The following is a 41,308-nucleotide window of genomic DNA, read 5'->3' as shown; positions in this document are numbered from 1 at the left end:
GCACATAGCCGGGGTATAGCCTTCAAGGCTGCCCGGAGCTCTTCGGCCCGGTGGCACCTCCCGCCTCCCCTGCCGGGTGGGCGGGGAGGCGGGAGGTGCCACCGGGCCGAAGAGCTCCGGGCAGCCTTGAAGGCTATACCCCGGCTATGTGCTCCGTCCAGCGGCCGCCGCGATCCGGCGGTTCCCCCCGCCTCCGCCGTCAGCGGACGCGGACCGAGAGGCAGGTGACGCAGCCCTCGAGCTTCTCGAACTCCGAGATGTCCACGGTCAGGACGCGGTAGCCCAGGCTCCGCAGCAGCTCGGCGCTCCGGGGAGCGGAGGCGGCCATCAGGAGTGTGTCGTCGTCGAGGACGACCACGTGGGCGCCCGCCTCCTCGGGCATCGGCAGGAAGGAGGGGAACAGGCGCGGCTCGTCGACGACCGGCTCCCAGCCGATGACCGTGCCGTCGGGCAGCGCGGTCACGGCGCTCTTGAGGTGCAGCACCTTGGTCAGCGGGACCGCGACGACGTCGTACCCGCGGGGGCGGAGGATCGCGCGCAGCTGGGCGACCCCCGCCGCGTCGGTCCGGCCTCCGCGGCCGACGTAGACCGTCGATCCCACCTTGAGGACGTCGCCGCCGTCGAGCGTGCCCGGCTCCTCGATGCGGTCGACCGTCAGGCCGAGGGCGCGGACGGCCTCCTCGGCGCCCGCCGTCTCTCCGCGGCGGGACTCCGCTCCGGACCGGGCGATCACGGCGTGGTCGCCGAAGACGACGACCGCGTCCTCGAGGAAGACGGAGTCGGCGAGTCCGGGCGCCGGTGCGGCCTCGACCGTCTCCCAGCCGGCCCGCTCGAGCAGGTCGACGTACGCCTCCCACTGCTGCTGGGCGCGCTGCTGGTCGACGGGGACGCGCTCGAGGTGGGTGAGCTCGCCCGCCGAGAGGTCGGCGGCCGGGGCCCGGACGATCGCGATGCGGCGGTCGGTGACGACGGCGGCCGGCGCGCCCGTGGTGCGGAGGCGGTTCCAGAGCGCGCGGCCGACGCTCGCCGCCGAGACGGTGAACGCGAGCAGGAAGACGAGGTTGAGTCCGGCGAAGGTCTGGAAGATGGAGGCCCAGACGGCGCCCGTGACGGCCTCGCCGGTGGCGCTGGCCTGGACGAGCGTGCCGAACACGGCTCCGACCACACCCGCGACGAGTCCCGCGAGGGCGGCGCTCCAGGTGCGTCCGAGCGTCCCCGCGACGGCGAGGACGAGGACGACCACGAAGCCGAGCACGCTCGAGAGCAGGAAGTAGGCGTTGACCTGCGGGATGGAGCCGGGCTGCAGCTGGTTGCCGATGAAGAAGGCCAGCAGGTTGGCGAGGTGCGCCACGAGCGCGGTCGCCGCGGCGGCGAGCAGCGCGACGAGGATCCGGCGGCCCGTCCCGGGCGCGCGGTCCCGGTTCGGGGCGGTGGTGGTCGCTGCGGTCGGGGTGTCGGGAGTGGACGCGGGCGTCGAGTCGGAAGGCACCCGGCGACCCTACGCGCCCCCGCCCGCGCCTCGCCTGTCGATCCCCTAGCAGCCCCCTAAGAGCCGCCCACCGCACGGCAGAGCAGTTTCAGCGGCGTCCCGTGCCCAGCGATTCCCGTGACCGGCGACGCCCCAACTCCATGGAAAGCCTCACGTCGTGACGCCGACCACGCCCCGCCGCGCGAGGAGCGGCCGGGAAACCGCCCACCGCAAGGCAGAGCCGACTCAGCGGGAATCGCGTGCCAAGCGATTCACGCGGTCGGCGACGCGACCCGCTCCGCGGAACGCTCCGTGTCGCGAAGCCGACCGCGCCCCGCAGGATGCGGCCGGGAAGACGAGCACCGCAAGGCAGAGCCGGTTCAGCGGGAATCGCGTGCCAAGCGATTCCCGCGACCGGCGACGCACCCCGCTCTACGGAACGCACCCCGTCGCGAAGCCGACCGCGCCCCGCCGCGCATGATGCGGCCGGGGAGACGAGCACCGCAAGGCAGAGCCGGTTCAGCGGGAATCGCGTGCCAAGCGATTCCGGCGACCGGCGACGCACCCCGCTCTACGGAACGCACCCCGTCGCCAAGCCGACCGCGCCCCGCCGCGCAAGGAGCGGCGGGGAAGACGAACACGCCGAGGCAGAGCCGGTTCAGCGGGAATCGCGTGCCAAGCGATTCCCGCGACCGGCGACGCGACCCGCTCCACGGAACGCTCAGTCTCGCGAAGCCGACCGCGCCCCGCCGCGCAGGGAGCGGCGGGGAAGACGAGCACCGCAAGGCAGAGCCGGTTCAGCGGGAATCGCGTGCCAAGCGATTCCCGCGACCGGCGACGCACCCCGCTCTACGGAACGCACCCCGTCGCCGAGCCGACCGCGCCCCGCCGCGCTAGGAGCGGCGGGGAAGACAAGCACCTGAGTGGCGGGCGCTCCGCGCCCGTCACTCAGTGGAAGAAGTGCCGCTCCCCCGTCGTGTACATCGTGACGCCGGCGCGGGCGGCCGCGTCGATGACCTCGGCGTCGCGGACGGAGCCGCCGGGCTGGACGACGGCCTTCACGCCGGCGGCGAGGAGCACCTCGAGGCCGTCGGCGAAGGGGAAGAACGCGTCGGAGGCGGCGACGGAGCCGGTGGCGCGGTCGCCGGCGCGGGTGACGGCGAGGTGGCAGGAGTCGACGCGGTTGACCTGGCCCATGCCGACGCCGACGGAGGCGCCGCCCTTGGCGAGGAGGATCGCGTTCGACTTGACGGCGCGGCAGGCCTTCCACGCGAACTCGAGGTCGAGCATCGTGTCGGCGTCGGCGGGCTCGCCGGCGACGAGCTGCCAGCCGGAGCTGACCTCGCCGGGGCCGCCGATGAAGCGGTCCGGCTCCTGCAGCAGCAGGCCGCCGGAGATCTGCTTGAACTCGCGCTCGACGGGGGCGTAGAAGTCGGGGAGCTGCAGCAGGCGCAGGTTCTTCTTGGTCTTCAGCACCTCGAGCGCCTCGGGCTCGAAGCCGGGGGCGACGAGCACCTCGGTGAAGATCTCCTTCACCGTCTCGGCCATGGCGAGGGTGACGGGCCGGTTCGCGGCGATGACGCCGCCGAAGGCCGACACCGGGTCGCACTCGTGGGCGCGGCGGTGGGCGGAGGCGATGGGGTCGATCGCCTTCGAGCTCGCGATCGCTATGCCGCAGGGGTTCGCGTGCTTGATGATCGCGACGGCGGGGAGCACGAAGTCGTAGGCCGCGCGGACGGCCGCATCGGCGTCGACGTAGTTGTTGTAGGACATCTCCTTGCCGTGCAGCTGCGTCGCCTGCGCGATGCCGGTGCCGTCGGGCGAGACGTAGAGGGCCGCCTTCTGGTGCGAGTTCTCGCCGTAGCGGAGGACCTGCTGCAGGGTCCCGCGGATCTCGACCGAGCCCTCGACGCCCTCGGCCGCCTCCTGCCCGGCGAACCAGGCGGCGACGGCGGAGTCGTAGGAGGCGGTGTGCGCGAAGGCGCGGGCCGCCAGGGTGCGGCGCGCGGCGAGCGTCGTGCCGCCGTCGGCGAGGGCGGTCGCGATCCCGGAGTAGTCGGCCGGATCGACGACGATCGCGACGTTGGCGTGGTTCTTGGCGGAGGCGCGGACGAGGGCCGGGCCTCCGATGTCGATGTTCTCGACCACGGTCGCCGCGTCGGCGCCGCCGGCGACGGTCTCGCGGAACGGGTACAGGTTCACCACGACCAGCTCGAACGCGGCGATGTCGAGCTGCTCCAGCTGCTCGCGGTGCGAGGCGAGCCTCAGGTCGGCGAGGATGCCCGCGTGCACGGCCGGGTGCAGCGTCTTCACGCGGCCGTCGAGCGACTCCGGGAACCCGGTGACGGCCGAGACGTCGGTGACGTCGTGGCCGGCGCCGCGGAGGGTCGCTGCGGTCGAGCCGGTGGAGACGAGCTCGACGCCGGCCGCGGCGAGCGCCGCTCCGAGCTCGAGCAGGCCGGTCTTGTCGCTGACCGAGATCAGCGCCCGGCGGACGGGGACCCGGTCGCGGTCGTCGTAGCTGCTGGGGTCGTGGGCGGTGATGCTCATGCGCGGGCGAGCTCCTCGAGGTCGACGGTTCCGTGGGCGATGTCGAGCACCGTCTGCACCAGCAGGCGACGCTCGATGGTCTTGATGCGCTCATGCAGCGCGTCCTCGCTCTCGCCGGGGAGCACGGCGAGGCTCTCCTGGGCGATGACGGGGCCCGTGTCGACGCCGGTGTCGATCACGTGCACGGTGACGCCGGTCTCGGTCGCGCCGGCGGCGAGGGCGTCGCGGACGGCGTGGGCGCCGGGGAAGAGGGGCAGCAGGGCGGGATGCGTGTTGATCATCCGCGGGCTGAGCGCGTCCACCACCACGGGCGGCAGGATGCGCATGAAGCCCGCGCAGACGACGAGGTCGGGCTCCCACTCCCGGATGCGCCCGAGCAGGGCGGCGCCCCACTCGTCGCGGGAGGAGAAGTCGCGCGGCGCGACCGTGAAGGCGGGGACTCCGCGCTCCTCGGCGTGGCGGAAGCCCTCGGCGTCGGTGTCGCTGCCGACCGCGACGATGCGGGCGGGGAAGCCCTCGTCGCCGGTGGCGTCCAGCAGGGCGCGGAGGTTCGATCCGCCGCCGGAGAGGAGCACGACCAACTTCAGCACTGCGCAAGTCTAGGGGGACGCCTCCGCCGGCGTCAGCCGCGTCGGCTGCGGCCCGCGGCGAGGCCCAGGCCCGCGGCCAGCGCGAGCTCGAGGGCGGCGACCGCCCCGACGACGAGCGGGTCCGGGCCCACCTGGGCGAGCCGCCCGGGCCCGGCGGCGCCCGCCGAGAACCAGGCGAGGAGCCCGAGCAGCAGGCCGCCGACCACGCCGATCCCGCCGGCCGCGGCGGCGCCCCAGCGCAGCAGCGAGCGTCCGTCGAGCGCCTCGATCACGCCGCGCGGCAGCCGCCATCCCGCGGCGAACCCGGCGAGCAGCGGCACGAGCAGTCCGAGGAATCCGAAGGCCGAGTCCCCTGCGGGCAGTGCGGCGAGGACCGGGATCGACGGGATCGGTCCGAGCAGCGTTCCGGCCGCGCTCACGGAGGAGCCGGTGCCGAGGGCGAAGCCCGGGCCGATCAGCCAGCTCGCCGCCCAGATCACCAGGTTCGGGAGGAACGCGAGCTGTCCGAGAGTGAGGGCCAGGCCGCCGAGAGCCTCGGCGCCGAGGCTCTCGTAGAGCGCGACGACCGAGGTGTAGTGCACGACCAGCAGCACGGCGACGAGCACCGCCGCGACTCCGACCACGCCGGCCGCGGCGAGCGCTCCCCCGCGCAGCGACGCGAGGACGAGCCCGGGCCCCGGCGCGGGGACGCGGTCGAGCGCGGAGGCGGCCAGCTCGCCGAGGGGGTCGGCCTCGTCGCTGCGGGCGGAGTGGAGCGCTGCTCCGACGAGCACCCCCAGCGCGAAGACGAGCGGCGGCAGCAGCGTCCCCTGCAGGGGATCGACGGTGGCGGCCGGGTCCGCGGATCCGAGCGAGACCAGGAGCGCGATCGCCAGGTAGGTCGCGATCGCGACGAGGACGCCGATGGCCCGGAACGGCGACTCCTGGGCGCGGCGGCCGGTGCGCGCGCCGAGCAGCACGGTGAGGAGTGCGAAGGCCAGCGGAGCGATCGTCACCGGGAAGGCGTCCGCGCCTCCGGGCAGCGCGACGGCGAGGGCGGAGTCGGGGGCCAGCGCCGCCTGCAGGTCGGCCCCGTGGCCGAGCAGCCAGGCGTCGGCGGCGACCCGCCAGAACACGCCGAAGTCGACCGTCGTGTCGTACTGCACGGCCCAGAGGACGGTCAGCGGGACGAGCGGGATCGCGATCCCGATCAGCGCCGACAGCGCGGCGTCGAAGGCGGCGAGGAGGGCGACGGTGATCCGGTTCATGGGCCTGACGAGCCTAGCGGCGGCGCGCTCGGAGGCGGGTCAGGGGCGCGCCGCCCGGCCCTCTAGTGTCGGAGCCATGACGGGGACCTCGGACGCACGGACGGAGCGCGGCCTGGACCGCCTCGTGAACTTCTCCGACGCCGTCGTCGCCATCGCCATCACGTTCCTCGTCCTCCCCCTGGTCGACGTGGTCGAGGAGGGCCGCGCGGCCGATCTGGGGTCCCTCCTCACCGGGCACTACGGCACCCTCTCCGCCTTCTTCATCACGTTCGCCGTGATCGGGCGGCTCTGGACGGTCCACCACTCCGTCTTCGAGGGCGTGGCCCGGTACTCGCCCGCGCTCGTCGTCGCGAACATCGTCTGGCTGGCCGCGGTCGTCCTGCTCCCCTTCGCGGCGAACCTGATCTCGAACGTGCTCGACACCGACGGCAGCGTCATCGCGCTCTACATCGGCACGATGATCGCGGCGAGCGCGGCGACCCTCGCGATGCAGCTCATCGTGCGCCGCGATCCGGATCTCCTGGCCCCGGGGGCGGAGCCGCGGCGCTCCCTCTCGAGGTCGCTGATCGTGATCAGCGTCCTCCTCGCGGCCCTCGTGCTCGCCGTCGCGGTGCCGGCCGTCAACATGTTCGCGCTCCTGCTGCTCCTGCTCTCGGGTCCGATCGAGCGCCTGGTGCACCGCGGGCGCCCCGGGGGACGCGCGGCCCACCGCCGGACGGAGCGTGGGCTCGACCGGCTCGTCAACTTCTCGGACGCGACCGCCGCCATCGCCATCACCGTCCTCGTCCTGCCGCTGGTGCAGCTGGCTCCAGAGGTCGCCCGGGAGGGCGGCGGAGTCCCGGCGCTGCTCGCGGAGCACCTGGACTCGGTCCTCGCCTTCGCGCTCTCCTTCGCGGTCATCGCCGTCTTCTGGATCCCCCACCACCGCGTCTTCGAGATCGCCGGGGACTACGACGGCGCCCTGGTGTGGCTGGACCTGCTCTGGCTGGCCGCGCTGGCGTTCTTCCCGTTCTCGACGAGCGCGCTGGCGCTGTTCCCGGACTCCCGGGCGACGATCGGGCTCTACATCGGCACGATGGCCGCGATGAGCGGGGCGCTGGTCCTGATCGAGCTGCGCCTCTCCCGGCACCCGGAGCTCAGGCGGCCCGGCGCAGGGCCCCTGCCGCTCGCGCCCGCCCTGCTGCCCTTCGCGCTGCTCCTCGTCGCACTGGCGCTGGCGCTGCTGGTCCCGTCGGTCGGGCTCTGGTGGCTGCTCCTGCTCCTGCTGCAGCGGCCCGTCCGGGCACTGCTCGCGCGGCGCTGATCCTCAGGCGCCGGGCGTCCAGCCCAGCTGCGGGGCGATGCGCTCGGCGACGGCGCGCAGGATGCGCCGGTGCGACTCCACCCCGCCGACCGCCGGGAGCGTCACCGTGAGCGCGTCCGCCTCCGCGAGCGCCGGATCCGCGGCGAGCGACGCGACGATCCGCTCCGGGCTCCCGACGTGGAGGGGGCTGAAGCGCATCGGGGCGGCGATGATCGACCGGTCGGCCGTGCGGGGGCGGCCCTCGTCGTCCATCCGCGCGAGGTAGCCCTCGATGAAGGGGCGGTGCGCCTCCTCGTCGGCGGCGTCGAGCAGCGGCAGCACGATGCGGCCCGCCGTCACCCTCGACGTGCGCCCCGGGTGCGCTGCGGCGAAGGCCTCGCGGTAGGCGCGGATCTGCACCGCCTGCTGCTCGGCGAACGGCAGGCCCGTCTCCTCCGTGTTGAGCGTGGACACCTGCAGGTGCATGCCCTGCTCGCCCGCTCGGACCGCGGAGGACACCGTTCCCGCCCCGTACCAGAGCCGGTCGGCGAGGCCGGGCGCGTGCGGCTGCTGGACGAGCGGAGCGCCGACCGGGACCGACATCAGGGCCGATTCCGCGACGCCGAGCACGGCGCCCGAGAGCGCCTCGCGGAGTCGCGCGATGCGCTCCTGCGCCTCCTCGCGGAAGTCGCGCTCGGCCTGCCCGAACACCCCGTCGAAGACGGAGGCGAGATGCGCGAAGCCGCTGCTGACGCCGAGGTCGAGGCGTCCGCCCGAGAGCAGGTCCACGGTCGCGGCGTCCTCGGCGAGGCGCACGGGCGACTCGTAGCGGGCGCCGATGACCGCGGTCCCGAGGCGGAGGCGGCGGGTCCGGTGGGAGGCGGCCGCGAAGAAGGTCATCGGAGACGCGAGGTAGCGCTCGAAGTGCCGCACGCGGACCCAGCCGGTGCCGTAGCCGAGCTCCTCGGCGAGCTCGAGCAGGGCCAGCCCGTCCTCGAGGCTCCGCGCGGCGTCGCCGGGCTGCTCGGGGCCCTCCGGGTACGGCACGAAGGTCAGCAGGTCGAGTCCGAGGCGGCGGGTCACGCTGCGACGCTACTCCGGCCGGACCCGCCCCGACGACGGAACGGACGGCGCCGCCCGCCGGAGCAGGGGCACCGTCCGTTCCGACGGTGGTGCGGGGAGGACGGGCGCTAGAGCGCCGCGTAGACCTCGCGGAGCAGGGCGGCCGTCTCGGAGGGCGTCTTGCCGACCTTCACGCCCGCGGCCTCGAGGGCCTCCTTCTTGGCCTGCGCGGTCCCGGCCGAGCCGGAGACGATGGCGCCGGCGTGGCCCATCGTCTTGCCCTCGGGGGCGGTGAAGCCCGCGACGTAGCCGACGACGGGCTTCGTGACGTTCGCCTTGATGAAGTCCGCGGCGCGCTCCTCGGCGTCGCCGCCGATCTCGCCGATCATCACGATCGCCTTCGTCTCGGGGTCGGCCTCGAACGCGGCGAGCGCGTCGATGTGCGTCGTGCCGATGATCGGGTCGCCGCCGATGCCGATCGCGGTCGAGAAGCCCAGGTCGCGCAGCTCGTACATCATCTGGTAGGTCAGGGTGCCCGACTTCGAGACGAGGCCGATCGGGCCCTTGCCGGTGATCGTCGCGGGGGTGATGCCCACGAGCGACTCGCCCGGCGTGATGATGCCGGGGCAGTTCGGGCCGATGATCCGGGTCTTGTTCCCCTTCTCCTGCGCGTACGCCCAGAACTCCGCGGAGTCCTGCACCGGGATGCCCTCGGTGATGACGACGAGGAGGCCGATCTCGGCGTCGATCGCCTCGATGACGGCGTCCTTCGAGAAGGCGGGCGGCACGAACGCGATGGAGACGTCGGCGCCGGTGGCCTCCATCGCCTCCTTCACGGTGCCGAAGACGGGGAGCTCGACGTCGCCGTGGGTGACGGTCGTGCCGGCCTTGCGGGCGTTGACGCCGCCGACCACGTTCGTGCCGGCCTTGAGCATCAGCGCGGTGTGCTTGGTGCCCTCGCCGCCGGTGATGCCCTGGACGATGACCTTGGAGTCCTTGGTGAGGAAGATCGACATGCTTGTTCTCTGATTCCTTGAGTCGTCGGGTCCGTTACGCGGCGGCGAGTTCGGCGGCCTTGTCGGCGCCCTCGTCCATGGTCGCGGCGAGCGTGATGAGCGGGTTGGCGGCGGCCTGGAGGATCGCGCGGCCCTCCTCGACCTTGTTGCCGTCGAGGCGGACGACGAGCGGCTTCGTGGCCGAGTCGCCGAGGATCTCGAGCGCCTGGAGGATGCCGTTGGCGACCGCGTCGCACGCGGTGATACCGCCGAAGACGTTGACGAAGACGCTCTTGACCTGCTCGTCGCCGAGGATCACGTCGAGGCCGTTCGCCATCACCTGGGCGGAGGCTCCGCCGCCGATGTCGAGGAAGTTGGCCGGCTTCACGCCGTTGTGCCTCTCTCCGGCGTAGGCGACGACGTCGAGGGTCGACATGACCAGGCCCGCGCCGTTGCCGATGATGCCGACCTCGCCGTCGAGCTTCACGTAGTTGAGGTCGTTCTCCTTGGCCTTCGCCTCGAGCGGGTCGGCGGCGTCCTTGTCCTCGAGCGCGGCGTGGTCCGCGTGGCGGAAGCCGGCGTTCTCGTCGAGCGAGACCTTGCCGTCGAGCGCGACGATGTCGCCCTCCTCGGTGAGCACGAGCGGGTTCACCTCGACGAGCGTGGCGTCCTCGCCGGTGTAGACGTCGTAGAGCTTCACCAGGACGGGCGCGACCTTGGCGATCAGCTCCTCCGGGAACTTCGCCGCGCGGGCGATCTCCTCGGCCTTGGCCTGGTCGATGCCCTGGCCGGGGACGACCTCGACGCGCGCGAGGGCGTCGGGGCGCTCGACGGCGAGCTGCTCGATCTCCATGCCGCCCTCGTAGGAGGTGAGCGAGAGGTAGGAGCGGTTGGCCCGGTCCAGCAGCACCGAGAAGTAGAACTCGCGGTCGATGCGCGCACCGCCGGCGACCATGACGCGCTTGACGACGTGGCCCTTGATGTCGAGGCCGAGGATCGACTGCGCCGCGGCGAACGCGTCCTCGGGGGTCTTCGCGACCTTCACGCCGCCCGCCTTGCCGCGGCCGCCGATCTTGACCTGCGCCTTGACGACGGTGACGCCGCCCAGCTTCTCCGCCGCGGCGCGCACCTCCTCCGGCGTGTCGGCGACGATGCCCGGGAGCACGGGGACGCCGTACTTCTCGAACAGATCACGGGCCTGGTATTCGAAGAGATCCACGCTGCATTCCCATTCCGCGCCGAGCGCGCTTGCGTTTCGAGTTCGAGGTGGCCCGGACGACGCCGGAGTCTCGGCACTGTCCCTGGGCCGCGCCGAGTCTACTCCGCACCCGCCGGGGGCTTCCCGTGCGGTCGCTCCGCGCCCGCCCGACGCCCGCCGGGGCACCGGCCCCTCCTCCGCCCGCCGCTCCCGCGTAGCGTGGAGCCATGTCGTCGGCCTCCCGCACCCCGGACGTCTTCCGCGAGGGCGTGTTCCTGCTGGCGGGCGCGCGCGCGATCCTCCTCCAGATCGCGCACCCGGCGGTCGGGCAGGGCGTCGCCGACCACTCCGACTTCGTGCACCGGGCCGTGAACCGCCTGCACGGGACGCTCTCCTACCTCTACGTCCTGCACTACGGCACTCCCGAGGACGTGCGCGCCGTCCGCCGCCGCGTGAACAGGGCACACGTGCCCGTGCGCGGCCCCGGCTACACGGCCTTCGACCCGGACCTGCAGCGCTGGGTCGCGGCGACGCTCACCCAGTCGATGCTGCAGCTCTACGAGGGCGCCTTCGGTGCGCTGAGCGAGGAGGAGGCGGACGACATCGTGCGCCGCTCCGTCGTCGTCGGCGCGGCCCTGCAGATGCCCGCGGACCTCTGGCCCGACTCCCGCACCGCGTTCGACGCCTACTGGGAGCGGGAGCTGGAGCGCCTCGAGGTCACGCCCGCGGCCCGCCGGGTCGCCCGCGACCTGCTGGGCCCGAGCATCGCCGCCTGGTACCTGCGCCCGCTCGGCCCCTACCTCCGCCTGATCACCGCCGGTCTGCTCCCGGCGGCGCTCCGCGAGCCCTTCGGCTTCCACTGGACCGCACGGCAGGAGGCGCGGTTCGAGCGGGCGCTCTCGCGCACCTTCGCCGTTTACCGCCTGCTTCCCGCGATCGTGAGGACGGCGCCCAGCCGCTACTACCTCGCCCGGGTCCGACGCGACGCTCAGAAGCCGGCCACGACCTCCCAGCCCGCGTAGGCGGCGAGCTCCAGCCCGAGCGCCTGCGCGGCCGCGCGCGCCTCGTCGATCCCGCGCTCGTCGCGCACGTCGACGGTGACCGGCACGCTGTCGCCGAACCCCGCGATCTCGACCCGCGCGCTCGTCGGACCGCTGTAGAGCGGGACGTGCGCGTCCGCGGTCCGCGCGCCGACCACTCGCGAGCCGGTCGCCTCTGCGATCACCGCGAGGGCGAACGGAGCCGTCACCACCGCATCCGTGTAGAGCGTCGCCTCGCCGCGCATCGCGCCTCCCGTCGTCCGACCCGCGGAACCGGGCCGCAGCAGTCCGACTGTAGGCAGCCGCCCGCGCCTCCCGCACCCCCTTCCGCTCGGCGCCGGGATGCGCACTCCCCGCCCGTCCGTGCTGAACATCCGGTGCGGATCGCTCGACGCGGCCGCCCGGCGGATCTACGGTGAAGCACCCGGCATCCGCCGCGGCGGTCAACGACGACTGGAGCCTTGATGAGCATCACCGAACCCCGCACGGCCGAGGCCCCCGCCGCTCCCCCGCCCGCCGCCGGCTTCGGCACCCTCTCCGTCGCGGCCATCCTGGCGGAGGCGGCGCGGCGCACCCCTGACACGATCGCCATCCGCGTCGGCGAGCAGGCCGTCGACTACGCGGCCCTCTGGCGGCAGACCCGTGCCTACGCCGGAGCCCTGCGCGCCCAGGGGATCGGACCGGGCGACCGCGTGGCCCTGCTCGTCCCGAACGTCCCCGACTTCCCCCGCGGCTACTTCGCCGTCCTCGCGCTCGGCGCCGTGGTGGTCCCCGTGCACGCCCTGCTCAAGCACGACGAGATCGCCTACGTCCTGCGCGACTCCGGAGCCGTCGCGCTCGTGTGCGCCGCTCCGCTGCTCGCCGAGGGGGCCGCCGGAGCGGACCTCGCCGACGTTCCCGTGCTGAGCGTGATGGTGCCCGACGGCACCGCCTCGCCCCTACCGCGCCTGGAGGACCTCGCCGCGGAGGCGACCCCGATCGACGGCTACGTGCCCCGCTCCCCCTCCGACACGGCGACGATCCTCTACACCAGCGGCACCACCGGCCGCCCGAAGGGGGCGGAGGGGACGCACTTCGCGATCGTCTCGCAGTCGGACGTGCTGCTGATGAACACGTTCGACCTGCACCGCGGCGACGTGGTGCTCGGGGCGCTGCCGCTCTTCCACACCTTCGGGCAGGTCTGCGCGATGAACACGGCCTTCCGCACCGCCGCGACGGTCGTCCTGGTGCCGAAGTTCGACGGCGACGCCGCGCTCGAGGCGATGATCGCCCACGGCTGCACGGTCTTCGAGGGCGTGCCCACGATGTACGTCGCCCTGCTCGACGCCGCGACCCGGCGCGAGGACCGGCCGCCGCTGCGCTACGCGGTCTCGGGAGGCGCCGCCCTGCCCGTCGCCGTGATCGAGCGCTTCCGCGAGGTGTTCGGCGTCGAGATCTACGAGGGCTACGGGCTCACCGAGACCTCCCCGGTCGCCACCTTCAACCACGTCGGAGTCCCGCCGCGGCCGGGCACGGTCGGCACGCCGATCTGGGGCGTCGAGGTCGAGGTCGCCCGCCCCGACGTGACCGACCGCGTCGAGCTGCTCCCCCGGGGCGAGCTCGGCGAGATCGTGGTGCGCGGGCACAACCTGATGAAGGGGTACCTCGGCAACCCGGCGGCGACCGCGGAGGCGGTGATCGACGGCTGGTTCCGCACCGGCGACCTGGGCACGAAGGACGAGGAGGACTACATCCGCATCCTCGACCGCACGAAGGACATGATCATCCGCAACGGCTACAACGTGTACCCGCGCGAGGTCGAGGAGGTGCTGATCGGGCACCCGGCCGTGCAGAACGCGGCGGTCTTCGGGATCCCGGACGAGCGCCACGGCCAGGAGGTGATGGCCGCGGTGATCCTCGCCCCGTCGGCGACCGCCACCGCGGAGGAGCTGATCGCCTACGCGAACGAGCATCTCGCCGCCTTCAAGTTCCCCCGCCGCGTCGAGTTCGTCGACGCCCTTCCGCTCGGGCCCAGCGGCAAGATCCTCAAGCGGGAGCTCGTCGCGCGCTACGCCGGCTGACCCCTTCCGCGAGATGCCACTCGGGTGAGCCCGCCACGGCGTGCCTCCCACTCGAGTGGAATCTCGCGGAAGGCGACCAGAGGGCACACGGGAAGGGACGGACGTCAGCCGAGCAGGGACCAGACGGTCCCGGCGAGGACGGTGCCGACCGCGGCGCCCGCGAGGACCTGAGCGGGGGTGTGCGCACCGAGGCGCACCCTCGACCAGAGCACCCAGAGGACGATGGGCACGCTGATCAGCAGGGAGAGCGGTCCGTAGGCGATCAGCACGACGACGGTGCAGGTGGCGACCACCGCCGCGTGCCCGGACAGCTTCCAGACCAGGTTGACCACGCCGACGGCGAGCACCACGGCCACCGTCACCACGCCGAACGTGGTCACCGCGGCAGGAGCGCCGAGCACGGCGAGCAGTACCAGGCCGGCCGCGATCGACACCAGCGCCAGCGCGATCGGCAGCGCCCGCTCGCGCCGGTCGGGGACGTGATGGTCGCCGTGGATCCGGCCGGTGCGCATCAGCAGGCGGATGACGAGGTAGGGCACCACGCCGACGAAGAGCGCCGCGAGCGCTCCCCAGGCGACGCCGAGCAGGGGCGGATCCGCGACGCGCGCGCCGACCACGACCGGCACGAGCACCGCGAGGACCGCCGGGGAGAACACCTCCGTCGCGAGCCGCGCGGCCGCCGATCCGGCCGCCACCGGACTAGATCTTCTCGATCGGCGCGACCTTGATCAGCAGCTTCTTCGCGCCCACCTGGTCGAAGAGCACGTGCGCGACGCGCTTCGAGCCCTCGCCCGTCACCGCGTTCACGCGCCCCTCACCGAAGTCGGTGTGCCGGATCCGGTCGCCCGCGATCAGCTCGAGGTCGCCGTTGTCGCGCACCATGCCGGTGATCCGGTTCGGGAACTCGCCCTTGGCCTTCGGCGCCGCGGCGAGCGCCTCCCGAAACTCGGTGTTCGATCGCGACTTGCCGAAGCCGGGCCGCTGAGCGTTCAGGGCCCGGGGCTGCGTACCGCCGCGCGAGGTCGCCGCGCCGGGCGACTGGCGCCACTGGATCAGCTCTCCCGGGATCTCCTGCAGGAACCGGCTCGGCATCGCGACCGACGTCTCGCCGTACTGCGCGCGGGTCATCGCGAGCGAGAGGTAGAGGCGCTTGCGGGCCCGGGTGATCCCCACGTAGAACAGCCGCCGCTCCTCGGCCGGGCCGCCGGGCTCGTTCGCCGAGATGCGGTGCGGGAGCAGGTCCTCCTCGATGCCGGTGAGGAACACGGCGTCGTACTCGAGGCCCTTCGCCGTGTGCAGCGTCATCAGCGAGACGGTGCCGGAGTCGTCGTCGAGGTCGTCGGCCGCGGCGACCAGCGAGACCTCGGTGAGGAAGTCCACGAGCCCGCCGTCCGGGTTGTTGCGCGCGAACTCCTTGGTGACGGCGATGAGCTCGTCGACGTTCTCGGCGCGGGCCTCGTCCTGCGGGTCGCGGCTGGCGCGGAGCATGTCGAGGTAGCCGCTGCGGGTGAGGAGCGCCGTCAGCACCTCGTGCACCTTCGCCTCGCCGCCCTCCCGTGCGGGGTCGAGCATCAGCGCGCACTCGTCGAGGAGGGTCGCGAGGTCGACGATCGCCTTCGTCACCTTCGGGCCCATCCCGAGCGAGCCGGCGTTGCGCATCGCCTCCCGCAGGGTCACCGCGTTGGTGTCGGCGAACGACTGCAGCTGCGCCTCCGTCGCGGGGCCGATGCCCCGCTTCGGAGTGTTCATGATGCGCCGCAGCGCCAGCACGTCGGCCGGATTCGCCACCGTGATCAGGTACGCCAGGGCGTCCTTGATCTCGGCGCGCTCGTAGAACTTCGTGCCGCCCAGGATCCGGTAGGGCAGCGCGGAGCGGATGAAGATCTCCTCCAGCGCGCGGGTCTGCGCGTTGGTGCGGTAGAAGACCGCGATCTCGTCGTAGCCCGTGCCCGCCGCGTGCAGGCGAGCGATCTCGTCGACCACGAACTGCGCCTCGTCGTGACCCGAGTAACCGGTGTAGCCGACGATCTTCTCCCCGTCGCCGCTGGAGGACCAGAGGTTCTTCGCGCGACGGTCGAAGTTGTTCGAGATGACGGCGTTGGCCGCCGAGAGGATGTTCTGCGTCGAGCGGTAGTTCTGCTCGAGCAGGATCACGCGGCAGCCCGGGAAGTCGCGCTCGAACTCGACGATGTTGCGGATGTCGGCGCCGCGGAACGCGTAGATGGACTGGTCCGAATCGCCGACGACGGTGAGCGAGGCCCCCGGGATGGAGCCGTCGGCCGTGACCGGTCCGCGGTAGGGGCGGTCGAACTGCGCCGCCGCCATCGTCGCCGGCGGCACGGGCCGGGTCAGCTCGTGGATCAGCGAGTACTGGGCGTGGTTCGTGTCCTGGTACTCGTCGACCAGCACGTGGCGGAAGCGCCGCTGGTACTTCGCGGCGACGTGCGGGAAAGCGCGGAAGAGGTAGACGGTCTGCGCGATCAGGTCGTCGAAGTCGAACGCGTTCGCCCCCTCGAGCGCCCGCGAGTAGGCCCGGAAGACCTGGAGGAACATCTCCTCGTTCGGGTCGCTGAGGTTCGCGGTGCGGGCGTAGGAGTCGACGTCGGCGAGCTCGTTCTTGAGCTTGGAGATCTTCGCGGAGGCGCTCGCGACGGTGATCCCGAGCGAGTCGGCCTCGAGGTCCTTCACGATGCGCTTGAGCAGGGCGCGCTGATCGCCCGAGTCGTAGATCGTGAACGACTTGGTCATGCCGAAGTTCTCGGCCTCGCGGCGCAGGATCCGCACGCACGCGGAGTGGAAGGTCGAGATCCACATCCCCTCGGCGCTCTGCCCCACCAGCTTCTCGACGCGCTCGCGCATCTCGGCCGCGGCCTTGTTGGTGAACGTGATCGCGAGGATCTGGCTCGGCCAGGCCTCGCCGTTGCCGAGGAGGCTCGCGATGCGCCGGGTGAGGACGCTGGTCTTGCCCGAGCCCGCACCCGCGACGATGAGCAGCGCGTCTCCGCGGTACTCGACCGCCTCGCGCTGCTGGGGGTTCAGCCCCGCGACGAGCTGCTCGTGCGCCGGGTCGGTGCGGGGCGCGTCCCCGGGGCCGCCGGGGGGACCGACGATGACCGGGGTGGCGCGGGAGTCGCTCGGATCGAAGAGGAAGCTCATGTCCCTCCGAGTGTAGATCGCCCCTCCGACACCGGGAGCGGTCAGGCGGTCCGCTGACGCGGCGCGGGCGACGTGAGCGCCCCGCCGACGTCCAGTCCGCGCCACGCGAGGGAGAAGCCGAGCACGGCGAGCGCCGACGTCGACACCGCCAGGAGCTGCAGGAGCGCGAAGGCGGTGAGGTCCTTCGTGTCGTCGGGGTAGTACTGGATGCCCTGGACGGCGAGCGCCGCGAGCAGCACCACCACGATCACCGAGCACACCAGGAGCAGCCGGTTCACCCCGCGCCGCGCGGGCCTCTTCGGCGCTCGGCCCACCTGGGCCCTGGTGGTCAGCCACGCGCAGGCGGCGGAGGCCGAGGCGAGCGCGACGAGGTCGGCCCCGAGGACGTCGCTCGCCCGATGCCAGGAGGCGGCCATCGTCAGGTTGCCGACCAGCACCACGACCGCGCCGCCCAGCGCGAGCACGACGGTCCGCGCCCGCCCGGGCACGACCATCGCCAGGGCGAAGACCACCGAGACGGCCGCCGCGGTGTGCCCGCTCGGGAAGCTGCCGCCGGTGTACCAGGAGTCGGTGTCGACCAGCTCGGGCCGCTCGAGGACCACGTTCTTGAGCAGCTGGGTGAGCCCGGCCGTGACGACGATCGAGCCGACGGAGGCGACGGCGAGCGCCGGGCGCCTCCGGATCAGCGCGATCGCCGCGACGAGCAGGGCGCCGACGACCATGGAGAGCGGGGTGACGTCCGCGAGCGCCCCCGCGGCGGCGCCGGTGGCGCGGCCGAAGACGAGGTCGGCGCCCCGGAGCCCCGAGTTCTCGACGCCCTGGCCCTGAGGGGTGAGCACGGCGAGCCAGTAGACGACGGCGACGCCGATCACGGCGAGGACGGCGGTGGTGATCCAGCGGCGGGTGATGCGCTCTCGGGTGGACACGGGGCCTCCTCTCGAGGGTCGGGCGGGCGGTGGTGAGCCGATGATGCCAGCGCAGCCTCCGCGTCCGCTCGGCACGCGCCGGAGGAGCGCCCGATCACGATCCGGATTCAGCCGCGGAGCAGACGCTCCTGCTCGGCCGCCCGCGCCTCGATCGCCAGATCGGGCTGGTCGGCGAAGACGCCGTCCACTCCCGAGCGGAGGATCATCGCGAACTCCTCCTGCCAGCCGCCGTACTCCGCCGGGTCCTTCCCGCGGCGGTGCACCTTCTCGAGGAACCGGTTCTCGGCGCGCAGCGTCCAGCAGTAGACCTCGAGCCCGGCCGCGTGGGCGTCCTCGACGAGCGGACCGGTCCCCGTCGCCCGGCCGGCCGCGTCCCGCGAGAAGAGCATGCTCTTGTCGACGCTGATCCCGTCGACGACTCCGGCGAGGTTCCGCAGTCCCGCCGGCGTGGTGAAGGCGGAGTAGGGGGCCGCGGCGGCGCCGTGGGCGGCCACGAGGTCGGGCGGGGCGCCCCGCGACTCGAGCAGGTAGATCCGGCGGGTGCCGACTCCGCGCACCGCGAGCCGCTCCAGAACGGTCTTCTCGAAGCTCTCGATCGTGAGCCGCGGGTCGCGCGGACCCCAGCCCGCGGCGGCGAGCTCCTCGCGCAGCAGCACGTCCAGCGGCAGCCCGATCCCGGCGAAGTACGTCGCGTGCTTGATCTCGGCGACGAGCCCCGGCGGAGCGAGCGGATCGTCCTCCGCCGCCCGGTCCAGCAGCGCCAGCAGCTCGCTGAAGCGCAGCAGCGGGAACTGGCCGTCGAACGTGGCGCTGGAGCTGCGCACCGCCGGCAGCCGCTCGCGGGCCCGCAGCTCCGACAGCTCGTCCCAGGTGAAGTCCTCGGTGAACCAGCCGGTGATCTCGCGGCCGTCGATCCGCTTGGTGGTGCGGCGTGCAGCGAACTCCGGGCGCTTCTCGACGTCCGTCGTGCCGGAGATCTCGTTCTCGTGGCGGAGGACGAGCACGCCGTCGCGGGTCGCCACCAGATCGGGCTCGAGCGCATCGGCGCCCAGCGCGATCGCCAGCTCGTAGGCGGAGCGGGTGTGCTCCGGTCGGTAGCCGCTCGCTCCGCGGTGGCCGATGACGAGCGGTGACTGACGCGCGGGCATGCCGCGATCCTACGGGCGGCACTGCGTGGCTCGCAGCGGAGTCGAGGTCCGCTCGAAGAGAACAGCCAGACTCTGAGAGGTGCTCTCAGATATGGTGGTGTCCATCGTCGCAGTCCTCTCGGATCCGCGGCGCACCCCGCACCCACAGCGACTCAGATCCGCGAGTTCCCTCGGAGACCAGCGCACCTGAGAGAAGAGGAACCATGGCAAGCAACAATCCGGCCTTCGGACGCCCGGAGTTCAGCAACCGCGGCTACGCCGGCCGCGTGCAGGACCTCCCGGACGTCTCTCCCGGCACGCTCGACCAGATGTACTCCCGTCCGGCCGCCGGCTCCGTCGAGACCGACCGGATGACCGTCGAGGACACCCTCGCCAAGACCGCCCTCGCCTTCGTCGTGCTCCTCGCGGGTGCGGCCGTCGGCTGGTTCGTCCCGGGCCTGATGCTCCCCGCCGTGCTCGTCGCGCTGGTGCTGGGCATCGTCAACGCCTTCAAGAAGCAGCCGTCGCCGGCCCTGATCCTCGGCTACGCCGCGACCCAGGGCATCGCGGTCGGTGCGATCTCGAAGTTCTTCGAGAGCGCGTACGCCGGAGCGGTCGTCCAGGCCCTCATGGCGACCGTCATCGTGATCGGCGTCACCCTGGCGCTGTTCATGAACGGCAAGATCCGCACCTCGCCGAAGCTCAACAAGATCTTCTTCATCGGCATGATCAGCTACGCGGTGTTCTCGCTGGTGAACCTGGGCCTCGGCCTCTTCGGCGTCGGCGGCGGCTTCGGTCTCCGCACCGGCTTCATCGGCATCGTGATCGGCCTCATCGCCGTCGCGCTCGCCACGTACTCGCTCGTGATGGACTTCGAGTTCATCCAGCAGGGCGTGCGCAACCGCCTCCCCCGCATCTACGGCTGGACCGGCGCCTACGGCATCCTGGTCACCGTCGTCTGGATGTACCTGGAGATCCTGCGCCTCGTCGCGATCTTCCGCGAGTAGCACGGCGCACCACGTCCGACGGGCGCTCGACCTCCGGGTCGGGCGCCCGTCGTCGTTCCCGGCCCCAGCGTCGTTCCCGGTGCACTGCCGGGAGCGCCTGGCACGATGGAGGGATGAGCGCCGCAGACTCCCGGATCGTCGGCCTCGACGTCGCACGCGGCCTGGCCGTCCTCGGCATGTTCGCCGCCCACCTCGCCCCCGTCGAGAGCGAGATGCTCTGGAACGGCCGCAGCTCCGTCCTCTTCGCCGTGCTGGCGGGAGTGTCGATCGGGCTGATGACGGGCGGCGCACAGCGCTCCTCGCGGCCCTGGCAGGACACTGGATCGATCCTGCTCCGCGGGCTGTACCTGCTCGTCATCGGCGTCGCCCTCACCCTGCTCGGGACGCCGATCGCGGTGATCCTGCCGCACTACGGGGTGATGTTCCTCGTCGCGGCGCTGCTGCTCTTCCTGCCGCGGGCGGTCCTCGCCCTGCTGGTCGCGGTCGCGGCGATCGCCGGGCCCCTCGCGGTCGACGCGCTGACGAGCGCCGGCGGCTCCTGGCTCTCGACCCTGTCGCCCGACGAGGCGCTCCTGGCCGCGCAGCCCCTCATCTGGCTCACCCAGTACTACCCGGTGCCGTCGTGGCTGGCGTACGTGGTCCTCGGCCTCCTGATCGCGCGCTGCGACATCCGGTCCGCGACCACCCAGCGCTGGGTCGTCGTCGGCGGCGCCGCCTCGGCCGTGCTCGGCTACGGCGGCGGGCTGCTGCTCGGGGGTCCGGAGGCGGTGGAGGCGCACGCCAGCACCACTGCCGAGCTGCTCGGGGCGGGCGGGGTCGCCTGCGTCGTCCTCGGCGCGCTGACGGCTCTTCTGCAGCGGCTGCCGCTCCTGGCGCGGGCGGCGACTCCGATCGCGGCCGTCGGTGCGATGCCGCTGACGATCTACTCGCTGCAGCTCGTGGCGCTGGCGGTGTATCTGGTCCCGTACGAGCCGTTCGACTTCGAGGCGTGGCGCAGCTGGGCGCTGCTCGGCGTCTTCGTGGTCGGCTCGATCGTCGCCGCTCTCCTCTGGAGGCGGCTCGTGGGGCAGGGCCCGCTGGAGTGGCTCCTCGCGCGCGCGTCGCTGCGGCCTCGGGGTCCGCGTGCGGCGCTGGGTTAGGGTGGCCGGATGATCACGCGTCGCGAGGCCGCTCAGCGCCTCGACATCCCCCTCGAGATGGCGACGCGGCACGGCATCCCCACCCGTCTGTCGGAGGAGGAGCTCGCCGCCCTCGAGCAGGATCCGCCCGCCTGGCTCGTCCAGTCGCGCGCGAACCGCACCGGCAGGCGTCCCGTGTGGGTGACCCTCGACTGCGCCGTCTGCGGCCGCTCCGAGGCCGCCCGCCCGAAGAAGTGGTGGCCCGAGTTCACGTTCCTCGTCTGCGAGGACCATTCCCCCGCCTCCTGGCCGCACCACCCCGAGGGCCACCGCCGAGACGAGTACGACGGCATCGGCACCCGCTTCATCGGCGTGCTCGACACCCCCGCCTGACCCGCGCTCGCGCGCCTGCCGCCCTCCGCCTGCGCCCCGGCCCCCGGACCGCCGCGCAGACCCGAGTTCCCCGACCACTCGGCAGGAGCTCGCTTCTCGGCCGGAACCCCGGGACATCCCCGCAGGGCCTCGAACCCCTGACCGCCACTCGATACGCCTCGCGAGGAACCGGTCGCCCCTGACCGATCCCCCGGCCTCACCGCGGCCACCCGTTCCCTGAACAGCCACCGGAGCTCGTTCCCCGACCTGCACTCCGGGAACGGCCCCCTCGGGGCTCGTTCCTCTCCACCTGCACCCGGAACGGCCCCGCAGGGGCTCGTTCCCTCTACCTGCACCCGGGAACGGCCCCGCAGGGGCTCGTTCCCCCACCCGCTCCCCTCAACAAGAAACGGCCCCCTTTGAAGGGAGCCGTTCCTGACGTTCCGCGGGTCTCCGCGCGGTCAGCTGCAAGGCGGAGAAGGGCGCGATACCGGAGGTATCGCAACCGCCGACAACGCCGCAGATGACCGTGCGGAGACCCGCGGAATCACTCCCACTCGATGGTGCCGGGGGGCTTGGACGTCACATCCAGCACCACCCGGTTCACGCCGCTCACCTCGTTGGTGATGCGGTTGGAGATTCTGGCGAGGAGGTCGTAGGGCAGGCGGGTCCAGTCGGCGGTCATCGCGTCTTCCGAGGAGACGGGGCGCAGGACGATGGGGTGGCCGTAGGTGCGGCCGTCGCCCTGGACTCCGACGGAGCGGACGTCGGCGAGGAGGACGACGGGGCACTGCCAGATCTCGGTGTCGAGGCCGGCGGCGGTGAGCTCGGCGCGGACGATGGCGTCGGCGTCCTGGAGGAGGTCGAGCCGCTCCTGCGTGACCTCGCCGACGATGCGGATGCCGAGGCCGGGTCCGGGGAAGGGCTGGCGGCCGACGATGACCTCGGGGAGGCCGAGCTCGCGGCCGATCGCGCGGACCTCGTCCTTGAAGAGGGTGCGGAGCGGCTCGACGAGCGCGAACTGCAGGTCCTCGGGGAGTCCGCCGACGTTGTGGTGGGACTTGATGTTGGCGGTGCCGGTGCCGCCGCCGGATTCGACGACGTCGGGGTAGAGCGTGCCCTGGACGAGGAAGTCGATCGTCTCGCCCTCGCCCTGCGCTTCGAGCACGAGCGCTTCGGCGGCGGCCTCGAAGGTGCGGATGAACTCGCGGCCGATGATCTTGCGCTTCTGCTCCGGGTCGCTGACGCCGGCGAGCGCGTCGAGGAACTGCTCGCGCGCGTCGACGGTGACCAGGCGGACGCCGGTCGCGGCGACGTAGTCCTCCTCGACCTGGCGGCGCTCGTCCTTGCGGAGGAGTCCGTGGTCGACGAAGACGCAGGTGAGCTGGTCGCCGATGGCGCGGTGCACGATCGCAGCGGCGACGGCGGAGTCGACTCCGCCGGACAGGCCGCAGATGACGCGTCCGGTGCCGACCTGCTCGCGGATCACGGCGACCTGGTCGTCGATCACGTTGGAGGAGTTCCAGTCGGCCGGGATGCCCGCGGCGCGGTGGAGGAAGTTCTCGATGACGGCCTGGCCGTAGGCGGAGTGCTTGACCTCCGGGTGCCACTGCACGCCGTAGAGGCGGCGCTCGTCGTTGCCGAAGGCGGCGACCGGGGTGGAGCTCGTGGAGGCGAGGACCTCGAAGCCCTCGGGTGCCTGTGCGACCGAGTCGCCGTGGCTCATCCACACCGTCTGGTCGGCGGGCTGCTCGCCGAGGAGCACGCCACCGTCGGTCGAGAGGGCGGCGTCCGTCGCTCCGTACTCGCGCAGCCCCGTGTTGGCGACCTCGCCGCCGAGCGTCTTCGCCATCACCTGGAAGCCGTAGCAGATGCCCAGGACCGGGACCCCGAGGTCGAAGATCGCGGGGTCGAGCTGCGGGGCGCCCTCCTCGTACACGCTGGAGGGGCCGCCCGAGAGGATGATGCCGACGGGCGACTTCGCGGCGATCTCGGCGGCCGTGGCGTTGGAGGGCACGATCTCGGAGTAGACGTTCGCCTCGCGGACCCGGCGGGCGATCAGCTGCGCGTACTGCGCGCCGAAGTCGACGACGAGGACGGGCTGCGCGGCCAGGTGCGGCTGGGGAGCGGTGGGCTGCTCGCTAATGGGGGGCCTCCACGGAGTCGGTCGGGGTCTTCGGGTCGGTGCCGGCGGTCCGGCGCTCGAGGTACTGCTCGACCTCGCGGGCGATGCGGGTCTCGACGAAGAAGGAGAGGGTGGGCACCACGCCGCCGAGCGCGATGAGCACGAAGCGCGAGAACGGCCAGCGCATGAGGCTCCACAGGCGGAAGTCGGCGAAGAGGTAGACGACGTAGAACCAGCCGTGCGCGATCAGGATGCCGGTGGACAGGTTCGCGCCGGTGCCGCTCGACGTGAACTCGCCTCCGGGCACCTCGTACATCGGGGCGAAGTGCAGGACGCCCTGCTGGCCGAAGGCGAACAGCTCGAGGTGGAAGACGTACTTGAGGAGCATCTCCGCGCAGAGCAGGAGCAGCATCACGCCGGTGATGATCGAGGTCACCCGGTAGAAGCGCAGCGCGCTCCGGATCGCAGGGAACTGCGCGGGCTTGGGCTCGAGGGGCATGACGACCAGTTTACGGTGCGGGGGCGGGGGCCTCGGCCCGGTCGCCCAGGTCGGCGCGGGCGCGCTCCTCGGCGTCGAGCGCCTCCTCTGCCTCGCGCTCCCACGCGTCCTTGACGAGGCGGAACCAGAGGTAGAGGGCGAAGCCGGCGAAGACGACCCACTCGATCGCGTAGAAGACGTTGAGCCAGTTCAGCGAGACGTCGCTCACGCGCGCCGGGGAGTCGATGGCCCCGAGGCCGGCGACCGGCTCGTCGACGACGACGTAGCCCTGGTAGACGTCCTGCGGCGGGTCCGGCCAGCGGTTGATCAGCGCGGGGACGGAGAGCGCGGTGAGGGTGGCGGGGTCCAGGCCCTCCGCCGGCGCCTCCGCGGCCTCGTTGGCCACGAGGCGGCCGGTGAAGGAGGAGGGCGCCTGCTCGCTCCCGCTGTTGAGTGCGTCCGCGACGGACTGCGCCTGCGCCTCGTCCTGCGTCCAGCCGTAGGCGAGCACCAGGTCGGCGTCGGCGGTGCGGGTGCGGGCGATGACCCACCAGCCCGGCTGCTCGCCGTTCAGGCGGCCGCCGAGGATCTCGGCACCGCCCGGCACGAAGACGGACGAGCCCTCCACGCGCTGTCCGTCGGCGGTCGCCGTGATCGAGCGGGAGGGGGCCGCGACCTCGGCGAGCGGGAGCGTCGTCTCCGACACTCCGGAGTCGGGCGCGGCGGCTTCGACCGCGCGGCCGACCTGCCACTGCCCGAGCGCGGCGAAGAGCCCGGCGATCAGGAGTGCGAGCGCCAGCGCGGCGATCCAGCGCGGGCGCCGGGCCACCTGCCCGACCGTGCTCTGCGTCATTCGTCCCTCGTCCGCCCTCGATCCGTGCGGTGTCCCGCGGGCCGGATCGAGCCTAACCCGTGAGTGTGGGAGCTCCGTGGGATCAGTAGTCGGGCTCCCTCGGGCGGCGGGGCCGGGCGTCGTCGGCGCCGTCGGACTGCTGCATCGCCTGGTCGATGAGCGCCTGGCGCATCGGATCGGGGAACTCGTCGTCGAGCTCGTCCGGCTCCGCGGGGCGCCTCGGAGGAGCGGGGGCGTCCTCCGCGGAGACGGCGGGCGCGGCCATCGCCGCCTCCACGAGCGCGAAGTCCTCCTCGTCCATGGCCGTGGCCGCTGCGGGCGCCGGGCGGTGCCGCCGCCGCGAGAGGAACGCGCCGATGCTCTCGGAGCGCGAGGCGAGGATCGGCCCGACGATCGCCATGATCAGCACGTAGAGGCCGGCGAAGGGCTGGATCCGCTCGTCGAGCCCCGCCGAGAGCGAGAGCGTCGCCAGGATGAGCGCGAACTCGCCGCGGTTGTGCAGGATGAACGCCGCGTTCAGGCCCGCGCGCGGTCCGAGCTTGTTGAGCCACGCGACGAACTGCCCCGCGCCGAGGTTGAGGACGATGGTCATCACCGCAGCGATCAGCACCGGGACCACGACGCTCGGGAACGCGCCGGGATCCAGCCCGAGACCGAAGTTGACGAAGAAGAAGGCTCCGAACACGTCGCGCAGCGGGATCGCGATGTGCTCGACCCTCGACCGGAACCGCGTCGCTCCGATGACCAGTCCGATCAGGAACGCGCCGATCGCGTCCGTCACTCCGAGGACCTCGCCGATGCCGCCGAACAGGATGGCGAGACCGAAGAACAGGATCGTGAACAGCTCGTCGTCGCGGGTGCGGAAGAAGCGGGAGACGACCTTCCCGCCCCAGCGGGCGATCGCGAACATCACCACGAGGAACGCGAACGCGATGACGAGCTTGAGCACCACCGGCCACGGCTCCGTCTCGCCCGAGAGCACCACGGACACGATCGCCAGGTAGACCGCGATGAAGATGTCCTCGACGACCGTGACGCCCAGGATCATCGGCGTCTCGGGGTTCGCCAGGCGCTTGAGCTCGATCAGCAGCTTGGTGACGATCGCGCTCGAGCTCGTCGCCGTGATGCCGGCGATGATCAGCGCCTCGCGGCTCCCCCAGCCCAGCGCGAAGCCGAAGCCGAGGCCGACGGCCATGTTGACCGCGATGTAGGAGCCGCCGGAGAGGATCAGGCGGCCGGCGTTCCCGAAGAACTCGTCCTGGTCGAACTCCAGGCCGAGATTGAACAGCAGCAGGATCAGCCCGAAGACCGCGGTCAGCTCGATGTAGCTCGACTCGAAGTCGAGTGGGAAGAGGTGGAAGTTCGGGCTCGCGAGGAGCCCGACGACCATGTAGATCGGGATGGCCGGGAGCCCGATCGTCCGCCCCAGCCGGCCGAGGACGTAGGCGACGACGAACAGGACGCCGAGGACGATGAGGTCTTCGCCGTGGTGCATCCTCAGGCTCCGGGCGGGGCGTCGACCGTCTTGGCGAAGCTGCCGGTGCGGAAGAACGCGAACGCCTTGGCGACCTTCTCGGGGCTGCCGGCGACCACGAGGGTGTCGCCGGGGAAGACGCGGAAGTCGGGGGCCGGCGCCGGATTGGCGGCGTCGCCCCGGACCACGGCGACGACGGTCAGCCCGACGATCCCTCGGTCGGCGGGCTTGCCGAGCTGCTGTCCGGCGATGTGGTCGTCGTAGTCGACGGTGAACCAGTCGATCGAGAGGCCCGGGATCTGATCGAGCGCGGTCAGCGACTCCGTGATCTGCGTGCCGCCGAGCAGCTCGGCGAGCGTGTGCGCCTCGTCGTCGCTCAGGCGGAGGGACACCTTGGCGCCGTCCTGGTCGCCCTCGGCGAACGTGATCAGGTCGCTGTGGCCGGAGCGGTGGGCGATGACCCCGACCTTGCCGCCGTCGGCCGTCAGGAAGGTGTGCAGAACCCCGACACCGGGCAGTTTGACCCTGCGGACCTCGACCATGCGTGCTCCCTCCGCGCCGTGCGGCGCTCCCACTCGGGACTTCCAGCTTAGGCGCGTGCGGAGCCCTCCTGCCGAGGGAACCCCGACCCGTCGAGGGATCCCGCGGTTCCCGGCCGGCTCGGCGGTCCTGCGTTCCCTCGCTGCCCACAGGTGGTGGGGGGAGTCTCCACAGGAGGAGCGGAGGGAGGGAAAGGGGGGCGGAAGCGTGCAGTGGGGATCTGTCGAGACGGGGCGTGCCGCCGGTCGGACGAGTCCGTGCGGCTGCGCCGCGGTACGCGCCGACCGGCGAGTGGGCGGGGGCCTCCGCGGACGAGCGGCAGCTGGCGCGGATCGACGCCGTGGCCGCGACCTCGAGCGCGCCCTTCGTCCTCCGCGAGTCGGCGGCGGCGGCGGTCCGGGACGCCCCTTGGTCGAGCCTCTTGCGGAGACCGTGCATGTCGAGGGGCGACGGACCCGGGCAGCCGGGCGTGGAACGGCGTCGCGGAGCGCTCGTCTGCCCTCACCCGCACTGATCGACGGACTCGCCGTCTCGGATCTCGCGCAGACCGCCGTCGATCCGAACCGACCCGGCGTTCCTCGGGGGCCGCTCGCCCGAGCACGTGCTTCTCGCCCAGAAGCGCCGGGAAGACCGGATCCGCGCGCGCGGGTCCGCAGTGTCGTCCGCCGGGCTGGCGCGAGGCCTACGACGCCAGCACGTCCGGCCGGCCCGCGCCGGCGTCCGCCGCGTCCAGGGACCCCCGGGCCGTCGAGGGAGCCCGCTGTTCGCGGTGGCCTCGACGGTCAGGATCGCCTCGGTCGGTGAGCGTCAGCTGGGCTGGTACGGCGCGACGACGACCTCGACCCGCTGGAACTCCTTGAGGTCGGAGTAGCCGGTCGTCGCCATCGAGCGGCGCAGGGCGCCGATGAGGTTCGCCGTGCCGTCGGCGCCGGTCGCCGGGCCGTAGAGGACCTGCTCGAGGGTGCCGACGGTGCCGACCTCGACGCGGCGGCCGCGCGGCAGCTGCGGGTGGTGCGCCTCCGCGCCCCAGTGCCAGCCCCCGCCGGGAGCGTCGGTCGCGCGGGCCAGCGCCGAGCCGAGCATCACGGCGTCCGCGCCCACCGCGACGGCCTTCACGATGTCGCCGGAGGTGCCGAGGCCGCCGTCCGCGATGACGTGCACGTAGCGTCCGCCCGACTCGTCGAGGTAGTCGCGGCGAGCGCCGGCGACATCGGCGACCGCGGTCGCCATCGGAGCCTGGATGCCGAGCGTCGTGCGGGTGGTGGAGGCGGCACCGCCGCCGAACCCGACGAGGACGCCCGCGGCGCCCGTGCGCATGAGGTGCAGGGCCGCGGTGTAGGTGGAGGCGCCGCCGACGATGACGGGCACGTCGAGCTCGTAGATGAACTTCTTGAGGTTCAGCGGCTCGGTGTCGCGCGAGACGTGCTCGGCCGAGACGGTCGTGCCGCGGATGACGAACACGTCGACCCCGGCGTCGACGACGGTCTGGTACAGCTCCGCGGTCCGCTGGGGCGACAGGGCCCCGGCGACGGTCACGCCCGCGGCGCGGATCTCGGCCAGGCGCGCAGTCACCAGCTCGGGGCGGATCGGAGCGGAGTAGATCTCCTGCATCCGCTGCGTCGCGGTCTCGGCCGGAAGCCGGCGGATCTCCTCGAGCAGCGGCTCCGGGTCCTCGTACCGCGTCCACAGACCCTCGAGGTCGAGGACGCCCAGCGCCCCCAGATGCCCGAGCCGGATCGCCGTCGCCGGCGACACCACCGAGTCCATCGGCGCGGCGAGAATCGGCGTCGCGAACTGGTACGCGTCGATCGACCACTTCACCGACACGACCTCGGGGTCGCGCGTCCGGCGGCTCGGGACGACGGCGATGTCGTCGAAGGCGTACGCACGGCGGGCGCGCTTGGCGCGCCCGATCTCGATCTCCATGACGCAGAGTTTACTGTGGCTCGCTCCTCGCTCCGCTCGTCGCTCGCCCGCGGTCGGCCCGAGCGGGCGGTCGCGTTCCGCAGAGCGTCCTGCGTCCGCGCTACGCCGATCCGCTCGCACGCGGATCGCCGGTTACCGCTGAGCGGTGTCAGCCGTGGCTCGCTCCTCGCTCCGCTCGCCGCCCGCCCGCGGTCGGCCCGAGCGGGCGGTCGCGGTCCGCGGAGCGGGTCGCGTCCGCGCTACGCCGATCCGCTCGCACGCGGACCGCCGGTCACCGCTGAGCGGCGTCAGCCGTGGCTCGCTCCTCGCTCCGCTCGCCGCCCGCCCGCGGTCGGCCCGAGCTAACGGTCGCGTTCCACAGAGCGTCCTACGTCCGCGCTACGCCGATCCGCTGGAAAGCGGATAGCCGGTCACCGCTCCCACCGGGCTCCGCACCGGGCCGCGATCGACGCGAGCGGGCGCACACCACCAGCAGGTGAAGCCTGCGCGGCCGCCACCACGATTCGCTGCAACGCGGGAAGCCCGTCCCCACTCCGTCGCGCTCGCGCACGGTGCACGACCACTCCCCCACATCGGCAAAGGCGGAAGCCCTCCCCCCGCAGTCGCGGCGGCGCCCCGCGCCGCTCGCGCTGCGTCCCCCGCTCCTCAGCCGAGGACCGGTGCTCGTCTCCCGGAGGGAGGCGGCGGATCGGGATCGCGGCCCCTCCGGCGTGGTGGGCGTATGGGCCGCAGGCCCATCGGGCAGAGGGGCCGCGATCTCGATCCGCCGCCGGCCCCCACCAGACCCCTCAGCGCCGGTAGTTCGGCGCCTCCACCACCATCTGCACATCGTGCGGGTGCGACTCCTTCAGCCCGGCCGCCGTGATGCGCACGAACTTCCCGCGCTCCTTCAGCTCGGGGATGGTGCGCGCTCCGACGTAGAACATCGACTGGCGGAGCCCGCCGGCGAGCTGGTACGCCACGTTCGCGAGCGGGCCGCGGTAGGGCACCTGGCCCTCGATGCCCTCGGCGATCAGCTTGTCGTCGGTGGGCACGTCGGACTGGAAGTAGCGGTCCTTCGAGTAGGAGGTCCGCTCGCCGCGGGTCTGCAGGGCGCCGAGGGAGCCCATGCCGCGGTAGGTCTTGAACTGCTTGCCGTTCTGGAACACGAGGTCGCCGGGGCTCTCCTCGCAGCCCGCGAGGAGCGAGCCGAGCATCACGGTGTCGGCGCCGGCGACGAGCGCCTTGGCGATGTCGCCGGAGTACTGGAGGCCGCCGTCGGCGATCACCGGCACGCCGGACTCGCGCGCGGCGAGGGACGCCTCGTAGACCGCGGTGACCTGCGGGACTCCGACGCCGGCGACGACGCGGGTGGTGCAGATCGAGCCGGGGCCGACGCCGACCTTGATGGCGTCGGCGCCCGCGTCGACGAGGGCCTGCGCCCCGGAGCGGGTCGCGACGTTGCCGCCGATGACGTCGACGCCGGCGAACGCGGAGTCGGACTTCAGGCGGCGGATGATGTCGAGCACGCCGGCGGAGTCGCCGTTGGCGGTGTCGACGACGATCACGTCGACGCCCGCGTCGAGCAGGGCGGTGGCGCGCTGCCAGGCGTCGCCGAAGAAGCCGATCGCGGCGCCGACCCGGAGGCGGCCCTCGTCGTCCTTCGTGGCGTTGGGGTACTGCTCCGACTTGTCGAAGTCCTTGACCGTGATGAGGCCGGCGAGCTTGCCCTGCGCGTCGACGAGCGGCAGCTTCTCGATCTTGTGCTGCGCGAAGAGGGCGATGACCTCGCTGTCGGGGATGCCGACGCGGCCCGTGATCAGACCGGTGGTGGTCATCACGTCGCGGACGAGCGTGGTCGCCTTCTCGAACGGCGAGACGAAGCGCATGTCGCGGTTGGTGATGATGCCCACGAGCACGCCGGTGGAGTCGACGACGGGGAGGCCGCTGATCCGGTACTGGCCGCAGAGGTCGTCGACCTGGGCGACGGTGGCGTCCGGAGTGGTGGTGACGGGGTTCGAGACCATGCCCGACTCGCTCCGCTTCACCCGGTCGACCTGGTCGGCCTGGTCGGCGATGGAGAGGTTGCGGTGCAGGACGCCGAGGCCGCCCTGGCGGGCCATCGCGATCGCCATGCGCGCCTCGGTGACGGTGTCCATCGCCGCGGAGAGCAGCGGGGTCGCCACGCTGATGCGCTTGGTGAGACGGGAGGCCGTGTCGGCCTCGCTCGGGATGACGTCGGTGTGCCCTGGGAGGAGCATGACGTCGTCGTAGGTGAGTCCGAGGAATCCGAAGGGATCCGGCTGGTCCATCAATGCCCCTTAGCAGGTCGAGTGCGGGAGCCCGGAGAGGACGGGAGGAGTCCGCTCACGAGCGCCACGGTTGTTCGATCTTAAGCGCCGCAGGGCCCGCGGTATTCCTCGACGGCGCGGCCGCCGGGCCGCGGATGGGCGCTGGAGCGCTCTCCTCTCCCTCATAATGTCGTCACGCGTAAGTGCGGACGGTGAAACACCGCCGACACATGCGGAACGTATGGTCAACCAACGTTGTTTGACGACGGCGATTCGGGCGTGCCCGGAGACCCCATCCGTCTGTGCACCCTGACGAGAGGTAGACGTCTTGCTCACAGCCAGCCGTTCGATGCGCCGCCAGCGCTCGACGACCCTGCATCCGACGGACCGGGAGGCGCCCCGTGGATAGGAGACGCCCGAGGCTCCGAGACCGGCTCCTGGCCCTGGGTCTGCTCGCCGCGACCCTCACCGGGATCGCCGCAGCAGCCCCCGCCGCACTCGCCGCCACCACCGCCGACCAGTCGATCATCGCCTGGGTCCGCGTGCAGGGGACGAACGAGAACCTGACGGGGGTGACCGTCGAGATCGGCGGCGACGCCTCCGCGACCGTGACCACCGGCGAGGACGGCCGGGCCACGTTCCCCCTCGACGCCGCGGGCACCTACACGGTGACCGTCGACGAGGAGTCCCTGCCCGCCGACAAGGGCTACCCCGCCGCGGGTCAGAACCCGAAGCAGGTGAAGATCGTCGCCTCGCAGAACCAGATCGTGAACTTCATCGTCTCGACGGCCAACCCGAAGGGCTCCGGAGCAACCGTCCCGGTCCCGACGGACTCCGCGGCTCCGACGAGCCCCGCGACCGAGGGCACGACCGGCAACGACGCGACGAACCCCGACGGCACGTCCAATGCGGTGAACCAGCCGGTGTCGGCCGACACGTTCTGGATCATCTTCTGGCCGAAGGTCGTCACCGGCCTGATCTTCGGGCTCCTGATCGCCCTCGCGGCGATCGGCGCCTCGCTGATCTACGGCGTGACCGGCCTGAACAACTTCGCCCACGGCGAGCTGGTCACCTTCGGCGCGCTGATGGCGTACCTCTTCTCCGGGGTCTTCGGACTCCCGGCGCTGCTGGCCATCCCGATCGCGGTGATCCTCGGCGGGGCCTTCGGCTTCGTCCAGGACGGACTGCTCTGGAAGCCGCTGCGGAAGAAGGGCATCCAGCTCATCCCGCTGATGATCGTGACGATCGGCCTCTCGCTGGCCCTGCGCTACGTGTTCGTCTTCTTCTTCGGAGCCGACCGGCTCTCGCTCCCCAACAGCACCGCTCCGTTCTTCACGGTGCCGGAGCTCGGGATCAGCCTGAAGTTCACCGACATCGTCGGCGCCGTCGTCGGCGTCGTCTGCATCGTCGCCGTGGCCTACGTCCTCACGAAGACGAAGATCGGCAAGGCGATGCGGGCGGTCTCGGACAACCGGGCCCTCGCCTCCGCCTCGGGCATCAACGTCGAGCGCGTCATCCGCGTCGTCTGGGTGATGTCGGGCGCTCTCGCCGCGCTGGCGGGCGTCTACATCGGCTACTACCAGTCGCTGCGCTGGGACACGGGAGCGTCGATCCTGCTGCTGATCTTCGCGGCGATCACGCTCGGCGGACTCGGCTCCGCCTACGGCGCGCTGGTCGGCTCGCTCATCATCGGACTGATGATGAACATCTCGACGATCTGGATCCCGGAGAACCTCAAGTACGTGGCTCCGCTCGTTCTCATGATCATCATCCTCCTGGTCAGGCCGCAGGGAATCCTGGGCCGCAAGGAACGGATCGGCTAGGACACCATGAACCTCAACTTCATCTGGCTGGCGATCGGGCAGATCGTCGATCCCACTGTCGCCGCGTACGCGCTGGCGACCATCGGCCTGGTCATCCACTTCGGATTCACGGGGCTGCTCAACTTCGGACAGGCCGGCTTCATGGCAGTGGGCGGCTACGCCTTCGCCATCACGTCGGTCAAGTTCGAATGGCCCGTCTGGGGCTCCTTCCTCGCGACGATCGTCGCGGCGACCGTCTTCGCGCTCATCCTGGGCATCCCGACGCTGCGGCTGCGGGCCGACTACCTCTCGATCGTCACGATCGCGGCGGCGGAGATCATCCGGCTCTCGGTCAAGACCCCCGAGTTCTCGGCGATCACCGGCGGCTCGGAGGGCATCAACGGCGCGGCGAAGGCGTTCAACGACCTCAACCCGCTCCCCGAGGGCCGCTGGGGCATCGGCGTCCTCACCTACAGCCAGGACCAGTGGTGGGTGCGGATCGTCGGCTGGGGCCTCGTGCTCCTGGCCTGCCTCCTGGTGTTCCTCCTGATGCGCAGCCCCTGGGGCCGCGTCATCAAGGGCATCCGCGAGGACGAGGACGCCGTGCGCTCGCTCGGCAAGAACGTCTTCTCGTACAAGATCCAGGCGCTCATCCTGGGCGGCGTGCTCGGAGGCCTCGCAGGAGCGCTGTTCATCCTCCCCCGCTCGCTCCAGCCCGACAACTACGGCACCCAGCTCACGTTCTTCCTCTACACGATCATGCTGCTGGGCGGCGCCGCGACGGTCTTCGGACCCGTCGTCGGCTCGATCATCTTCTGGGTCGTCCTCGGTCTGACCGATGGACTGCTCACGCTCGGGATCGACACCGGGGTCCTCAACAACGACCTCATCCGCCTCACCACCGTGCAGACCGGACCCATCCGGTTCATCGTGGTGGGGGTAGCCCTCATGCTCCTGGTGATCTTCAGACCCCAGGGGATCTTCGGCAAGAAGAAGGATCTGCACTTTGCCTAAGACGCCGGTCTCGGACATCACCGAGGAAGCAATCGTCCCCGGGGTCAGGAAGAAGGACCCCATCGTCGTCGCCGACAACGTCAGCCGCCGCTTCGGCGGCCTGACCGCGGTCGACGTCGAGCACCTCGAGATCCCCCGCGGATCCATCACCGCCCTGATCGGCCCGAACGGGGCCGGCAAGACCACGTTCTTCAACCTGCTGACGGGCTTCGACAAGCCCAACACCGGCAAGTGGAACTTCAAGGGCAAGAACCTCGCCAACGTCCCGGCCTACCGGGTGTCGCGGATGGGCATGGTGCGCACGTTCCAGCTCACCAAGGCGCTCGGCGGCATGACGGTGCTCGAGAACATGCTGCTCGGCGCGAAGGGGCAGAAGGGCGAGAACATCTTCACCTCGCTCATCCGCCCGCTGTGGTCGAAGGAGGAGGACTCGATCGAGCAGCGCGCGATCCGCCTGCTCGAGAAGTTCAAGCTGGACACCAAGCGGGACGACTACGCGTCGAGCCTGTCGGGCGGCCAGAAGAAGCTGCTCGAGATGGCGCGGGCGCTGATGTCGGAGCCCGAGCTCGTCATGCTCGACGAGCCGATGGCCGGCGTGAACCCGGCGCTGACGCAGTCGCTTCTGGGTCACATCGTGAACCTGAAGGACGAGGGCATGACCGTGCTCTTCGTCGAGCACGACATGCACATGGTCAACACGATCGCCGACTGGGTGATCGTGATGGCCGAGGGCAAGGTCGTCGCCGAGGGCCCGCCCTCGACCGTGATGAACGACCCGGCCGTCATCGACGCGTACCTCGGCGCGCACCACGACACCGACCTGGGCACGATCGAGGGCCAGCTCGAGATCGCCGAGGAGATGGACTCCGACCTCGTCCGCGAGGACGTGGAGCGGCAGGCGGAGCAGGCCGGCATCCCGACGCCCGGCCACGACGCTCCGGCGGCCGGAACGGCGTCCCCGTCGGCCTCCGCGCCGACGAGCGTCGCCCCGACGACCGACGCCCCGGCCGTCGAATTCGAGAAGGACGAGAGATGACCGCCGACACGACGACTCCGAACACCCTCGAGACGCACGATCTGCACGCGGGCTACGTGCCGGGGGTCAACATCCTCAACGGCTCGAACGTCTACGTGAAGCGCGGCGAGCTCGTCGGGATCATCGGCCCGAACGGCGCCGGCAAGTCGACGCTGCTGAAGGCGATGTTCGGCCTGGTCAACATCCGCCAGGGCACCGTCCTGCTGAACGGCGAGGACATCACCGGCCTCAAGGCCGACAAGCTGGTGTCCAAGGGCGTGGGCTTCGTGCCGCAGAACAACAACGTCTTCCCGTCGCTCACCATCGAGGAGAACCTCGAGATGGGCATGTACCAGAAGCCGAAGCTGTACAAGGAGCGGCTCGAGTTCGTCACCGAGCTCTTCCCGGAGCTCAGCAAGCGACTCAAGCAGCGCTCGGGGTCGCTCTCGGGCGGTGAGCGCCAGATGGTGGCGATGTCGCGGGCTCTGATGATGGACCCGTCGATGCTGCTGCTCGACGAGCCCAGCGCCGGCCTGTCCCCGATGCGGCAGGACGAGACCTTCGTCAACGTGCAGCGGATCAACCGCGCGGGCGTCTCGATCATGATCGTCGAGCAGAACGCGCGGCGGGCGCTGCAGATCTGCGACCGCGGCTACGTCCTCGACCAGGGCCGCGACGCCTACGAGGGCGCGGGCCGGGAGCTGATGAACGATCCGAAGGTCATCGAGCTCTACCTGGGCACGCTCGCGACGACCAACGAGGTCACCACGAGCACCCCGACCGTCGGCGGCTGACCCCCGCTGCGAAGGGCCCGTCGTCTCCGGACGGCGGGCCCTTCGTCGTCGCCGGGGCGCTGAGCGGGCGCGAGCGGGGCCGATGCGGCTCCGGGGCGGAGGCGGGGCCGCTCGCCCAGGGCGCCGTGCCGCTCGGAGACCACTCCGAGCAGGGCGGGAAAGCTGTCGCAGTGCCCGTACACGCGCCGGTACGGGGTGCCGGAGAAGGGAGGCGAGGGGGCCGCTCTCCCGGCGCGGACAAGACTTCACCGGTCTTTTCGCGATGCCCGCCGGACCCCGGAAAGTCGGCGGAACGGCGGGCCGGACCCTCGGTCTCCTGTCCGCGGGACGAGGGCAGGACAGCGAGAGTCTCTCCGCACCAGCGACCCCCACGAAGGGGACAGGATATCGCCCTGCCTGCCGTAGTTTTGGGGACACGGGACAGCCCTGCAGGGGGACGTCCCGCTCCCCTCTCCCCCGGTAGGGACCGCGATCGGTCGCCGATCTCCTCCCCTCCCCGCAGCGCCTCGAGCGCCGCGTCGTCCGCCTCGAAGGAGCCGACCATGAAGAGCTACACCCCCGCCCCTGTGGAACTCGGAGCCGGCTTCGGCACCGGTGCGATCGGCGACTACGAGCGCTGGCGCGTCGTCGGCGTCTACGCCCAGGTGGTCATCGCCGAGACCACCGGCGGCAAGCGCCGCAACTACAGCCGTTCCTTCGTCACGTACCGCCTGGCGCAGGAGGCGGAGCTGCTCCGCGCCTCTTAGGCCCTCCGCACACCACGAGCGCGCGTCCTCCCCCCGGAGGGCGCGCGCTTCTGCGTTCCCGCTCGACGTCGTCGCTCCCGCCCGCGGTCCGGCAGGGCGCCCTCGAGGCCGGGAGAGGCGCTCGGAGGCGCGTACAGGCCGTCCGAGCCGCTCCTCCCCGGAGTGGGCTCCTCGACGCGACGCGAGGCCCAGGATGCCGCGGAGCCGTCATCCCGCACCCGGCAGCGGTCGCCCTCGCGGACGACCGCCGCGCCTCTCTGCGTCCGCGCGACGACGCGTCTCCGGCTCTGCGCTCCGGGGACGGCGAAGGGGCCCGGTCCGAAGACCGAGCCCCTCAGGGATGCGGCAGGAGCCGCGCCACCGCGTCGTCAGTTCAGCGAACCCTCGACGGTCTCCTCGAAGGAGGTGGTGTTGCCCGTGCCGTACTTGTAGATCGAGACCGAGGCCTCGCTGGTGTCGCCGTTCTCGTCGAACGAGATCGGGCCGGAGAGGCCGTCGTAGTCGACGTCCTCGCCGTCGGCGATGAGCTTCGCGCAGTCGGCGAAGGTCGTGCACTTGGTGCCGCCCTCCGAGACCGACATGAGGTTGTCGCGGATGGTCGCACCGTCCGTCGCCTTGCCCTGGAGCGCGGCGAGAGCGGTCAGGACCGTGGCGTCGTACGACTCCGGCGCATAGCTGAACACGGTCAGCGCGTCGTTGCCCTGCGACTCGACGAGCGACTGCAGCTTGCCCTGGAAGTCCTCGGACGCCTGGACGCCCGGGTTGGTGAACTGCGCGCCGGCGATGTCGACGTTGGTGTCGGACTCGCCGATGACGCCGTAGTTGCCGTCCGTGCCGTAGAGCTTCGAGAAGTCGAAGCCCTTGGCCGAGAGCTGCTCCGCGATGGTCTTGATCTCGTCGAACGAGATGACGACCAGCGCGTCGGGGTTCGGGGCGAGGACCGAGGTCAGCGCCGAGTTGAAGTCGGTCGAGGCCGGCTCGAAGATCTCCTCGGCCGCGACGGATGCTCCGCCCGCCTCGAGGGTCTCCTTGATGTTCTTCTCGAGGCCGGTGCCGTACGCGTCGTTCATGTACAGGATCGAGACGTTGGTCTTGCCGTCGCCGAGGATCTTGTTGCCGAGGATGCGGCCCTGGAGCACGTCCGAGGGAGCGGTGCGCCAGTAGTAGCCGTCGTCGTCGTAGGTCGTGAAGTCCGGCGAGGTGTTGGCCGGCGAGATCTGGACGACGCCCGCCTGGGTCACCTGGTCGATGAAGGTCTTCGAGACGCCCGAGGACGCCGCGCCGATGATGGCGGAGACGTTGTCGGCGATGAGGGACGTGGCCGACTGCGTCGCGATGTCGGTCGTGGTGTCGCCCGAGTCCTTCTGCTCCACGTCGATCGTGATGCCGGCCTTGGCGTCGTTGATGTCGACGACCGCCTGGTCGACGCCCGCGATCTCGGGCGGGCCGAGGACGGCGAGGGTGCCGGTCTGCGGGAGGATCGTGCCGATCTTGAGGGACAGGTCGCCCGAGCCGCTGTCGCCGCTCGATCCGCTGTCGCCGCCGCCGGCGCAGCCGGCGAGGACGAGAGCGCTGGCGCCCAGAATGGCGACGCCGCCGAGGGTTGCCCGGAGGGACCGCGCGCGGGCCGAGCCGGCCTTCGCGTAAACGCCCATGTTGCTCCTTGAGAGGTGTGTGTCAGTGGGAGCGGCGCCGGTGGCAACCGCTCGGCCAACCTAACCTCCGAAGCAGCCGTGAACAATACAGGGGTGTTACCAATACGTTTCGCGACCGGATCGTTACCATTCCGCTGTCGCGCCGCGCCAGGACGACGCGTTCCGCAGATCAGACGGAGGAACGGCGCCGTCTGCGCTCCGCGGCGACGAGGTCGCCTGAGAAGATCGCCAGGGCGGCCCACACCAGCGCGAAGCCGATCCAGCGCTCGAGCGGCATCTCCTCGTGCAGGACGAAGGCCCCGACGAGGAACTGCAGGAACGGCGTCAGGTACTGCACGAAGCCGACGACCGACAGCGGGAGGCGCCGGGCGGCGCCCGCGAACAGGAGCAGCGGGACGGCCGTGACGATGCCGGCCGAGGCGAGGATGAGGGCGTGCCCCGTCCCCTCCGTCGTCAGGGTCAGCCCCACCGTGGAGCCGACGACCGCCAGCTGCACGACGGCGAGCGGCGTCAGCCAGAGCGTCTCGAGCGTCAGCCCGCCGACCGCGTCCACCGTGCCGCCGACGCGGCTCTTCACCAGGCCGTAGAGGCCGAACGAGAAGGCGAGGGCGAGCGAGATCCACGGGAAGGATCCGTAGCCCACCGCGATGACCAGCACCGCGACCGCGCTGACGCCCATCGCGGCCCACTGCAGGGGCCGGAGGCGCTCGCGCAGCACCAGGACGCCCAGCAGCACCGTGACCAGCGGGTTCATGAAGTAGCCCAGGGCCGCCTCGATGACGTGGCCCGTGGTCGTGGCGATCACGTAGACCTGCCAGTTGACGTAGATGAGCACGCCCGCGATCGCCATCACGCCGAGCAGGCGGGGGCGGCGCAGCAGCGCGCCGAAGGAGCGCCAGCCGCGGAGGACCGTGAGCAGGATCACGCAGAAGACGAGCGAGAAGAGCACCCGGAACGCGACGATCTCGAACGGCGAGGCCGGCGCCATCGCGATGAAGTAGAGGGGCATCGCACCCCAGAGCAGGTAGGCCGAGAACGCGAACAGCAGCCCCGTGCCGGACATCCCGCCCGGGCGTCCCGCCGCTCCGAGCGCCTCCACTCCTTCGCCGACGGGCACGTCCGAAGGGGACGGCGAGACGGACTCGGCAGGGGTGCGGGAGCTGGTCACTCCCCCGATGCTACGCAGGCGCGGGGTGGGAGGACGGCCCCGTAGCGGGCGGATCAGGCCACTGGTCGCGAGGAGGACCGGGAACGACGGAAGGGCCCGCCGACCGAGGTCGACGGGCCCTTCCGAGGGATGCTGACTAGCGGACGACGACCGCGAGGACGTCGCGAGCGGAGAGGACCAGCAGGTCCTCGCCACCGAACTTGACCTCGGTTCCGCCGTACTTGGAGTAGATCACCTTGTCGCCGACGGCGACGTCGAGCGGCACGCGGTTGCCGTTGTCGTCGATGCGACCGGGTCCGACGGCGACGACCTCGCCCTCCTGCGGCTTCTCCTTGGCGGTATCGGGGATGACGAGACCGGAAGCGGTCACCTGCTCCGCCTCGACCTGCTTGATGACGATGCGATCTTCGAGCGGCTTGATGGACACCGACACGGTTGACCTCTTTCTTGACGACGATGTGGGCGGAACGCGGTTCTGGCACACACGCTCCGAGAGTGCTAGATCCATCGTAGGGGCTCCGCTGGCACTCGTGCAATCAGAGTGCCAAGCGGGGCGGCGGACCCGCCGGGAGGCCGTGGCCTACCATGGCCGGATGCGACGCGACGAGCTGGTCGAGCTCCTCTCCCCCGAGGGCCTCCGGCTCCTCGACTCCCTCGACGGCTACCGGTCCGACGACCTGGTGCGGGCCGTGGCACGCCTCCGGGCCGCCGGCCACTCCCCCGTCCTCGTCGCCGCGGTGCTCACCCAGGCGAGGCTCCGGCAGAAGGCGGAGGCGAAGTTCGGAGAGTTCGCCCGCTCGATGCTCTTCACGGACGCGGGACTCGAGCAGGCGACGCGGCTGCGCGTCGCCGCCCTGCACGCCGGCCGGTTCGCCGCGGCGGGAGCGGCGCGCGTCGCCGACCTCGGCAGCGGGATCGGCGGCGACGCCCTCGCGATGGCCGCGATCGACCTGGCGGTCACCGCCGTCGAGGCCGACGAGGTCACCGCGACCCTGGCCAGCTTCAACCTCGCCCCGTTCCCCGCGGCGAGCGCCGTGCACTCGACGGCCGAGGCCTTCGACCTCGACGGCTTCGACGCCGTCTACCTGGACCCGGCACGCCGCACGGCGGGCCACCGCGAGACCCGCCGGCTCGACGATCCGGACGACTACTCCCCCTCGCTCGACTTCGCGTTCGGCCTGGCCGAGCATCGTCCCGTGGGCGTGAAGGTGGGTCCCGGCTTCGACCGCGAGCGCCTGCCGCGGGACGCCGAGGCGCAGTGGGTCTCGGTCGACGGGGAGCTGGTCGAGACCGGGCTCTGGTTCGGTTCTCTGGCGCGCCCGGGCGTGCGCCGCTCCGCTCTGCTGCTCGGCGCGACCGGCTCCTCCGAGCTCACCGCGGCGGGCGACAGCGAGGACGAGGAGGTCGGCCCCCTCGGCGCGTTCGTGCACGAGCCGGACGGCTCCGCGATCCGCGCGCGCCTCCTGGGCGAGCTCGCGCGCTCCAGCGGCTCGCGGATGCTCTCGCCCGGCATCGCCTATCTGACGGGCGACGATGCGGCCGCCTCGCCCTTCCTCCGCAGCTTCCGGGTCCTCGCCGAGCTGCCGCTGGACGAGCGCACGCTGGCGAAGGAGCTGCGCACCCGCGGCATCGGCGTGCTCGAGATCAAGAAGCGCGGGGTGGACGTCGACCCCGCCCGCTTCCGCAAGCGGCTGGGCCTCTCCGGCACCGGCAGCGCGGTGCTGATCCTGACGCGGATCGCCGGGCGCCACCGCGCGCTGCTCGCGGAGCGCGTCGAGCGGCCCGCGCCGGCTCAGTAGCCGGAGGTGCCGGCGGCGAGGGCGACCACGACGAAGACGAGGAAGACCGCCAGGTAGATCAGCGAGACGGCGATGCCGGCGAACCCGGTGATGATCGCGGTCAGCGCGAAGCCGCGCGCGGCCGGCTCGCGCCGGCGTCCGAGGAAGCCGAGCACGACGGCCGGAGCCGACAGCAGGAAGCCGAAGCCGGCGGCGAAGAGCGTGATGACCAGGCCGACGATGCCGAGGATCATCCCGACGAGGCTCAGCGTGCGGGGGACGACGGGCGCCGGTGCGGCCGCATAGGCGGCGGGGTGGCCGGGCACGGAGGAGTAGGCGGGCGCGGAGGAGTAGGCGGGCGCCGAGGGGTACGCGGGCGGGGGCGGCGGCGACCCGTAGGCCGGCGGTGCGGAGTCGGCGAGCGGCACCGACGGCTGCGACGCGGCCGAGGGCGGAGCGGGCGGGGCAGGGG

At 71.9% G+C, this 41,308-nt stretch carries 35 protein-coding genes; 12 read left to right on the top strand and 23 right to left on the bottom strand.

Annotated elements, in window-relative coordinates; translation table 11 throughout:
• Window positions 1-199: 199 nt before the first annotated feature.
• The 4 genes from ddaH to C5D50_RS08350 all read right to left on the bottom strand — a co-directional run bounded on the left by ddaH (window position 200) and on the right by C5D50_RS08350 (window position 5,855).
• The gene (gene ddaH / locus C5D50_RS16955; RefSeq protein WP_104283256.1) at window positions 200-1,489 is read right to left on the bottom strand and encodes a dimethylargininase; all 1,290 of its coding nucleotides are present in this window, start codon (window positions 1,487-1,489) and stop codon (window positions 200-202) included.
• Between the two features lie 927 nt (window positions 1,490-2,416).
• Window positions 2,417-4,018: a bifunctional phosphoribosylaminoimidazolecarboxamide formyltransferase/IMP cyclohydrolase gene (gene purH, locus C5D50_RS08360; protein WP_104283255.1), complete on the bottom strand. Its 1,602-nt coding sequence runs from the start codon at window positions 4,016-4,018 to the stop codon at window positions 2,417-2,419.
• Window positions 4,015-4,608 carry a phosphoribosylglycinamide formyltransferase gene (gene purN, locus C5D50_RS08355; protein ID WP_104224933.1) on the bottom strand — a complete coding sequence of 198 codons (594 nt, stop codon included), beginning with the start codon at window positions 4,606-4,608 and terminating at the stop codon, window positions 4,015-4,017. Before purN ends, purH begins: the two co-directional genes overlap by 4 nt.
• A 32-nt stretch (window positions 4,609-4,640) precedes the next feature.
• A complete protein-coding gene (locus C5D50_RS08350; RefSeq protein WP_104283254.1) occupies window positions 4,641-5,855 on the bottom strand; it encodes a DUF6350 family protein in 1,215 nt (404 codons plus the stop codon).
• A 76-nt stretch (window positions 5,856-5,931) separates the two neighbouring features.
• On the opposite strand from C5D50_RS08350, the gene C5D50_RS08345 reads away from it, so the two are divergent.
• Window positions 5,932-7,158, top strand: a complete 1,227-nt coding sequence (locus C5D50_RS08345) for a TMEM175 family protein (protein ID WP_181137324.1) — start codon at window positions 5,932-5,934, stop codon at window positions 7,156-7,158.
• Between the two features lie 3 nt (window positions 7,159-7,161).
• Here the strand turns inward: C5D50_RS08345 and C5D50_RS08340 are convergent, their stop codons facing one another.
• The 3 genes from C5D50_RS08340 to sucC form a co-directional block, all read right to left on the bottom strand.
• On the bottom strand, window positions 7,162-8,220 hold the full coding sequence (locus tag C5D50_RS08340; protein WP_104283252.1) for an LLM class flavin-dependent oxidoreductase: 1,059 nt from the start codon (window positions 8,218-8,220) through the stop codon (window positions 7,162-7,164).
• A 107-nt stretch (window positions 8,221-8,327) separates the two neighbouring features.
• Window positions 8,328-9,215, bottom strand: coding sequence for a succinate--CoA ligase subunit alpha (sucD, locus tag C5D50_RS08335; protein ID WP_104224929.1), 888 nt, complete (start codon window positions 9,213-9,215; stop codon window positions 8,328-8,330).
• Between the two features lie 34 nt (window positions 9,216-9,249).
• The gene (sucC, locus tag C5D50_RS08330) at window positions 9,250-10,413 is read right to left on the bottom strand and encodes an ADP-forming succinate--CoA ligase subunit beta (RefSeq protein ID WP_104224928.1); all 1,164 of its coding nucleotides are present in this window, start codon (window positions 10,411-10,413) and stop codon (window positions 9,250-9,252) included.
• Between the two features lie 206 nt (window positions 10,414-10,619).
• Here sucC and C5D50_RS08325 point away from each other — a divergent pair, with 206 nt between their 5' ends.
• On the top strand, window positions 10,620-11,414 hold the full coding sequence (locus tag C5D50_RS08325; RefSeq protein ID WP_104283251.1) for an oxygenase MpaB family protein: 795 nt from the start codon (window positions 10,620-10,622) through the stop codon (window positions 11,412-11,414).
• On the opposite strand, the gene C5D50_RS08320 is transcribed toward C5D50_RS08325, so the two are convergent.
• On the bottom strand, window positions 11,381-11,677 hold the full coding sequence (locus C5D50_RS08320) for a hypothetical protein (protein WP_104224926.1): 297 nt from the start codon (window positions 11,675-11,677) through the stop codon (window positions 11,381-11,383). The genes C5D50_RS08325 and C5D50_RS08320 overlap by 34 nt on opposite strands.
• A gap of 219 nt (window positions 11,678-11,896) precedes the next feature.
• On the opposite strand from C5D50_RS08320, the gene C5D50_RS08315 reads away from it, so the two are divergent.
• Window positions 11,897-13,492, top strand: a complete 1,596-nt coding sequence (locus C5D50_RS08315) for a long-chain fatty acid--CoA ligase (RefSeq protein ID WP_104288986.1) — start codon at window positions 11,897-11,899, stop codon at window positions 13,490-13,492.
• A gap of 104 nt (window positions 13,493-13,596) precedes the next feature.
• Here C5D50_RS08315 and C5D50_RS08310 read toward each other — a convergent pair whose 3' ends face one another.
• The 4 genes from C5D50_RS08310 to C5D50_RS08295 all read right to left on the bottom strand — a co-directional run bounded on the left by C5D50_RS08310 (window position 13,597) and on the right by C5D50_RS08295 (window position 18,722).
• The gene (locus C5D50_RS08310; protein ID WP_104283249.1) at window positions 13,597-14,187 is read right to left on the bottom strand and encodes a phosphatase PAP2 family protein; all 591 of its coding nucleotides are present in this window, start codon (window positions 14,185-14,187) and stop codon (window positions 13,597-13,599) included.
• 4 nt (window positions 14,188-14,191) lie between these two features.
• Complete coding sequence (locus tag C5D50_RS08305; RefSeq protein ID WP_104261607.1) at window positions 14,192-16,648, bottom strand: ATP-dependent helicase; 2,457 nt, start codon at window positions 16,646-16,648, stop codon at window positions 14,192-14,194.
• 41 nt (window positions 16,649-16,689) lie between these two features.
• Window positions 16,690-17,574 (bottom strand): phosphatase PAP2 family protein, encoded by an 885-nt coding sequence (locus C5D50_RS08300; protein WP_104224743.1) that lies wholly within the window; start codon window positions 17,572-17,574, stop codon window positions 16,690-16,692.
• A gap of 107 nt (window positions 17,575-17,681) precedes the next feature.
• Entirely contained in the window at window positions 17,682-18,722 is a 1,041-nt protein-coding gene (locus C5D50_RS08295; protein WP_104283248.1) for a glycerophosphodiester phosphodiesterase family protein, read from the bottom strand.
• A gap of 203 nt (window positions 18,723-18,925) precedes the next feature.
• Here C5D50_RS08295 and C5D50_RS08290 point away from each other — a divergent pair, with 203 nt between their 5' ends.
• From C5D50_RS08290 to C5D50_RS08280, 3 genes are all read left to right on the top strand, one after another.
• Window positions 18,926-19,708 (top strand): Bax inhibitor-1/YccA family protein, encoded by a 783-nt coding sequence (locus tag C5D50_RS08290; RefSeq protein WP_104224741.1) that lies wholly within the window; start codon window positions 18,926-18,928, stop codon window positions 19,706-19,708.
• 113 nt (window positions 19,709-19,821) lie between these two features.
• Window positions 19,822-20,847 carry a DUF418 domain-containing protein gene (locus C5D50_RS08285; RefSeq protein ID WP_104283247.1) on the top strand — a complete coding sequence of 342 codons (1,026 nt, stop codon included), beginning with the start codon at window positions 19,822-19,824 and terminating at the stop codon, window positions 20,845-20,847.
• A gap of 9 nt (window positions 20,848-20,856) precedes the next feature.
• Window positions 20,857-21,219 carry a DUF5997 family protein gene (locus C5D50_RS08280; RefSeq protein ID WP_104224739.1) on the top strand — a complete coding sequence of 121 codons (363 nt, stop codon included), beginning with the start codon at window positions 20,857-20,859 and terminating at the stop codon, window positions 21,217-21,219.
• A gap of 526 nt (window positions 21,220-21,745) precedes the next feature.
• Here the strand turns inward: C5D50_RS08280 and guaA are convergent.
• The 7 genes from guaA to guaB form a co-directional block, all read right to left on the bottom strand.
• Window positions 21,746-23,311: a glutamine-hydrolyzing GMP synthase gene (gene guaA, locus C5D50_RS08275; RefSeq protein WP_104227304.1), complete on the bottom strand. Its 1,566-nt coding sequence runs from the start codon at window positions 23,309-23,311 to the stop codon at window positions 21,746-21,748.
• A 28-nt stretch (window positions 23,312-23,339) separates the two neighbouring features.
• The gene (locus C5D50_RS08270) at window positions 23,340-23,822 is read right to left on the bottom strand and encodes a DUF3817 domain-containing protein (RefSeq protein ID WP_104283246.1); all 483 of its coding nucleotides are present in this window, start codon (window positions 23,820-23,822) and stop codon (window positions 23,340-23,342) included.
• A 10-nt stretch (window positions 23,823-23,832) separates the two neighbouring features.
• The gene (locus C5D50_RS08265) at window positions 23,833-24,654 is read right to left on the bottom strand and encodes an SURF1 family cytochrome oxidase biogenesis protein (RefSeq protein ID WP_104283245.1); all 822 of its coding nucleotides are present in this window, start codon (window positions 24,652-24,654) and stop codon (window positions 23,833-23,835) included.
• Window positions 24,655-24,736: 82 nt separating this feature from the next.
• On the bottom strand, window positions 24,737-26,149 hold the full coding sequence (locus tag C5D50_RS08260; protein WP_104283244.1) for a cation:proton antiporter: 1,413 nt from the start codon (window positions 26,147-26,149) through the stop codon (window positions 24,737-24,739).
• Between the two features lie 2 nt (window positions 26,150-26,151).
• Window positions 26,152-26,670, bottom strand: a complete 519-nt coding sequence (locus C5D50_RS08255) for a cation:proton antiporter regulatory subunit (protein ID WP_068256939.1) — start codon at window positions 26,668-26,670, stop codon at window positions 26,152-26,154.
• An 805-nt stretch (window positions 26,671-27,475) separates the two neighbouring features.
• On the bottom strand, window positions 27,476-28,594 hold the full coding sequence (locus C5D50_RS08250) for a GuaB3 family IMP dehydrogenase-related protein (protein WP_104224734.1): 1,119 nt from the start codon (window positions 28,592-28,594) through the stop codon (window positions 27,476-27,478).
• Window positions 28,595-29,382: 788 nt separating this feature from the next.
• Complete coding sequence (gene guaB / locus C5D50_RS08245) at window positions 29,383-30,885, bottom strand: IMP dehydrogenase (RefSeq protein WP_104283243.1); 1,503 nt, start codon at window positions 30,883-30,885, stop codon at window positions 29,383-29,385.
• 380 nt (window positions 30,886-31,265) lie between these two features.
• Between guaB and C5D50_RS08240 the strand changes: the two genes are divergently transcribed.
• From C5D50_RS08240 to C5D50_RS08220, 5 genes are all read left to right on the top strand, one after another.
• Window positions 31,266-32,687, top strand: a complete 1,422-nt coding sequence (locus tag C5D50_RS08240; RefSeq protein ID WP_104224732.1) for a branched-chain amino acid ABC transporter permease — start codon at window positions 31,266-31,268, stop codon at window positions 32,685-32,687.
• Between the two features lie 6 nt (window positions 32,688-32,693).
• On the top strand, window positions 32,694-33,680 hold the full coding sequence (locus tag C5D50_RS08235; RefSeq protein WP_104224731.1) for a branched-chain amino acid ABC transporter permease: 987 nt from the start codon (window positions 32,694-32,696) through the stop codon (window positions 33,678-33,680).
• Window positions 33,673-34,716 (top strand): ABC transporter ATP-binding protein, encoded by a 1,044-nt coding sequence (locus C5D50_RS08230; protein ID WP_104251056.1) that lies wholly within the window; start codon window positions 33,673-33,675, stop codon window positions 34,714-34,716. The genes C5D50_RS08235 and C5D50_RS08230 overlap by 8 nt, the downstream gene beginning before the upstream one ends.
• Window positions 34,713-35,489 carry an ABC transporter ATP-binding protein gene (locus tag C5D50_RS08225; RefSeq protein WP_104224729.1) on the top strand — a complete coding sequence of 259 codons (777 nt, stop codon included), beginning with the start codon at window positions 34,713-34,715 and terminating at the stop codon, window positions 35,487-35,489. The genes C5D50_RS08230 and C5D50_RS08225 overlap by 4 nt, the downstream gene beginning before the upstream one ends.
• A gap of 542 nt (window positions 35,490-36,031) precedes the next feature.
• Window positions 36,032-36,235, top strand: coding sequence for a hypothetical protein (locus C5D50_RS08220; protein WP_104234164.1), 204 nt, complete (start codon window positions 36,032-36,034; stop codon window positions 36,233-36,235).
• A 368-nt stretch (window positions 36,236-36,603) separates the two neighbouring features.
• Here the strand turns inward: C5D50_RS08220 and C5D50_RS08215 are convergent, their stop codons facing one another.
• The 3 genes from C5D50_RS08215 to groES form a co-directional block, all read right to left on the bottom strand.
• Complete coding sequence (locus C5D50_RS08215) at window positions 36,604-37,890, bottom strand: ABC transporter substrate-binding protein (protein WP_104234163.1); 1,287 nt, start codon at window positions 37,888-37,890, stop codon at window positions 36,604-36,606.
• A gap of 169 nt (window positions 37,891-38,059) precedes the next feature.
• A complete protein-coding gene (gene rarD / locus C5D50_RS08210) occupies window positions 38,060-38,953 on the bottom strand; it encodes an EamA family transporter RarD (protein ID WP_104283242.1) in 894 nt (297 codons plus the stop codon).
• Between the two features lie 241 nt (window positions 38,954-39,194).
• The gene (groES, locus tag C5D50_RS08205) at window positions 39,195-39,491 is read right to left on the bottom strand and encodes a co-chaperone GroES (protein WP_097167691.1); all 297 of its coding nucleotides are present in this window, start codon (window positions 39,489-39,491) and stop codon (window positions 39,195-39,197) included.
• A 160-nt stretch (window positions 39,492-39,651) separates the two neighbouring features.
• Between groES and C5D50_RS08200 the strand changes: the two genes are divergently transcribed.
• Window positions 39,652-40,857, top strand: coding sequence for an SAM-dependent methyltransferase (locus C5D50_RS08200; protein ID WP_104251055.1), 1,206 nt, complete (start codon window positions 39,652-39,654; stop codon window positions 40,855-40,857).
• On the opposite strand, the gene C5D50_RS08195 is transcribed toward C5D50_RS08200, so the two are convergent.
• A partial coding sequence (locus tag C5D50_RS08195; protein WP_104288985.1) for a hypothetical protein occupies window positions 40,851-41,308 on the bottom strand: 458 nt, incomplete at its 5' end. The genes C5D50_RS08200 and C5D50_RS08195 overlap by 7 nt on opposite strands.

Source organism: Rathayibacter sp. RFBD1 (assembly GCF_002932915.1).
GTDB lineage: Bacteria > Actinomycetota > Actinomycetes > Actinomycetales > Microbacteriaceae > Rathayibacter.
The sequence above is the reverse complement of the archived record's forward strand: the minus strand, read 5'-3'. Positions and strand labels throughout refer to the sequence as shown.

Excerpts from the sequence above, each read along its gene's own strand:
- C5D50_RS08270 (WP_104283246.1), bottom strand. The coding sequence starts at position 23,822 with ATGCCCCTCGAGCCCAAGCCCGCGCAGTTCCCTGCGATCCGGAGCGCG.
- C5D50_RS08220 (WP_104234164.1), top strand. The coding sequence starts at position 36,032 with ATGAAGAGCTACACCCCCGCCCCTGTGGAACTCGGAGCCGGCTTCGGC.
- purH (WP_104283255.1), bottom strand. The coding sequence starts at position 4,018 with ATGAGCATCACCGCCCACGACCCCAGCAGCTACGACGACCGCGACCGG.
- sucD (WP_104224929.1), bottom strand. The coding sequence starts at position 9,215 with ATGTCGATCTTCCTCACCAAGGACTCCAAGGTCATCGTCCAGGGCATC.
- C5D50_RS08260 (WP_104283244.1), bottom strand. The coding sequence starts at position 26,149 with ATGCACCACGGCGAAGACCTCATCGTCCTCGGCGTCCTGTTCGTCGTC.
- C5D50_RS08290 (WP_104224741.1), top strand. The coding sequence starts at position 18,926 with ATGGCAAGCAACAATCCGGCCTTCGGACGCCCGGAGTTCAGCAACCGC.
- C5D50_RS08235 (WP_104224731.1), top strand. The coding sequence starts at position 32,694 with ATGAACCTCAACTTCATCTGGCTGGCGATCGGGCAGATCGTCGATCCC.
- C5D50_RS08265 (WP_104283245.1), bottom strand. The coding sequence starts at position 24,654 with ATGACGCAGAGCACGGTCGGGCAGGTGGCCCGGCGCCCGCGCTGGATC.
- C5D50_RS08200 (WP_104251055.1), top strand. The coding sequence starts at position 39,652 with ATGCGACGCGACGAGCTGGTCGAGCTCCTCTCCCCCGAGGGCCTCCGG.
- C5D50_RS08295 (WP_104283248.1), bottom strand. The coding sequence starts at position 18,722 with ATGCCCGCGCGTCAGTCACCGCTCGTCATCGGCCACCGCGGAGCGAGC.
- C5D50_RS08315 (WP_104288986.1), top strand. The coding sequence starts at position 11,897 with ATGAGCATCACCGAACCCCGCACGGCCGAGGCCCCCGCCGCTCCCCCG.
- guaB (WP_104283243.1), bottom strand. The coding sequence starts at position 30,885 with ATGGACCAGCCGGATCCCTTCGGATTCCTCGGACTCACCTACGACGAC.
- C5D50_RS08320 (WP_104224926.1), bottom strand. The coding sequence starts at position 11,677 with ATGCGCGGCGAGGCGACGCTCTACACGGATGCGGTGGTGACGGCTCCG.
- C5D50_RS08215 (WP_104234163.1), bottom strand. The coding sequence starts at position 37,890 with ATGGGCGTTTACGCGAAGGCCGGCTCGGCCCGCGCGCGGTCCCTCCGG.
- C5D50_RS08350 (WP_104283254.1), bottom strand. The coding sequence starts at position 5,855 with ATGAACCGGATCACCGTCGCCCTCCTCGCCGCCTTCGACGCCGCGCTG.
- rarD (WP_104283242.1), bottom strand. The coding sequence starts at position 38,953 with ATGTCCGGCACGGGGCTGCTGTTCGCGTTCTCGGCCTACCTGCTCTGG.
- C5D50_RS08305 (WP_104261607.1), bottom strand. The coding sequence starts at position 16,648 with ATGAGCTTCCTCTTCGATCCGAGCGACTCCCGCGCCACCCCGGTCATC.
- C5D50_RS08345 (WP_181137324.1), top strand. The coding sequence starts at position 5,932 with ATGACGGGGACCTCGGACGCACGGACGGAGCGCGGCCTGGACCGCCTC.
- C5D50_RS08285 (WP_104283247.1), top strand. The coding sequence starts at position 19,822 with ATGAGCGCCGCAGACTCCCGGATCGTCGGCCTCGACGTCGCACGCGGC.
- C5D50_RS08255 (WP_068256939.1), bottom strand. The coding sequence starts at position 26,670 with ATGGTCGAGGTCCGCAGGGTCAAACTGCCCGGTGTCGGGGTTCTGCAC.
- C5D50_RS08325 (WP_104283251.1), top strand. The coding sequence starts at position 10,620 with ATGTCGTCGGCCTCCCGCACCCCGGACGTCTTCCGCGAGGGCGTGTTC.
- C5D50_RS08250 (WP_104224734.1), bottom strand. The coding sequence starts at position 28,594 with ATGGAGATCGAGATCGGGCGCGCCAAGCGCGCCCGCCGTGCGTACGCC.
- C5D50_RS08225 (WP_104224729.1), top strand. The coding sequence starts at position 34,713 with ATGACCGCCGACACGACGACTCCGAACACCCTCGAGACGCACGATCTG.
- C5D50_RS08280 (WP_104224739.1), top strand. The coding sequence starts at position 20,857 with ATGATCACGCGTCGCGAGGCCGCTCAGCGCCTCGACATCCCCCTCGAG.